The sequence below is a fragment of the uncultured Brachyspira sp. genome, from assembly GCF_944390845.1.
In the GTDB taxonomy this organism is placed as follows: Bacteria; Spirochaetota; Brachyspiria; order Brachyspirales; family Brachyspiraceae; genus Brachyspira; species Brachyspira pulli.
In genome coordinates this window covers 1-55,018 of the sequence record NZ_CALXRM010000015.1, presented here as the reverse complement: position 1 = coordinate 55,018, position 55,018 = coordinate 1, and the positions used below count along the sequence as shown (strand labels likewise).

The 55,018-nt window shown below is 27.1% G+C and carries 57 protein-coding genes; 25 read left to right on the top strand and 32 right to left on the bottom strand.

The window, feature by feature from the left end:
• Positions 1-259 precede the first annotated feature (259 nt).
• From Q0K52_RS04950 to rfbB, 4 genes are all read left to right on the top strand, one after another.
• Positions 260-1,552: an ABC transporter permease gene (locus Q0K52_RS04950; RefSeq protein WP_297297085.1), complete on the top strand. Its 1,293-nt coding sequence runs from the start codon at positions 260-262 to the stop codon at positions 1,550-1,552.
• Positions 1,545-2,237, top strand: a complete 693-nt coding sequence (locus Q0K52_RS04945) for an ABC transporter ATP-binding protein (protein WP_297297083.1) — start codon at positions 1,545-1,547, stop codon at positions 2,235-2,237. The genes Q0K52_RS04950 and Q0K52_RS04945 overlap by 8 nt, the downstream gene beginning before the upstream one ends.
• 59 nt (positions 2,238-2,296) lie before the next feature.
• Positions 2,297-4,252 carry an ABC transporter ATP-binding protein gene (locus Q0K52_RS04940; RefSeq protein ID WP_297297081.1) on the top strand — a complete coding sequence of 652 codons (1,956 nt, stop codon included), beginning with the start codon at positions 2,297-2,299 and terminating at the stop codon, positions 4,250-4,252.
• 70 nt (positions 4,253-4,322) lie between these two features.
• The gene (gene rfbB / locus Q0K52_RS04935) at positions 4,323-5,393 is read left to right on the top strand and encodes a dTDP-glucose 4,6-dehydratase (protein ID WP_297297079.1); all 1,071 of its coding nucleotides are present in this window, start codon (positions 4,323-4,325) and stop codon (positions 5,391-5,393) included.
• A 10-nt stretch (positions 5,394-5,403) separates the two neighbouring features.
• On the opposite strand, the gene Q0K52_RS04930 is transcribed toward rfbB, so the two are convergent.
• Together Q0K52_RS04930 and Q0K52_RS04925 are read right to left on the bottom strand one after the other, a co-directional pair.
• A complete protein-coding gene (locus tag Q0K52_RS04930) occupies positions 5,404-5,814 on the bottom strand; it encodes a biopolymer transporter ExbD (RefSeq protein WP_297297077.1) in 411 nt (136 codons plus the stop codon).
• Positions 5,815-5,820: 6 nt separating this feature from the next.
• Positions 5,821-6,594 (bottom strand): CAP domain-containing protein, encoded by a 774-nt coding sequence (locus tag Q0K52_RS04925; RefSeq protein WP_297297075.1) that lies wholly within the window; start codon positions 6,592-6,594, stop codon positions 5,821-5,823.
• A gap of 178 nt (positions 6,595-6,772) precedes the next feature.
• On the opposite strand from Q0K52_RS04925, the gene Q0K52_RS04920 reads away from it, so the two are divergent.
• From Q0K52_RS04920 to Q0K52_RS04905, 4 genes are all read left to right on the top strand, one after another.
• Positions 6,773-8,005: a peptidase M30, hyicolysin gene (locus Q0K52_RS04920; RefSeq protein ID WP_297297073.1), complete on the top strand. Its 1,233-nt coding sequence runs from the start codon at positions 6,773-6,775 to the stop codon at positions 8,003-8,005.
• Positions 8,006-8,017: 12 nt separating this feature from the next.
• Positions 8,018-8,332 carry a hypothetical protein gene (locus tag Q0K52_RS04915; protein ID WP_297297071.1) on the top strand — a complete coding sequence of 105 codons (315 nt, stop codon included), beginning with the start codon at positions 8,018-8,020 and terminating at the stop codon, positions 8,330-8,332.
• Positions 8,333-8,491: 159 nt separating this feature from the next.
• Complete coding sequence (locus tag Q0K52_RS04910; RefSeq protein WP_297297069.1) at positions 8,492-9,682, top strand: acetate/propionate family kinase; 1,191 nt, start codon at positions 8,492-8,494, stop codon at positions 9,680-9,682.
• A gap of 809 nt (positions 9,683-10,491) precedes the next feature.
• Positions 10,492-12,861, top strand: a complete 2,370-nt coding sequence (locus tag Q0K52_RS04905) for a BspA family leucine-rich repeat surface protein (RefSeq protein ID WP_297297067.1) — start codon at positions 10,492-10,494, stop codon at positions 12,859-12,861.
• A gap of 76 nt (positions 12,862-12,937) precedes the next feature.
• On the opposite strand, the gene Q0K52_RS04900 is transcribed toward Q0K52_RS04905, so the two are convergent.
• Positions 12,938-13,441, bottom strand: a complete 504-nt coding sequence (locus tag Q0K52_RS04900; RefSeq protein ID WP_297297065.1) for a flavin reductase family protein — start codon at positions 13,439-13,441, stop codon at positions 12,938-12,940.
• A 180-nt stretch (positions 13,442-13,621) separates the two neighbouring features.
• Here Q0K52_RS04900 and Q0K52_RS04895 point away from each other — a divergent pair, with 180 nt between their 5' ends.
• Positions 13,622-14,161: a nitroreductase family protein gene (locus tag Q0K52_RS04895; protein ID WP_297297063.1), complete on the top strand. Its 540-nt coding sequence runs from the start codon at positions 13,622-13,624 to the stop codon at positions 14,159-14,161.
• Positions 14,162-14,242: 81 nt separating this feature from the next.
• On the opposite strand, the gene thpR is transcribed toward Q0K52_RS04895, so the two are convergent.
• The 19 genes from thpR to Q0K52_RS04800 form a co-directional block, all read right to left on the bottom strand.
• Positions 14,243-14,773, bottom strand: a complete 531-nt coding sequence (gene thpR / locus Q0K52_RS04890; protein ID WP_297297061.1) for an RNA 2',3'-cyclic phosphodiesterase — start codon at positions 14,771-14,773, stop codon at positions 14,243-14,245.
• Between the two features lie 4 nt (positions 14,774-14,777).
• Positions 14,778-15,338, bottom strand: coding sequence for a hypothetical protein (locus Q0K52_RS04885; protein WP_297297059.1), 561 nt, complete (start codon positions 15,336-15,338; stop codon positions 14,778-14,780).
• Positions 15,339-15,372: 34 nt separating this feature from the next.
• On the bottom strand, positions 15,373-15,948 hold the full coding sequence (locus Q0K52_RS04880) for a hypothetical protein (RefSeq protein ID WP_297297057.1): 576 nt from the start codon (positions 15,946-15,948) through the stop codon (positions 15,373-15,375).
• Between the two features lie 142 nt (positions 15,949-16,090).
• A complete protein-coding gene (locus Q0K52_RS04875) occupies positions 16,091-16,816 on the bottom strand; it encodes a flagellar protein FlbB (protein WP_297297055.1) in 726 nt (241 codons plus the stop codon).
• A gap of 151 nt (positions 16,817-16,967) precedes the next feature.
• Complete coding sequence (locus Q0K52_RS04870; RefSeq protein WP_297297053.1) at positions 16,968-18,122, bottom strand: fused response regulator/phosphatase; 1,155 nt, start codon at positions 18,120-18,122, stop codon at positions 16,968-16,970.
• Positions 18,123-18,133: 11 nt separating this feature from the next.
• On the bottom strand, positions 18,134-19,456 hold the full coding sequence (locus Q0K52_RS04865) for an FtsW/RodA/SpoVE family cell cycle protein (protein ID WP_297297051.1): 1,323 nt from the start codon (positions 19,454-19,456) through the stop codon (positions 18,134-18,136).
• On the bottom strand, positions 19,449-21,464 hold the full coding sequence (mrdA, locus tag Q0K52_RS04860) for a penicillin-binding protein 2 (RefSeq protein WP_297297049.1): 2,016 nt from the start codon (positions 21,462-21,464) through the stop codon (positions 19,449-19,451). Before mrdA ends, Q0K52_RS04865 begins: the two co-directional genes overlap by 8 nt.
• 244 nt (positions 21,465-21,708) lie before the next feature.
• Positions 21,709-22,365, bottom strand: a complete 657-nt coding sequence (locus Q0K52_RS04855) for a DUF4405 domain-containing protein (protein ID WP_297297047.1) — start codon at positions 22,363-22,365, stop codon at positions 21,709-21,711.
• A gap of 490 nt (positions 22,366-22,855) precedes the next feature.
• The gene (locus tag Q0K52_RS04850; protein ID WP_297297045.1) at positions 22,856-23,560 is read right to left on the bottom strand and encodes a flavodoxin; all 705 of its coding nucleotides are present in this window, start codon (positions 23,558-23,560) and stop codon (positions 22,856-22,858) included.
• A 47-nt stretch (positions 23,561-23,607) separates the two neighbouring features.
• Positions 23,608-24,435, bottom strand: coding sequence for an SDR family oxidoreductase (locus tag Q0K52_RS04845; RefSeq protein WP_297297043.1), 828 nt, complete (start codon positions 24,433-24,435; stop codon positions 23,608-23,610).
• A gap of 25 nt (positions 24,436-24,460) precedes the next feature.
• Positions 24,461-25,309, bottom strand: a complete 849-nt coding sequence (locus Q0K52_RS04840; RefSeq protein ID WP_297297041.1) for an aldo/keto reductase — start codon at positions 25,307-25,309, stop codon at positions 24,461-24,463.
• Positions 25,310-25,337: 28 nt separating this feature from the next.
• Positions 25,338-26,408, bottom strand: coding sequence for an alpha/beta fold hydrolase (locus tag Q0K52_RS04835; RefSeq protein ID WP_297297039.1), 1,071 nt, complete (start codon positions 26,406-26,408; stop codon positions 25,338-25,340).
• Between the two features lie 73 nt (positions 26,409-26,481).
• Complete coding sequence (locus Q0K52_RS04830; protein ID WP_297297038.1) at positions 26,482-27,039, bottom strand: flavodoxin; 558 nt, start codon at positions 27,037-27,039, stop codon at positions 26,482-26,484.
• A 125-nt stretch (positions 27,040-27,164) separates the two neighbouring features.
• The gene (locus Q0K52_RS04825) at positions 27,165-28,001 is read right to left on the bottom strand and encodes a carboxymuconolactone decarboxylase family protein (RefSeq protein WP_297297036.1); all 837 of its coding nucleotides are present in this window, start codon (positions 27,999-28,001) and stop codon (positions 27,165-27,167) included.
• Positions 28,002-28,031: 30 nt separating this feature from the next.
• Positions 28,032-28,877, bottom strand: coding sequence for an aldo/keto reductase (locus Q0K52_RS04820; RefSeq protein WP_297297034.1), 846 nt, complete (start codon positions 28,875-28,877; stop codon positions 28,032-28,034).
• Between the two features lie 34 nt (positions 28,878-28,911).
• Positions 28,912-29,469, bottom strand: coding sequence for a sugar O-acetyltransferase (locus Q0K52_RS04815; RefSeq protein WP_297297032.1), 558 nt, complete (start codon positions 29,467-29,469; stop codon positions 28,912-28,914).
• Between the two features lie 121 nt (positions 29,470-29,590).
• Positions 29,591-30,019 (bottom strand): cyclophilin-like fold protein, encoded by a 429-nt coding sequence (locus Q0K52_RS04810; protein ID WP_297297030.1) that lies wholly within the window; start codon positions 30,017-30,019, stop codon positions 29,591-29,593.
• Between the two features lie 17 nt (positions 30,020-30,036).
• Positions 30,037-30,555 carry a cupin domain-containing protein gene (locus Q0K52_RS04805; protein WP_297297028.1) on the bottom strand — a complete coding sequence of 173 codons (519 nt, stop codon included), beginning with the start codon at positions 30,553-30,555 and terminating at the stop codon, positions 30,037-30,039.
• A 78-nt stretch (positions 30,556-30,633) separates the two neighbouring features.
• Positions 30,634-30,984: a MerR family transcriptional regulator gene (locus tag Q0K52_RS04800; protein WP_297297026.1), complete on the bottom strand. Its 351-nt coding sequence runs from the start codon at positions 30,982-30,984 to the stop codon at positions 30,634-30,636.
• A gap of 153 nt (positions 30,985-31,137) precedes the next feature.
• Here Q0K52_RS04800 and Q0K52_RS04795 point away from each other — a divergent pair, with 153 nt between their 5' ends.
• On the top strand, positions 31,138-32,025 hold the full coding sequence (locus Q0K52_RS04795; protein WP_297297024.1) for a LysR family transcriptional regulator: 888 nt from the start codon (positions 31,138-31,140) through the stop codon (positions 32,023-32,025).
• A gap of 57 nt (positions 32,026-32,082) precedes the next feature.
• Here Q0K52_RS04795 and Q0K52_RS04790 read toward each other — a convergent pair whose 3' ends face one another.
• The 7 genes from Q0K52_RS04790 to Q0K52_RS04760 form a co-directional block, all read right to left on the bottom strand.
• Positions 32,083-32,529, bottom strand: coding sequence for a cupin domain-containing protein (locus Q0K52_RS04790; RefSeq protein ID WP_297297022.1), 447 nt, complete (start codon positions 32,527-32,529; stop codon positions 32,083-32,085).
• A gap of 27 nt (positions 32,530-32,556) precedes the next feature.
• Positions 32,557-33,060, bottom strand: a complete 504-nt coding sequence (locus Q0K52_RS04785) for a flavodoxin (protein ID WP_297297020.1) — start codon at positions 33,058-33,060, stop codon at positions 32,557-32,559.
• A gap of 545 nt (positions 33,061-33,605) precedes the next feature.
• Positions 33,606-34,583, bottom strand: a complete 978-nt coding sequence (locus tag Q0K52_RS04780; protein WP_297297018.1) for an aldo/keto reductase — start codon at positions 34,581-34,583, stop codon at positions 33,606-33,608.
• Positions 34,584-34,640: 57 nt separating this feature from the next.
• Entirely contained in the window at positions 34,641-35,540 is a 900-nt protein-coding gene (locus tag Q0K52_RS04775) for an aldo/keto reductase (protein WP_297297016.1), read from the bottom strand.
• Positions 35,541-35,636: 96 nt separating this feature from the next.
• Positions 35,637-36,482, bottom strand: coding sequence for an aldo/keto reductase (locus Q0K52_RS04770; RefSeq protein ID WP_297297014.1), 846 nt, complete (start codon positions 36,480-36,482; stop codon positions 35,637-35,639).
• 261 nt (positions 36,483-36,743) lie between these two features.
• On the bottom strand, positions 36,744-37,181 hold the full coding sequence (locus Q0K52_RS04765; protein WP_297297012.1) for a cyclophilin-like fold protein: 438 nt from the start codon (positions 37,179-37,181) through the stop codon (positions 36,744-36,746).
• 19 nt (positions 37,182-37,200) lie between these two features.
• Positions 37,201-37,584, bottom strand: coding sequence for a MerR family transcriptional regulator (locus tag Q0K52_RS04760; RefSeq protein WP_297297010.1), 384 nt, complete (start codon positions 37,582-37,584; stop codon positions 37,201-37,203).
• A gap of 218 nt (positions 37,585-37,802) precedes the next feature.
• Between Q0K52_RS04760 and Q0K52_RS04755 the strand changes: the two genes are divergently transcribed.
• The 9 genes from Q0K52_RS04755 to Q0K52_RS04715 all read left to right on the top strand — a co-directional run bounded on the left by Q0K52_RS04755 (position 37,803) and on the right by Q0K52_RS04715 (position 47,025).
• Complete coding sequence (locus tag Q0K52_RS04755) at positions 37,803-38,507, top strand: beta-ketoacyl synthase chain length factor (RefSeq protein WP_297297007.1); 705 nt, start codon at positions 37,803-37,805, stop codon at positions 38,505-38,507.
• Between the two features lie 45 nt (positions 38,508-38,552).
• Positions 38,553-38,813 carry a phosphopantetheine-binding protein gene (locus tag Q0K52_RS04750; protein ID WP_297297005.1) on the top strand — a complete coding sequence of 87 codons (261 nt, stop codon included), beginning with the start codon at positions 38,553-38,555 and terminating at the stop codon, positions 38,811-38,813.
• 10 nt (positions 38,814-38,823) lie between these two features.
• Complete coding sequence (locus Q0K52_RS04745; RefSeq protein WP_297297003.1) at positions 38,824-40,170, top strand: AMP-binding protein; 1,347 nt, start codon at positions 38,824-38,826, stop codon at positions 40,168-40,170.
• A gap of 1 nt (position 40,171) precedes the next feature.
• Entirely contained in the window at positions 40,172-40,510 is a 339-nt protein-coding gene (locus Q0K52_RS04740; RefSeq protein WP_297297001.1) for a 3-hydroxyacyl-ACP dehydratase, read from the top strand.
• Positions 40,511-40,522: 12 nt separating this feature from the next.
• Positions 40,523-41,485, top strand: coding sequence for a glycosyl transferase family 2 (locus Q0K52_RS04735; protein WP_297296999.1), 963 nt, complete (start codon positions 40,523-40,525; stop codon positions 41,483-41,485).
• A 3-nt stretch (positions 41,486-41,488) separates the two neighbouring features.
• The gene (locus tag Q0K52_RS04730) at positions 41,489-41,923 is read left to right on the top strand and encodes a thioesterase family protein (protein WP_297296997.1); all 435 of its coding nucleotides are present in this window, start codon (positions 41,489-41,491) and stop codon (positions 41,921-41,923) included.
• Between the two features lie 77 nt (positions 41,924-42,000).
• Positions 42,001-42,570, top strand: coding sequence for an outer membrane lipoprotein carrier protein LolA (locus tag Q0K52_RS04725; RefSeq protein WP_297296995.1), 570 nt, complete (start codon positions 42,001-42,003; stop codon positions 42,568-42,570).
• Complete coding sequence (locus Q0K52_RS04720) at positions 42,563-44,842, top strand: MMPL family transporter (protein ID WP_297296993.1); 2,280 nt, start codon at positions 42,563-42,565, stop codon at positions 44,840-44,842. Before Q0K52_RS04725 ends, Q0K52_RS04720 begins: the two co-directional genes overlap by 8 nt.
• Positions 44,843-45,399: 557 nt before the next feature.
• Positions 45,400-47,025 carry a peptide ABC transporter substrate-binding protein gene (locus tag Q0K52_RS04715; RefSeq protein ID WP_297296991.1) on the top strand — a complete coding sequence of 542 codons (1,626 nt, stop codon included), beginning with the start codon at positions 45,400-45,402 and terminating at the stop codon, positions 47,023-47,025.
• Between the two features lie 56 nt (positions 47,026-47,081).
• On the opposite strand, the gene Q0K52_RS04710 is transcribed toward Q0K52_RS04715, so the two are convergent.
• Positions 47,082-47,597, bottom strand: coding sequence for a DUF2147 domain-containing protein (locus Q0K52_RS04710; RefSeq protein WP_297296989.1), 516 nt, complete (start codon positions 47,595-47,597; stop codon positions 47,082-47,084).
• Between the two features lie 176 nt (positions 47,598-47,773).
• Between Q0K52_RS04710 and Q0K52_RS04705 the strand changes: the two genes are divergently transcribed.
• The 6 genes from Q0K52_RS04705 (at position 47,774) to Q0K52_RS04680 (ending at position 52,318) form a co-directional block, all read left to right on the top strand.
• Positions 47,774-48,898: an aminopeptidase gene (locus Q0K52_RS04705; RefSeq protein ID WP_297296987.1), complete on the top strand. Its 1,125-nt coding sequence runs from the start codon at positions 47,774-47,776 to the stop codon at positions 48,896-48,898.
• A gap of 18 nt (positions 48,899-48,916) precedes the next feature.
• A complete protein-coding gene (locus tag Q0K52_RS04700; protein ID WP_297296985.1) occupies positions 48,917-49,402 on the top strand; it encodes a GNAT family N-acetyltransferase in 486 nt (161 codons plus the stop codon).
• A 17-nt stretch (positions 49,403-49,419) separates the two neighbouring features.
• Positions 49,420-49,905 carry a GNAT family N-acetyltransferase gene (locus Q0K52_RS04695; protein WP_297296983.1) on the top strand — a complete coding sequence of 162 codons (486 nt, stop codon included), beginning with the start codon at positions 49,420-49,422 and terminating at the stop codon, positions 49,903-49,905.
• A gap of 169 nt (positions 49,906-50,074) precedes the next feature.
• Positions 50,075-50,779 carry a UMP kinase gene (gene pyrH, locus Q0K52_RS04690; protein ID WP_297296981.1) on the top strand — a complete coding sequence of 235 codons (705 nt, stop codon included), beginning with the start codon at positions 50,075-50,077 and terminating at the stop codon, positions 50,777-50,779.
• 25 nt (positions 50,780-50,804) lie between these two features.
• The gene (floA, locus tag Q0K52_RS04685; protein WP_297296978.1) at positions 50,805-51,827 is read left to right on the top strand and encodes a flotillin-like protein FloA; all 1,023 of its coding nucleotides are present in this window, start codon (positions 50,805-50,807) and stop codon (positions 51,825-51,827) included.
• Positions 51,828-52,060: 233 nt separating this feature from the next.
• Positions 52,061-52,318, top strand: coding sequence for a PTS transporter subunit EIIB (locus tag Q0K52_RS04680; protein WP_297296976.1), 258 nt, complete (start codon positions 52,061-52,063; stop codon positions 52,316-52,318).
• Between the two features lie 79 nt (positions 52,319-52,397).
• Here Q0K52_RS04680 and Q0K52_RS04675 read toward each other — a convergent pair whose 3' ends face one another.
• Together Q0K52_RS04675 and Q0K52_RS04670 are read right to left on the bottom strand one after the other, a co-directional pair.
• On the bottom strand, positions 52,398-54,092 hold the full coding sequence (locus Q0K52_RS04675) for a DNA repair helicase XPB (protein WP_297296974.1): 1,695 nt from the start codon (positions 54,090-54,092) through the stop codon (positions 52,398-52,400).
• Between the two features lie 52 nt (positions 54,093-54,144).
• A complete protein-coding gene (locus Q0K52_RS04670) occupies positions 54,145-54,837 on the bottom strand; it encodes a tetratricopeptide repeat protein (protein WP_297296972.1) in 693 nt (230 codons plus the stop codon).
• Between the last annotated feature and the right edge of the window lie 181 nt (positions 54,838-55,018).

The following is a 55,018-nucleotide window of genomic DNA, read 5'->3' as shown; positions in this document are numbered from 1 at the left end:
ATTTTTTACTTTATTAATAATTAATACTATCTTTTTTTTCTGTTGTGCATTATACTGTTTCATAGGTATTCCTTTGGGTTTATTTCTAGTAATTTAAATTATAAGGAATACCTTCTTTTTTTAAACTAAAAGTGTGCAATATCTATGGCTCTTAAACAGACATATCAGTACAAAATAGGTTTAAATTTATTAAATATAATATATAATATTCAGCATTGTCAATTCTCAATGCTAAGGAGATATTTTGCGATTAGAATTAATGCTTGGCGTAAGATATTTAAGAGCCAAAAAGAAATTTTCATTTGTTTCAATTATTACAATTATATGTGTACTTGGAATATTAGTTGGTGATATGGTAATGATAACCGTTCTTTCAGTAATGAATGGTTTTCAGGACGATATAAGAGATAAAATTCTTGGAATGAGGGCACATATAAATATCAGTGCTTATAGTGATCAGCCTCTTACAGATTATAAATTTGTAGTTGATAATATAATGGATAATAAGGAAATAACAAGTGCATATCCTTATATAGTTATTCCTTGTATAATGCGTTCATATAATTTTACTACGCTTATAACTGTACGTTCTTTTGAAGATAATATATTCACTACAGATAAAGATTTTATAAAATACTTTAATTTTGTAGAGGGCAATAATAAAGATATGAAAACTAATGAAGCTTTAATAGGTTCAGAAATGGCAAAAGATTATGCTTTATCAGTTGGAGATACTATTGATATAATTTCTGCTGCTGGAAGTTTTGATAAAGGGTTCAGACCTCAAAAAACTACTTTTACTATTAAAGGTATTTATAAAACCGGATATTATGAATATGACAGTAAAATGGTTATAGTTCCTATTGCTACTGGTCAAAAAATGGTTGGATATGATAATGCTGTTACTGGTGTTGCTGTAAAGGTAAAGAATTTCTTTGATGCTGATAAGGTGGCAAATAAAATCAATGAAGATTTAAAAGATTATTATAGTGTTATGCCTTGGATGTTGTTTGATAGAAATTTCTTTCAGGCTTTGCATACTGAAAAATTGATGCTTGCTTTGATACTTTCATTTATAATATTAATAGCAGCTTTAAATATAGCTTCAAGCCAAATAATATTCGTTAAAGATAAAAGACGTGATATTGCTATAATAAAGACTTTAGGACTTAGACCTTCAAATGTTGCTAAAGTTTTCTTTTTGGAAGGTGCTATAATTGGTGTAATAGGTACTGTACTAGGGGTAATATTTGGAATACTTCTTGCTAATTATGTTAATGAAGCATTGGAAGGCATTAGAATAATACTTCAAGTAATAGTTAATATTATATGGTTTATACCTGCCAAAATAGGCGGATTATCAATACCAATAGTTCCTGATTTCTTCCCATCAGATATATATTATGTAAGCGGAGGACTCCCATCTATAATACATATTTCTCAAGTTGTAATGGTGGCTAGTATTTCATTTTTACTTTCTGTTTTATTTGCTATAATACCAGCTTATATTGCAAGCAGATACAAGCCTGCGGAGGTATTGAGATATGAGTGATAATGTTAAAGAAGTTTTAATAAAGATAGAAAATTTAAAAAAGACTTATGTTGGGCCTCCAAAAGTTGAAGTTTTGAAGTCATTAAGTTTAGAGGTTTATAGGAATGAGATTCTAGCTATAACAGGAGAATCTGGAAGCGGAAAAACTACTCTTTTGAATTTGATTGGCGGAATAGATGATATTACAGAAGGGAGTATAAATATATCAGGAAATAATATTGGTAAAATGAATGAAGGTCAATTAGCTCATTTTAGAAATAGTTCTCTTGGTTATGTATTTCAATTTCATAATTTACTTGGTGAATTTAGTGCAATAGAAAATGTAATGATTCCTTCTTTAATGCTTAAATATAATAAAAAGGAAGCTAGACAAAAAGCTGAAATTTTACTTGAAACAGTTGGATTGAAAGACCGTATGGAGCATAGAATAGGGGAACTTTCTGGAGGTGAGGCACAAAGAGTAGCTATAGCACGTGCTTTGATAAATAGGCCTAGTGTTGTATTGGCTGATGAACCTACTGGTAATTTGGATAAAAAGAATGCTGAGTTAGTTAGGGAGCTATTATGGAATATGACTAAACAAACTAATGCTGCTTTAATAATAGTTACACATTCTTCATCTATTGCAAATATGGCTGATAGGAAATTACGTTTAGAGTATGGTGAAAATTTAATAGAATATTGAAATATAAAATATTATAATATAAAATTATAAAATAAATATACATATAGGAATATTAATTTATGGTTATAAAAAAGATAAAAGAGTTTTTTAAAAAAGATGAAAGACCGTTTGATTATGGAGCTGTTACAGAAGAACATAGAAAAAAATATTATTCTCATCCTGAAAAACATCCATATAGAAGAATGTTTTCTTATGCTATGAGGCATAAGAAATTATTTATACCATCTTTTATTTTAAGTGTTGGATATACAATAATAAATATACTTCCTCCGTTTTTTGGACAGATGGCAATAGCTATAACTGGCGGTAAAAGGGTTGATTTATTGGATAAAATTCCTTTTGTAGCGGATTTGACTGCCAAATTTAGCAATTTGAATACAAAGAGTTTAGCTCAGCAATTTTTAAATGTAGATTATATTGGAAACCCTGTTATAATGGCCCAATTTGCTTTCATTATAATAATCGGCTTTATATATGTAATATTCCGTGTAGGTTTTGACTATACTAAAACATTTCTTTTTGCATTTACTGCTCAGGAAATAGGTAAAGATGTACGTGCAGATATGATGAAAGGTCTTCTTAATACTGATATTGCATATTTCAAACAGGAAAAAGAAGGTGATTTAATGAGTAGGGTTATTAATGAGTCTGGATCAATAGAAAATTTCTTGTCTTCTACATTGCCTAATATGGTTACAGTGCCTTTAACTTTAATATTAACATTATGTATGCTTTTAATATTAAATGTTAAATTAACTTTAGCTTGTTTTATTGCTGCCCCATTAATAGCTTTGGGTATAGATAAAGTATCAAAATTAATAAGAACTAGAGTTACAGCTGAACAAAATTTATTAGGGGCTACAACTTCTGTTATACAAGAAGATATAAGAGGAATAGAAGTTATTAAAATATTTTCTAAAGAAGATCAGGAAGTAACTAGATATAGAACTGTATATTCAGAATTAATAAAATTCATGAGAAAAATTTCTTTATTAACTTCTTTAAATAGACCTATGACAGAGCTTGTAATGATAGTTGCTATGCTTATAATACTTGCTTATGGCGGATTTTTAATATTTAAAGGAGAAATGCCTTTTGAGTTTTTATGGGGATTTTTGCTTTATATGTTAAATATATCTACTCCAGTAAGAGATTTATCTGGTATTGTAATTAACTTGCAAAGAACTATGGGTATAGCTAAAAGGGTATTTCAAATAATGGATTTACCAAGCGAGAATGTTGATGACCCTACTAAAAAGGAAATGAAGCCTATAGAGCATTCTATTACTTTTGAAGATGTACATTTTGAATATAGCAAAAGAGGAAAAGAAACTCCTTTTCATTTAGGACCTGTAAGCTTCAATGTTAAAAAAGGCGATGTTGTTGCTTTTGTTGGTAATTCCGGAGGCGGTAAAACCACTTTGATCAGCTTAATACCTAAATTATTTACACCAAGCAAAGGTGTTATAAGATTTGATGGTATTGATATAAATGAATTAAACACAAGAAGTGTAAGAAATCAAATAGGTGTAGTATCTCAGGAAAATATTTTATTTTACGGAACTGTAAGGGAGAATATTTTATATGCTAAGCCAGATGCTACAGATGATGATTTGATTAGAGCAGCAAAAATAGCACATGCTGATGAGTTTATATTGAAATTACCTAATGGTTATGATACACATATAGGACCTAGAGGTGTAATGCTTTCAGGAGGTCAGCGTCAAAGAATAGCATTGGCTAGGGCTGTTGTAAAAAGACCTTCTATATTGATACTTGATGAAGCAACCAGTGCATTAGATACAGAAAGTGAAATGTATGTTCAAAAAGCTTTGAATGAAATTATTAATCTTCAAACTACATTTGTTATAGCACATAGACTTTCTACTATTAAAAATGCAACATATATATGTGTAGTTGAGAACGGTAAAATAATTGAATCTGGTACTCATGAAGAATTGATGAAAAGAGGCGGTAAATATCAATATTTATATTCTTTACAATTTAGAGAGTAATATAATTATTTAATAAATTACTGCTTAAAACTAATTTTGTATATATTTGTAAATATAGGAAATCATTTATATGAGAAAGTTTTCAAATATTTTAGTTACAGGCGGATGCGGTTTTATAGGCAGTAATTTTATTAGATATATTTTTGAAAATACTAACTATTGCGGCAGTATAATAAATGCTGATATGCTCACTTATGCCGGCAATTATTTAAATTTAAAAGATATTGAAAATAAATATAAAGACAGATATTTTTTTGAGAAAATAAATATTTGTAATATAGATGCATTAAATGAAGTATTTGAAAAATATAAACCTGATTGTGTAGTTCATTTTGCAGCAGAAAGTCATGTTGATAGATCTATTTTCGGGCCTAAAGATTTTATACAAACTAATATCATAGGAACATTTAATCTTTTGGAAGTTTGTAAAAGATTATGGAGCAATGATTTTGATAATAAACTTTTTCATCATATAAGTACAGATGAAGTTTATGGTTCTCTTGATGAAAATGGTTATTTTTATGAAACAACAGCATATAATCCTAGAAGTCCATATTCTGCTTCAAAGGCATCTAGCGATCATTTAGTTAGAGCATATTTTTATACTTATAATTTACCTGTAACAATATCTAATTGCAGTAATAATTATGGACCTTATCAATTTCCTGAAAAATTAATTCCTCTTATGATATTAAATATTATTAATGAAAAGAAACTTCCTGTTTATGGTGATGGTAAGAATGTTAGAGACTGGATTTATGTTGATGATCATAATAGTGCAGTATTTACAATAATACATAATGGAAAAGTAGGAGAAACATATAATATTGGCGGAGAAAATGAAATCAGTAATATAGATATGGTAAATATTTTATGCGAGAAAATAGCATTGAAAATGAATAAGGACAAAAATTATTATAAGAACCTTATTACATTTGTAGAAGATAGGGCAGGACATGATAAAAGATATGCTGTTAATTGCGATAAAATAAAAAATGAACTGCATTGGAAGGCAAGCAGAAATTTTAATGAAGCAATAGATTACACTATAGATTGGTATTTAAATAATAGTGAGTGGATAGAGAGTATTCAAAATGGAGAATACCAAAAATGGATAGGTTATAAATATAAATATATTTAATTTTATTTTTCTAATTTTCTTCTTTTGTATCTGTTGCTATACTAAGCTTTGTAAATCCAGCATTTTTTACACTGTCTATAACAGATATTAATATTTGAGTTCTAACATCTTCATCGGATCTTATTTCTACAGGTTTTTCTAATTCACCTTCAGTATTAGCTAATTCTTTTAGGTTATTATCAAGATTTTCTACTTCATAACCATTTATATATTGTTTTCCGTCTTTAGCTATACTTATAACTATAGTTTCATTTTTTTCAGAACCTACTGCAGATGTAGATTTAGGCAGGCTTATTTCTATTTGAGGAGTTTCTACAATAGTAGAACCCACCATGAAGAATATAAGTAAATTAAATACTATATCTATCATGGGGGTTAGATCAATTCCGCTTTTTATATTGAATCTTCTTCTAAATTTCATATATTATTATTCTACTGTTATTGTTCTTACATTACTTAGGAAATGCTGGCCTTTATATAGTATAGATATTTTATAATCGCCTTTTCCATATTCAGCTTTGAAAGTTCTTCCTAATATACTATTACCCATATCTTTTACATCATAGATTATATTACCTATATAAGTTTTATCGTCATCTCCAGTAATTCTAGCTTCTTTATCAGCCATTTCAACAGCAATTTTGAAGTCAGTAAAAGCAGCTTTATTTAATATTCTGTATTTTACAGTTATTTCATCACCATATTTAGCTTGAGGAACAAAGTCTACTGATTCAGCTACTATATCAGCAAATGTTACTGTAACATATACCCCAACACCTCTTTTTACAGCACCAACACCTATAGCATTGAAATTTTTATTTAATATGTTTTTCTTACTGTCAGGTGTAGCCATTAAATTTTTAACTATACTTTCAGCAGCTTTTTTATCTGTAAAAGGAATAACATCTAATTTTCCTAAACTTTCACTAATATTTCCAACCATTTCAGGGTATAGTTTAACTTGTCTTGCTTTAGAATCCAAACCATCTAAATCAGTATTGCTGAAAAATTTATTTTTAGCCATATTATCAGCATGATATAAAGCTAAAGAATGAAGTCTTTGATTATTTGGAAGAGGCGGAAGTGATTGTTTACTTCTTTCTAAATTAATCAATCTAAATACTTCATCTTCAATAGTATTAGCACTCAATATCAATGTTGATAAAAATAAGAAGATCATTATTAAATTTAATTTCTTCATTTTAGTTCTCCGATATTTTTTGTCTATATATATGAACCATATTTTATAATAATATTGTAAAAAATAAAAGATATAAATTAGTGTTTATTTTATAAAATGATTAAATTACTTTAAATAAATGTGATTTTTATTTTACATTTTTATGTTATAACAGTTCTATTACTTAAAGGGGGATATTATGAAAAAATATCAATTATTAGTTCTATTGCTGTTTTCTTTATTGTTTATAAATTCATGCGGAGTACTTGACGGAATTTTAGGTTCTGGCAATAATATTGGTTATGATGATGGTATATTTACTTATTATGATGAATATTCTTCTGCATCAAAGGTATTTTATGTTATAAATGAATATAATAAAGCTGAAAGAAAAAGATTCAGAGTTTATGCTGAATCTGATAATTTAATTGTTTATATAGAAGATGGTAAAAATGTATCAAGAAGTTCTATATCACAAATGGGAAGTATTTTCCATAAAAATTATGCAGATTTAGTTAGTATATACGGCAGTCATACAGATGTTGATGGAAATGGTAAAATAAATATTTTATTATTTTCTATGAATCCTGCTGGTTCTACAACATATACATTGGGTTATTTTTATCCCGGAGATTTAATATTAGGAAGTTTTAATGATGCAGAAATATTATATATGGATGTGGATTTAATGGATAGAATTCCTGATGTTATGTCTGGAACTATATTGCATGAACTTCAGCATTTAATTAATTATAATGTGAACTTAGGTAAAAATATAGACTTATGGCTTAATGAATCTCTTTCTGAATCAACATCAATACTATATAGTCCTGAAACAGCTCAATCAAGAATAGAAGAATTTAATAATATGGGCGGATATTATTGTTTTTATACTTGGGATCTGCCTTTAAATATATTTGCTAATTATCCTTCAGCTTCAGTATTTATGAATTGGCTTTACAAAACAAGCGGTAATGATAAAACTGTATTTAGAGATATAGCAAAATCAACTTATAATAATAGTTATGATAGAGTTCTTAGTGTTGCTTCAAGCAGAGGTATTGCTACTACTTGGGACAGTTTACTATTAAATTGGATAGACGGATTATTAAATTATCAAGTTACAGGCATTAGTCCAAAATTTAGAAATCCTGGTGAAAATATTTCTTTATATCCCGGTGCTTTGGTAGCTTATTATGGTTCTTTAGGAAGTACTCCTAATATTAATTTAGTAACAAGAAAGTTTAATTCTAATATTGAAATAGCTTTGAATAAAGATACATTTGTTGGAGAGAGTCCTACAGCTATAAATATACAGATTCCAAATAGTACTGTAAGAAATATGAATTATAGTTTTGCTAGTCAGAAACCTTATACACCAAAATATAGAAATATATTATTTGGTACTAATGGCGAAATAAAGAAATATTAATTTGTATTAATTATGAAAAGAATGTATAGAATTATATTAAAATATTCACAAGTATTTTTATTTGTATTTTTCTTCTTGTTATTTGCTAAAAAGGAAAATATTACAGGCAGAGTTAGAATAGTTGGTACGGCTATGTTTCCAGATGCAGTAATATCTACAGAAGAAATAGATTATTATTTTGATAAAAAGTTTTTTGAAGAATATGCTAAATATCAAGGACAAATAATAACTATAGAAGCTAAAGTAAAAAAGGAAACTTTATGGCTTGCTGATAAAAGCAGATCATTTGACAGATATACTATTATGTGGGTAAAAAAGAAAGAATAAAAGTAAAATAGTAAGAGGATTAATTCATGTAAATGTTTTAATCCTCTTTTTTGTATATACATAATTTGTATTAAAATAAAAATTCATTGATAAATATACATATTATGATATAATACTTCAATTATAATTATTAAAAACTAAAAACTATGGAGTCATTTTATGAACGTATTGGTAATCAATTCTGGCAGTTCTAGTATTAAATATCAATTATTTGCTATGCCAGAAGCAAAAGTTTTAGCTAAAGGTCTTTTAGAAAAGATCGGTGAAGAAACAAGTGCTTTAAAACACACTGCTGTAGAAAAAGGCAAAGAAAAAAAGATAGAACAAAAAGTACCGGATCATAAAGCTGGTATGGCTTTAATTTTCTCTTTATTAACTGATAAAGAAGTTGGTGTTATATCTGATATGAGCGAAATATCTGGTGTAGGACACAGAGTAGTACATGGCGGAGAAGCATTCAGCAAAAGTACTTTAATAACAGACGAGACTATAAAAGCTATAGAAGCTTGCTGCGATATTGCTCCTTTACATAACCCAGCAGGTTTACAAGGTATAAGAGCTTGTCAGGAAATATTAAAAGACGTTAAAATGGTTGCTGTATTTGATACTAGCTTCCATCAAACAATTCCAGAATATGCTTATATGTATGCTGTTCCACATGAATGGTATGACAAATATAAAGTACGCCGTTATGGTTTCCATGGTACTTCTCATAAATATGTTTATGGTGAATTCTGTAAAGTAAATAACAAACCTAATGCTAATGTTATAGTTTGTCACTTAGGTAATGGTGCTAGTGTTACTGCTGTTAAAAATGGCGAATCAGTAGATACAAGTATGGGTTTAACTCCATTAGAAGGTTTAGTAATGGGTACTAGATCTGGAGATATGGATCCTGCTGTTATTACTTTCATGATGGGCAAAGAAAATTTATCTGCTAAAGAAATTGATAATATTATAAATAAAAAAAGCGGTCTTTTAGGTGTTTCTGGTGTTAGTAATGATATGAGAAACTTAGAAGAAGCTGCTAAATCTAACCCTAAAGCTGAACTTGCTATACAAATGTTCTGCTACAGAGTTAAAAAATATATAGGTTCTTATATGGCTGTACTTGGTCATGTTGACGGTATAGTATTTACAGGCGGTATAGGTGAAAATAGTGCTTATATCAGAGGAAGAATACTTGAAGGTTTAGATGAACTTGGTATTAAATGCGATGCTGATAAGAATGCTAAAGCTAGAGGATGTGCTAATTTTGAAAAAGACGGTGCTCCTATTAAACTTTATGTTATAGCTACTGATGAAGAAAAAGCTATAGCTATGGATACTTATAATATTGCTTTAAAATAATAATTTAAATATCTATTAATATTTATTTATAATAGGGTGTCTTAATTTATTTAAGGCACTCTATTTTTTTATATATACCTAAACAACTATATTTTGTCAAAATTAAAATTATATTTTCTTTTTAATATATGGGGCTTTGCCCACCGCTCTGCGTGCTTACGCAACACCCCGCTTCTTTTGCGACCGAAGGAAGTACTGTAAGTATTGCCACAAAGAAGCTATATCCTCGACAGGCTCGGATACGCTTTGCGAAAGGCTACATTTCGACTTAAATTTAGTAATTTATCTTACATGTAAAACATAATTAGTATGATTTAATACTAATTTTATATTTGCACTTTTTGGTTCTTTGACGAAGTCCGCAGAGCGTATGCGGCGGGAAAAAGAACAACAAAAAATTGACAAAGTTAAAAATTTTTAGTATATACTGAAAATTTTAGAGTTTGTCAAAAAATACAATTTTAAATTTAGGTTATTTGTGGGGACTAGCCCCACCGCTCTGCGTACTTCGTACCCCCAGTTCTTTTGCGACTGAAAGGAGTGCCTGTGGCGTGGCACAAAGAACCTATATCCTCGGCTGGCTCAGATACGCTTCGCGAAAGACTGCATTTTTGACACAAATCTTGGTTTTACTTCGCATTTTAAACAAAACTTAATAATATTTTATACTATTAATAAACAAAAATTCCATTTACAAAAAAGTAAAAATTGACAAAATATAGTTGTTTAGGTATATAAACAAAGTATTGTAATAATTAATACATAATATAAAATCATAAATACTATATTCACAAGAAATAGGAATAAAAATGAAATATAAACCTACAAGCAGGAAAGAATTAAGAGATTTAGTAACAGATGAAAGTATTTACTTGGGCGATATAGATACAAGCTTAATAACTGACATGTCAAACTTATTTGATTTTTTTAATAGAGATAATTATGATGGTATAGAAAATTGGGATACTTCTAATGTAGAAAATATGGCTGGTATGTTTTCTGCTAATAGGAATTTTAATAAAGATATTAGTAAATGGAATGTATCTAAAGTGAAAAATACAGCCTATATGTTTTTCTTGGCTGAAAAATTTAATCAGCCTTTGAATGATTGGGACGTAAGCAATGTTACAAATATGAATAGCATGTTTATGAATGCTAAAAGTTTTAATCAGCCTCTTAATAATTGGAATGTAAGTAAAGTTCAAAGTATGAGCGATATGTTTAATCGTGCTGAGAGTTTTAATCAAAATATAAATGATTGGAATGTAAGTAATGTAGAAAATATGGCTGGTATGTTTTCATCTGCATATAGATTCAATCAGCCTTTATTTAAATGGGATACTTCTAAAGTAAAAGAGATGTCTGGTATGTTTTCATTAGCTTATGCATTTAATCAGTCTCTTAATAATTGGAATGTAAGCAATGTTACTAATATGAGATGCATGTTTATGTTTGCAATAGATTTTAATCGCCCTATTAATAATTGGAATACAAAAAAATTAAAAGATGTAGGAAGTATGTTTTCAAATACATCATCATTCAATCAGAATTTAGATGATTGGAATATTGATAATATTACGGATATGAGTAATTTTAATAAAGATTCTGCATTAGAATTAACTTTTAAATTCAAAATTTATTTATATGCTTTAACTTTAGATAAAGAAGAAAAAAATAATTTATATGATTTTATAAAAAACAATGTCAAAGAAATATACAAAATTATAGAAAACCATAAAAATAAAAAACTTAATCTGCTTAAAAGATATTTAATAAATAATTTTTATAATGAATTAAAAGAGTTAATACCAAATTATATTGAAAGTTTTAATAGTATAGAAGAAGTTTATAATTATATAGATAAAAACTATAATAAAAAAGATGATAAAAAAGTAAAATTTATAGATGATATAAAAATAGAAAATATAGATAAAAGAATAATAAAATATATTTACTTATCATATTTAGAATTAAAAAGAGAAGCCTACAGAATAAAACAAATAGATTATATTATAAATTTGCTTGATAAAAAATCATTTATAAATGCAATTAAAACAATATACACAATCACTAATAAAGAAACTTCTCTCATTATGTATGGAATATATGGAGGCGATGAAGCATTAAGAGAAATTTATAAAAAAGAAAAAGATTCTAAATTATGTTTACTTGTATGTTCTATCAATAAAAACAGTAAATATGCTGTTAATATGCTTTATAATGTGTTTAAGAAAAGTAAAAAATCTGAAGTAAAAGAGATGGCAGAAAGAATAATTCAGGATATAGCAGAAGAAAATAATTTGAGTGTTTATGAATTCGGATTAAAAGCTATACCAAATTTTGATTTTGATAAAAACGGTGAGAAAATAATAAATAATAATCAATATAAAATAATTTTGAAAAACGATTATACTATAGAGTTTTTTGATATCAAAGAAAATAAAATATTAAAACAAATACCTAAAGATTTTGATGATAGTACAAAAGAAGAAATTAAATACATAAAGAAAGAAATTCCGAATATTATAAAAAATCAAAGCAGAAATTTAATAAAAATTTTATTAACAGGTAAAAAGTACGATTTCAATTTTTTCAAAGAAATATTTATTGATAATACAATAATGAATAAATTTGCAATTAATTTAGTTTGGAATTTGTTTGATGAAAATAATAATTTTATAACAACATTCAGATATTCAGGCGATGGAAGTTATACCAACTGCGATGATAATACAGTGAATATAAATAATAATTATTTTGTAAGTTTATCAAGTCCTATAGAAATGGATGAAGAAATTATATCAAAATGGAAAAAACAGCTTGAAGATTATGAATTATCACAGCCTATAATGCAGTTTACAAATATAAAAATAAATAATTTAGAAGAAGCATTAAACAAATTACAAAATATAGAAATAAACTACGGTACAATAAAAGCATTTTCTCAAAGATATGATATGAATACAGAACATAAAAGTTATTACGAAATTAATGGTTATTCTTTTAAAGATTCATATAATAATCAAGAATTTTATATAAGAACAAAAATTATAAATAACGAAACTAACTATGATGAAAAAATAAAAATTAATATAGAGTTTAATAATGCAAGTAATAGATTCATATATACTTGGCTTATACTTTTAATATGGGATTTAAGATTGACAGAAAAGTTTTAATAATTAAAATAATTTGGCTTTGCCTTATTAAAATGCAATATTTATAAGACAAAGCCTAAAATTGATAAACTAATAATTATTCCTCTTTAGCTGATGCTATTTTACTATAACCTTCCCAAGAAAATACGGCCTTTTCTTTATAGTCTGCATATACTTCTTCAACATTGCATATATATAAATAATGATCTCCTGTTTCAATAAATTCTTTTAAATTACATTGTATAGCAGCGGTACTGTGAACTGGAATTTGTATATCGCTTGTAGGTAGTTCCTGCATTTTTATTCCTAATTCTTCTATTTTATTAGTATCTCTTCCACTGCACATACCGCATCCCATAACTATTCCCTTGATATTTTCACTTGGAATTGTAATTATAACTTTTTTATTCTCACGAACCATTTCACCGCTATATGAAGTTTTAGCCATTGCATAAGCTATCATATTTGGATTGTAAGATAAATAAGTGTACCAAGATACTGCAGCAAGATTAGTACTTCCGTCAGGCTTTTTAGTGCATACTAATGCAACAGGATTTGGAGAAGTAATTTTTGATGCTTTTGCTAAATTTATTTTTTCCATGATTAAATACTCCTTAATATTAAAAAATATTCTACATGATAATTAATTGATAATAAAAAACAAGTACGAACAAAAAAGTAAGAAACTAACTTTTAGTAAAGCTATTAATTGGCATATATTGAAAAATTAAAAAAAATCATTATATTTTTATTATCAAATTTATTTTTTAGGAATGTTTTTATGGAAAATAATTTATTAAATATTATTATGAACCGTTCTAGTTATAGAGGAAAATATAAAGATATAAAAGTTTCTAAAGATGATTTAGTAAAAATCATGGAAGCCGGACTTGCTGCTCCTTCAGGATGCAATAAACAAACTGTATCATTAATTGCTGTAGATGATGAACAACTATTATCCGAAATAAAGAATTTGATTGATCCTCCAATATGTGAAACTGCTCCTGCATTAATATGTGTATTGAGTCAGAAAATATATGCATACAGAGATAGATGTTATAGTGTTCAAGATTATTCTGCTGCTATTGAAAATATGCTTTTAGCTATTAAGGCATTAGGTTATGAAAGCTGCTGGTATGAAGGTCATATTACAGATAATGATGATATAGCTTCAAAGATTGCCGAAAAACTTAATGTCGATAAAGAGTATAAATTAGTTTGTATATTGCCTGTTGGATATGCAGATGAAGAAGTAAAATTGAATACCGATAAAAAAACTTTTAATGAAAGAGCTTGGTTTAATGGTTTTAAAAAGTTATAATTATTTATAACTAAATATTATTTAAACAATGGAATTAATAAAATAATTCCATTGTTTATTTTTTATAATTTTGTAATACTATTAGAAATTAACAGTGAAAATTTCTGTGTAATTTACAAAGTCGCTTTTATATAAAGTTATAGAATTAGCTAAAAAAGATGATGCTGTAAATTCTATTTCTTCAATGTTTTCTTTTAATTTTTGATTGTTATATACTCTTTTTAGTCTTGCTAAAGTTAAATGAGATTTAAAATCCTTTCTGTCATATTTTAGATTTTCTATATTATCTAATTTATTTTTTAAAGTTTTTACATAGTTTTCTAATTCTTCACTTACAGCTTTTACAAATATAACATTGATATCTTTGAATTTATTTGTGAAGTAAGAAATATTTTCAAAGTTTATATTAAATGGGGTAGGTGAGGAATTTATCACTTCTTTTTTTATTAACTCTATTTGTTCTTCTTTTATATTATCAAAAAATACTAATGTTATATGCATTTTATCTTTTGATACTTTTTTTAATTCTGCTGTTTTTTCATTTATTCTAAGTATATTAGAATATTTATTTTTAATTTCTTCGTTTAAGTTTAATGCTAAAAATGCTCTCATACTATTATAACTCTATGTTTAATGATTTAGATATTATTTCTTTTGTAACATCTTTGTATAGAATTTTGTTCTGTGTTACATTACCGTTATATTGATTTGTGGCTATTTTATTTGCTGTATTGCTTATTTCAAGCATAGTAACTTTATCTAAATATATTTTTTTATCATCATTATTATATTTAAATGTTATATATAATTTTCTGTTATTCATTATATGATGTTCAAGAGTAAAATAATTATTTTTATAAACTACATTAGCAGTAAACCCGTCTATATTGAATATTTCAGTATTTAATGGAATACTGCCAATATATTTATATTGATTATTTTTTACTATTTGAAATAAAGTATAATAATACCAATATTTATTTTTTAATATTATCATTTCATAGGTACTATTATCTTTGAATCTCATTTTTCTTATCACATTGATTTTTAAATCACTATCTTCTTTTAAATTACCATTATCAGTGAAATAACTTTCATCTATTTTTATAGGATTAGAATCTTGAGCATATATATTAAAAGAAAATAGTATAGTTAATATTAATACAATTTTTTTCATAGCTGATGATTTCCATAAATATATTTATAACTTTTTATATATCAAGACTCAATAATTTGTTTATCATATCCATTGTAACATCTTTATATAAAATTTTGTTTGGTACTACATTACCATCAACTTGTTTAGCGGTTTTTTTCATTTCGTCTGCATTGTTCTCAATAACTTCTATAATCATGCTGGCTTTATCTAAGTATATTTTTTTATCATCGTTATATTTGAATGTTATATACATTTTTAAAGTTGACATAATACTATGCTCTATAGTAAAATAATTATCTTTATATACTATGCTGCCAATAAGTCCTTCTATATTCTGATTAAAACTTTTTAAAGCAATAGTACCAATATATTTATATTTATTGCTTTGTTCTATTTGAAAAAGAGTATAATAGTACCAATTATTATTTTTTGATATTAGCATTTCATAAGACGAATTATCTGTGAATCTTATTTTTCTAATAGCATAAGTTGATAATTTTCTGTTATCCTTTAAGTTTCCATTTTCAGTAAAATACTTTTCATTTACCTTCATTGGCTTTTCATTAATATTTTGTGAATAAAGGTTAAAATAAAATAAAATAGTTAATATTAATACGATTTTTTTCATATGTTATAATCCTCCCAAATTATAATGAAATATTTATATCTTATAAGAGTCTATTTGTCAATATTTATTTAATTAGGTTAAATAAAAAAGCCCAACTTAAATATTTAAGAAGGGCTTTATTTTATACTTAATATATTATTTTTTACGCACCCATATCCATGATGCCTTCATTTAACATAGCATCATTATTCATTTGATCAGGTAAATAATTTGGGAAATCATTAGGTGAAGAAGGTACTGTATTGTTGCCAGGATTAGATCTAGCTTCATATTTTTCTAATATTCTAGCAGCAACATTTGGATCCATCAAACTTAAAAGGTAAGAAGTAGTACTGTTTCTTCCTTCAGCTGCAGCTATAGAATCCATTTCTAATAATACGTCTATGATTAAGTCATCAGAACCATTAGCAGCCAACTGATTAAGTAATGCTACAGAATTTTGAGGAGGCATACTGTTGATTTTATTAGCCAAATCTGTCAATACCAATTGATATTGAGAAGATTCGTCCATAGTTGCTTGATAATTAGACCAAGCATTTAATAGGTTCTGTCTGTCTTGTTCTATTAATTCAGATTGAGTATTTAATTCTAATGCTCTGCTTGCTATTAAAGATTCCTGAGCCTGTAAATCTTTTTCTCTTAAATTGAAAGATTCTCTCATTTTATTTAAATCTTCTCTTGCAAGTAGTGTCATATCTTCTACTCTTTGTTTTTGTGTAAATTTAGTTAAAAAACCCGGAACATTAGGGGCTATTTTATTACGCATTAAAGTATAATAGTTTACAACTCCAAAGATATCAAACATATAAAGTAATGCTATAAATGCTATTAAATTGACTATAGTTAAAATCGCTATTTTTAATCTCATAACCTTTGTTCACCTTAATAATATTTGCTAACAATAATATAGATAAAACAATAATATGTCAACTAGATTTTGTTATCATAATTATTATCGTAATAATAAAATATTTAGTTATCATATTTTTTTGATATAGGAAATAAAATTTAATGTAAATTTATATAGTTCTTCTTAATATAATCATGCTTATATCATCAGGAAGCATATTATTAGAATAAGTTTTTAATTCTTTGATAATACAGTCTTGCATTATATTTACATTTTTATGACAATGTTTAACGAATATCTTCTTTAAGCAGTCATCTCCAAGCATTTTTCCATCATTTCCAAATATTTCATAAGCTCCGTCAGTAAATATAAATAATAAATCATTATGATTGAGTTTAGTTGTTATATCAGAATAGCTGCTGTCTTCCACCATGCCAACTAATGGGCCTTCTGTGTCAATATCAACAGTTGAATCTTTTGAATGGTATATTGGCTTTGGAGCACCGCCAGATGAACATATAAAATCGCCTGTATCATTGTTGTATATAGCATAAAACACTGAAGCAAATAAACTTTTATCAAAATTTTCTTCTATAAAGAAACTATTCAAAGTTTTTATAAATTCTGCCGGCTGAGTATTTTTTGAATCAATTACAGCATGCGAATCAAAAAAAGACTTTATTAATATAGTGAGCATACTTGCAGCAACTCCATGACCTGAAACGTCTACAAGTAATATAGCATACCAACCATCATTAATAGATTTTATTCCAATATAATCGCCTGAAACCTCATTAGGAGCATAATGGTATATAGATATGTCATTTTTGGGAATTGATGTATTTCCATAAGAAAGTATAGTTTTTTGAAGTTTTGAAGCATATTCAATATCTTGTTTTAATATGTTCATATACATAAGATTTGATTCTATTGCTTTTTTTAATCTTATATATGATTTCATTTTTAATAATAAAATATCTGTGTCCATAGATTTTAAGAAAAATCCGTCAGCACCGCATTCGTAAGATTTTAAACATTCGGTTTTATTGTCAGTTGCTGTTAAAAATAGTATAGCTATGTTTTTTAATATGTTATCATTTTTTATATGCTGAGATATACGTCCGGCACCTGCATTAGGAAGCATATAATCTACAAGTATACAATCCGGTATTTTATCATAAGCCATATTTATAGCTTCTTCGCAGGATAAAGCTATATAAGCTAAATATCCTGATTCTTTTAGAAATCTTTGTAAAAAATTTGCATAGTCTATATTGGAATCAACTATTAAAACCTTTTCTGTTAAAATATTACTGCTTTTCATTTTATAACTTCTTAAACTTGATGTACATATCTTCTTGCCTCAACATTGAAGATCAAACCTATAGATATTGAAAAAGTCCAAATAGATGATCCTCCGCTGCTTATAAAAGGCAAAGTTAAACCGGTTATAGGCATCATTCCCACAACCATACCAATATTAATTATAACATGGCATAAAAACATAGCAACAACACCTGATACAATTAAAGCACCTAATCTGTCTTTGGCAAAATATGCTACCATAGTTCCTCTTATAAAGATAACAGCATAGGCAAGAACTACTAATGCACTTCCTATAAATCCCCATTCCTCACATATATTTGAGAATATGAAGTCATTTACCTGCTGAGGTATGAAATTTAATTGCGATTGGCTTCCATTTAAAAATCCTTCACCAAATAAACCTCCGCTTCCTACAGCTATAAGTGACTGTATGATATTATACCCTGAACTTAGCCTTGTTAATTGAGGGTTCATGAATACTAATAATCTTTGTTTCTGATATTCTTTTAATCCTATATCGAAAGTTAAAGCTGCTACCGTACATAAGAATAATACAAAGAATGTAAATGATAATAAACCTACATATTTACTGTTCATATAGAAATTTAATGTTAGGAGTAGGGCAGATACAAAAAGGAATATTCCTGCCAAATAACCTATATATATTCTTTGAGATAAGAAGTTAAAAAGTATATTATCTATATCATCAGACATTCTTTTATATTCTAGGAACATAGGTATTGAAAGCCCTACAACACCAATACTTATTAATGCTATAATATATCTTGTAGGAACTCCGCCGACAAAAAGCATTATAAATACTATAAAACAGTATACAAGTACAGTACCTAAGTCAGGCTGAAGCAATACTAAACCTATTGGTATTGATATAAAAAGACCAGCCAAAGCAAAATATTTAATCTCTTTTATCTTATCACCTATTTGATCCAAATAACCAGCCAAGAAGATAATAACAACTATTTTACCAAATTCAGAAGGCTGCATACCAAATAACCAGCTGCTGCTGCCATTTACTGTAGTTCCTACTCCAGGTATTAAAACTAGAACAAGAACCCCAAGCATAGGTATATATAAAGACATTCTATGTTCAGCTAATTTTGTGTAATTTATAAACATACTTATAAACACCAAAACAAGCCCAGTAGCACAGAAAAATATGAATTTCAAGAACATCCAGCTAGTTTTTCCTGATTCCGGAGAGTATGTAGAAGAATATACCGCTATAGCTCCAGCAACCATTAAAAATATAACAGCTGCTAATATTTTCCAATCGAAGACAAATAATTTTTTTAATTCTTTTTTATCATTCATATTTTATCCTTTCGTCATCATCTTCTTTCTTTTCTTTTTCTTCTTCTTTTTGCTGTTCTCCGTCAATATTTTCTAAAGTTTCTCCATTTTGCTGAGCTTCTGCTTTCATTTTTTCTCTAGCAAGTCTTATTTGCTGATATATATACTGCATTCTAGCATAAATTACATTTCTAGCTTCTACAGCATCTTCACCGCCAAGTATAGAACGAAGCATTGCAGTAGCAATAGGTCCAGCAGTAGTACCGCCACCGCCACCACTATGCTCTAACATAACAGTAACGGCTACCATATCATCAGTAGGTCTTGAATTGTAAGGTCCGAATATTGTAACCCAAGTATGGTCTTTACCTTGAGCGTTTTGTGCTGTACCTGTTTTTGCTGCTAATTTTATATTAGGAGACCAAGCACCGTTTCTAGCAGTACCGCCTGTTACAGCCATTCTCATACCTTCTTTAACTACTGTAAATATGTTCTTATCTATATCTAATTTTTTAATTACTATTTTATCATTATTGTATATAACCTCATCAGTTTGAGAACTTCTTATTTCTTTAACAACGTGAGGTTTGTACATTACACCATCATTAATTATAGCAGAAGTTGCCATGTGTACGGCTATAGGTGTAGCAGACATATAACCTTGACCCATAACGTATTGAATAGTGTCACCGTCCCACCAATATTCACCGATTTTTCTTCTTTTCCAATCAGCACTAGGAACAACACCAACTTTTTCACCCGGTAAATCTATGCCTGTAACATCGCCGAATCCTAACATTTCAGCATATCTTTTAATGAAGTTAGGTCCTAATTCATAAGCCAAGTTATAGAAATATGTGTTGCAAGAATACTGAATAGCTCTGTACATATTGACATATCCATGCTGACCTGTACATCTGTAGAATCTGTTTTCAAGAAGCATACCGCCGCCGCAGAATCTTGTAGTATTAACTCCTATTCTTTTTTCAGCCAATGCTCCAACAGCAGTTACAAGTTTAAATGTAGAACCTGGAGGATATCTACCTCTTATAGCTTTATTCCAGAATGGGTTTGCTGGGTTATTGATAAGTTCTGCATACTTTTGTCTGTCTATTTTACCTATAAATATGTTAGGGTCATACCAAGGAGAACTTACCATAGCTAATATTTCACCTGTAGTAGGTTTTGATACTATTACAGTACCAACTTGACCTTTTATTAAGTCTTCAGCATCTTTTTGTATTTTAGAATCTATACTTAATATAAGTTTTTTTCCCGGTATAGGCTTTCCTATTGCAGGACTTATTGTTTCTTTTACTCTGTTTCTTGAATCTACTATCCATTGTACATATCCGTCTATTCCTCTAAGCTCTTTATCATAGAATTGTTCTACACCTTCTTTACCTATTACGCTGTTTCTTCTGTAGCCTTCAGCCTGTTTGCTTTCAAATTCTTCCTGAGATATATTTCCTATATATCCAAGTACATGCGTCATAGTTTCGCCAAGAGGATAGTGTCTTATAGATTTACTTCCATAATATACTCCGGGATATTCTTCTGATCTTTCAGCCAAATAACTCATTTGAGACATTGATATATTTTCTGATATCTCTACAGATTCATAGCTGTTTTTTGAAACTTTTTCCAAACTTGATTTTATATGTCCTAAATCTATATTGAATACTTTTGATACTCTGTATAGTAATTCTTCTCTTTCAAAATAATTCTTAGGTAAATAAACAGGTATCATATACATTGTGTAGGTTTTGATGTTTTCAGCAACTATAATGCCGTTTCTATCGTAAATTTCACCCCTGTATGCATCTATAGGAATAATTTGTTCTTTATTGTTTCTAGCTAAGCTATCATAATGTTCATTTTCTATTATCTGTAAATAAAATAGCCTTAGCAGAAGCAAAGTTGTTACCAATATTGATATTATGAATACAACTATTAATTTCTTCCTATATTTAAAATCTTCACTTATTATTTTTTTATCTTTGTTTAATTCTATTTCTAAAAAATTCATTTAATAAACCTTTTACCTTTTTAAGAATCATTATTAATATACTAATATTATATTAACAAAAAAATTTTATCAATACTATAAATAACGGTATTTTATATCATATTATTGAGTGCATGTTAAATATTATGTTAATTAATGTTTACTAAAATAATACAATATTTTACATAAAATTTGAATATAAAAAAGCGACTTAAATATATAAATTTAGCCGCTTTATTTATATTTATTATAGTTTTGATATTATTTATTTTTTATTGTTTATATAATTATTTAATTTTTGAATATAGTATGGTATAAATATGAATAAACCCATAATAGATATATAATCAGTAAAGAATAATATTACAGGTTCTTCATAATCAAAGAAAGCAAACTCCACAAGTAAAAACATTTTATTATATAAGCCTCTTTTAATAAATGAAATAATTCCATATAATGCTATTAATGAAGCTATTGCTATAGATAATTGTTTCTTTATATTAATGAATTTTTTACTCATATTTATGAACATACCCCAATGCATTCCCAAATGTGCGGACATAAATATAAATCCCCAAGAGTTTGAAATCATATGAAGTCTTCTTGTGAACATTCCGCTATTATGAATATTGAGAAAACCTAATACCCTTTGAGAGAATAGTATACCGCTTATCATTAGTCCTGCCATACATATAAAAAGCATAGTATTAATAAATGTATTCAATGCTCTGTTAAAACTGTATTTTCCTCTAGGTAAGTTTTTATACCAATGAAAATTTAGTATATGATGCAGTATAAAAAATATAAAAAGTGAGAAACCTAAATATTCATGTATAGCATCGCCCGTAAAATGATATGCCATTAGAGTGAAAAAAAGCAAAGTCATTATTATATCTACTATTATTTTAATTATTTTCTTCATAAATAAGTTCCTCCTTTTTATATAATATAATTGATTAATTTTAGCATATACCTAAACAACTATATTTTGTCAACCGCTAGCTGTGGCACCTTCCCGCACGGTACTATTCCATCTTATCAAATGTCAACTATACGTGCGGCTGATTATTTATTATTCACAAAAATTAATGATTTATCTTACATATAAAATAAAGTTTGTATTATTTAGTACTAATTTGACACTTGCACTTTCGCCGCAGGCGTACTTCGTATGGTTCTTTGACGCTGTCCGCCTCTCGAAACATGCCGACGAAGTCCACATACGGTGTTGGAAGGCGAGAAGCAAAACAGCTGCATTTTTTTACTAAAATTTTGATTTTAGGCTTTATTTAATACATATTCCTAATATATAAAGTCAAAACATTTGTACTTTTTGCAACTTTTTGCTACGGGAAAAAGTTGAATAAAATAAAAATATAGCATTTTACTTTTACAAAAACATTTTATCAATTTTAATAATCCAATTTTCTCACCCAATCCACAACTTTACTTTTTGAATTTTTTACTTCTGGTCTGTATACTCCTATAGGCTCTAATACTTTGCAGTTAGATGGAAGTAATTTTTTTAAATCTCTTATTGTTCTTGAAAGTCCTCCTGTTCCGTGAGTACAAAATGGTATTATAGTTTTTCCTGATAAATCATAGCTTTCAACGAATGTGAATACTGCCATAGGACATGTATACCACCAATTTGGAAAGCCTAAAAAGATAATATCATAATCATCTATATTATTAACTTTGTCAGTAAGTACTGGTCTTTCATTATTATCCCTTTCTTTTCTAGCCTGATTCAAACATTCATCATAATCGCTTGAATATTTATTTTGAGTTTTTATGCTGAATAAATCTCCTCCTGTTTCTTCCTGTATCCAAGTAGCTATTAATTCAGCATTACCCGGAGAAAGTACGCTTGCAGAAGTTTCAGCGTTTACATCAATAGAGGCAGGATTTTCTACTACTGTGTTATCTGACCAAGTGAAATATGCTATTAATATTTTTGAACCGCTTTGAGTATAATTTATATTTACTATTTTATTTTCTGAATTTTCAATATTAGAAACTATGTAATCAGTTTTTATTGTTTTTTCAGAATTATTTTTATTACTGCATGATGATAATATAATTATTGATAAAAGTATAAATATTAAATTTTTCATAAATCCTCCTTAAATAGATTTTATAATTTATGATTAGTATTAAAGTTTTATTTATTGTTTGATAATTCTCCGTACCACCAAGATGCTGTTACTCCGCCGTCCATAAGAAAATCGCTTCCTGAAATAAATGATCCTCTGTCAGTCATTAATAGTTCAGCAACATTTGCCACATCGTCTGGTGTTCCTGCTCTTTTAGAAGGACAAAGATCCAGCATTCTTTTATACATTGCTCCTCTTGGGCCGTTCAATTCATCATTAGCTAATGGAGTGATTATTATTCCTGGACTTATTGAATTTAATCTTGCCCCTCTTTTACCCCAATTACCAGATTCATACATTACTCTAAGACAATTGCATCTTTTTGATAATTGATAAGCTTTTAATGTATCAGAAGCTTTTTCTAGTATAGGCATAGATAATAATTCTTCTGTTGGAGTGGTTGCCAGTATTTTATTTTCTTCATCAGTCAAAGATCCTAAACGATATCCCGATTGAGAAGATATTATTACTCCGCTTCCGCCTTCTTCTATTACTTTGCCGAATTCCTCAAGAAGTACAGCTGTTCCATATAAATCAACTTTTAAAATATCTTCAATAGGTGCCTGAGAAGGTGAAACTCCTGCAGCATTAACAAAATATTTTATTTTTCCTAAGCTTTTTGAAAAATCTATAAGTTTTAAAATTGATTCTCTCGAAGAAATATCAGTTTCACATACAGATGTTTGAAATCCTGAATTGTATAATGTTTTAGCTTCTCTTTCAGCATTTTTTATATTGAAATCAGCAAGTACTATATGTTTTCCTATACCCATTCTTCTTGCTATAGCAATACCTATAGATCCGGCTCCTGTTAAAACTAGAACATCTTTTTTCATTTATATTATCCTTATATTTATTAAATTATTCAAGAACCCTTTCTGATAAGAGTTTTACCATTTTATGATCCTGATGAGAGAAGAAAGAACTTTCATTTTTATCAAGAGATGAAATTAACTTTATGTCGCTGTCATCTAATTCAAAATCAAAAATATTGAAATTTTCTTCCATTCTTTCTTTTCTAACAGTTTTAGGTATTACTACTATGTTTCTTTTTACAAGCCAATTTAAAATTATTTGAGCTGCTGATTTATTATATTTTTTAGCTATACTTAATAATATTTCGTTATCAAACATATTGTTTCTTCCTTCAGCAAAAGGAGCCCAAGACTGCATTTGTACATTATATTCCTGCATAATAGTTTGATAATCATTTTTTTGATAAAATGGATTTACTTCCACTTGATTTACTGCAGGTACTATTTTATTGTGCATTATTAAATCAACCAATCTATCAGCAAAGAAATTGCATACTCCAATGGCTTTAATTTTTCCATTTTTGTATAATTCTTCCATGCATCTCCATTCTCCGTAATAATCACCGAAAGGCTGATGTATTAAATACAAATCCAAATAATCTAATTGAAGTTTTTCAAGAGAATTATTAAATGCTTTTTTAGTATCTTCATAGCCATTTTTTTGTATCCATAATTTTGTTGTTATAAATAATTCTTTTCTGTTTATACCGCTTTCTTTTATAGCATCTCCAACTGCTTTTTCATTTTTATATGAGGCTGCAGTGTCTATTAGTCTGTATCCTGTTTCAATAGCATTTAGTACTGCTTTTTTACATTCATTATAATCTTGAATTTGATAAACTCCAAAACCTAAAATAGGCATTTCTAAACCATTATTTAATTTTACGTATTTCATTTATAAATCCTTTTAAATATTTTTTATATTATTCTAAATTTTTTTCTTTTAAATATTTTTCAAGCAAATCTGCTATTTCTAAGTTGTTTAAATCTGAAAAAGGAAAATGAGTATTTCCATATATTCCAATTTCTGGAAGAATTACAACATTAACATCAGCATTATAAGATTTTAAAGTTTCTTCCCATTTTTTTACTAATTCAACTCTTAATCTCCATTCTTCCAAATAAGGATTATCAGATTTTTCTTTTGGTATATTATCTCCATAATAAATTACTATAGGTATGCTTGCTAATTTTTTGAAATCATTTTCAGGAATTTCTTTTATAGGAAAATATGCAGGCATAGTAATATTAGTAGGTGAAGTATTTTCAGGAAAAGGCAAACTGCATCCGCCAGGCTCATATAAAACTAATGCCTTAACATTTTTATTTTTTATTGCTGTAAAAAATGCAGGACCGGCTCCTTGTGAATGTGCTACTAAAATTCCTTCTCCTATTCTATCAAATAATGCAGATAAACTATCAGATACTACTTCCTCATCAAAATTACCAGTATTAGGAGTAACTTGCTGAAAGTATTGAGTTAAAGTTTCTTCATCATTTTTAAATTGCACATTTTCAAAAAAATCAGGCCAAGAACCTATTCTAAACCAATTAAATAAAGATTGTTCGTCAGGAGTAGGGTTAATAGTTATAGGCACAGAACTTCTTCCAGCTCTTCCTCTCCTTGGCTGATCTACCAAATATACACTATATCCTTTTTTTAAGAAAATATTTTGAAAACCTTCTCTGCCGTCTGGAGTAGTTTCAAAGCTTTTAGCAGATTGTCCGCCTCCATGCAAAAATACTATAGGGTATTTTTTAGCATTAACAGGTATTTGATAAAATGTATATCCATGGTCGCTATGATATGTTTGTCCGTTTGAACTTGGAAATAAAGTATCTTTTTCAAATTCTCCATTTGCCGATGATACTTTACCGCCAAATGTAAAACTTCCTTGTTTATCTATAATAATTTTATTTTGTGTATTATTAGATATATTGCTGCATGATATACTTAATAATATTGTTAAAAACACTAATAATAATTTTTTCATTATATAATCCTTAAAATATTTTTTATTTCCTACTGCCTATTAAATTATAATAAGCAGCAGGAGAATAAAAGTTTTATAATATGTTTATATTTTGAAGCCATGTTTTTATATTATTTTCTGAACTATTAACGCTTCCTCCAGATATGCTTAAACTTTCTAATATAGTTGAATTAGGACATAATGAAGTTATATCGGTAACACTTCTTCCCATTCTGCTTCCACCATGAGTACATAAAGGAGCAATTTTTTTACCGCTGAAATCATGAGTTAATAATAATTGTTTTACTGCCTGCGGAATAGTTCCCCACCAATTAGGGTAACATAATATTATAGTGTCATAGTTAGCTAAATTATTTATATTAGCACTTAACTTTGGTAAAAAATCATCATTTTGTTCTTTTCTTGCCTGATTTACAGTATCATTATAAGAACTTGGATATGCTTCAAGGGTTTTTACTTCAAATATATCTGCCTGAGTAAGATTTTTTATCATATTGGCAGCTGTTCTAGTATTTCCGCCCCAAGAAAAATATACGATTAATGTTTTAGAACTTTGAGCGTTTAAACCTCCTATTAATAATGTGCTTGAAATAAGCAATGACATTAATATTGTTTTTATTATTTTTTTCATTTTGATCCTCCTATTTTATTATTCTTAAAGTTTTATTTTTTTAAATATACACCTATCTTGCATTTTTAATTTTTATTATATTGTTATTATGATAGAGTATAATTAATGTTGTTTTATAATCTTAATTATTTTAGATTGTTAATTATTGTTATAGCATTCAATGTTCTTGGATAGCCTATAAAAGGAAGACACTGAGTTACTGCTTCAAGCATCATATCTTTAGTATTACCCATTGATATATTAGCATTCGCATGTGCTGTTGCCTGAGGTTCTGCTCCTCCTAATGAAATAAGCATTATGAATGTTAAAAGCTCTCTAGTTTTCAAATCTAAACCTGTTCTTGTATAAAAATCTCCGAAACAGTTAGCTGATAAGAAATTCTGTATATGCTTCTGATTAGGTGCGGCATTTGAATGTGCAGCATGTATCGCATCTCCAAATATGCTTACCTGAGTTTCTAATCCTTTATCGAATCTAGTTTGTTCTGTAACTGTTGATTGAGATTCTATAGGAAGCGAAATATTTTTTTCTTTGAATACTTCATTTGCTTTTTCTAATGCTGCAAATACTCTAGGAAATCCAACATAAGGCGAACATTGATATAATGCTTCTTTTATCTCTATAGGGCTGGCTCCAACATTCAAAGCTATTTCCACATGATCTTTTATCATATCAGTACCTTGTGAAGCAGTTAAAGAAACTAATGTTACAAGTTCCCTTAATTTAGGTTCTAATGTTCCATGATTATAAACATCGGCATACAAGAAATTATTGAATATGCTTTCTAAATCTGCATCATTAGTTTTAGTTATAGATGCTTCTCTTTTTAATAATTCATTATATTTGTTTTTTGCTTTTTCTGTCATAGTTAAACTTTCTCCTTTATTTTGTGAATTTGCTATGCATGAAAATACTATCACTAGGATAGATAAAGATAAAATGATTTTTAATGTTTTTTTCATTAATAACCTCCTTAATTTTGTATTAATTTTTTAATATTTTAATTTTAATAATTGCTTTATAAAGTCAGCATCATCATTAAGAAATATTATGTTTTTATTATTATCCAAAGTTTTTATAATATTCATATCATTATCATCTAATGTGAAATCGAATATTTTAGAGTTTTCTATTATTCTTTCTTTGTGTATACTCTTTGGAATAATAGGTATATTTCTTTGGGTGAGCCATCTTAAAATAACTTGAGCTACAGTTTTATTGTATTTTTTGCCTATACTTTTTAATATTTCATTATTGAAAATATTATTTTTTCCTTCAGCCAAAGGTCCCCAAGATTCTAATGTGATATTATATTCTTTCATTAAATCCTGATCTTCCCATCTTTGAAAAAATGGATGAGTTTCTATTTGATTAATTGCAGGCATTATTTTATTATGTGCTGCAAAATCAATTAATCTATCTTTATAAAAGTTGCAGCATCCTATAGCTCTTATATATCCAGACTCATATAATTCTTCCATTGCTTTCCAAGCTGCATAATAATTACCGAAAGGCATGTGAAGTAAATATAAATCTAAATAGTCCAATCCTAATTTTTCCATAGATATTTGAAATGCTTTCTTTGCCTTATCATAATCAGCATCCTGTATCCATAATTTAGTAGTGATAAACATTTCTTTTCTGTTAATTCCGCTTTCTTTTATGGCATCTCCAACAGCTTTTTCATTAAGATATATTGATGCTGTGTCTATATGTCTGTATCCTGCTTCAATGGCATAAAGACATGCTTTTTTGCATTCCTCATAATCTTCTACTCTGTATACTCCAAATCCTAGAATAGGCATTTCAACATTATTATTTAATTTTATAGTATTCATAATGTCTCCGTTTTTTATAAATATTATTGTGTTATTATTTTAATTCTTTTATAACTTTGGCAGGATTACCTCCAACTATAGTATTGCTTGGTACATCTTTATTTACAACAGCACCGGCAGCAACTATTGAGTTTTCTCCTATAGTAACGCCTGGAAGTATTATGGCTCCTGTTCCTATCCATACATTTTTCTTTATTGTTATTTGTTTTGGAATTAATATATTTCTATTATTAAAATCATGATTTGGTGTTATTATGCTTACATTATGTGCTATTTGTACATTGTCTTCTATAAGAACTCCTCCAATATCCATTATAGTGCAGTTTTTATTTATAAATATATTTTTTCCAAATTCCACATTTCCTATATCTATATGAAAGTTTTGCATTATAATTACAGATTCATCTAAATTGGTTTCAAAAATTTGATTTAGAATATCTCTGTTATTTTTATATGCTTGAAAAGTATTGTTATACTGCCATAATAATTTTTCTGTTTCCTGCATTTTATTCCCTATGTTTACAAATTCTGCAGAGAACATATCTATAGTTTTTCCTGATTTATAATCTTTTAAAAATTCTTTTATACTCATAAAATTATCACTCCTATTGTTTATTAATTATTTGTTAATTTTAGCATTGAAGTTAACTCCAATGTCAATAGTAAAATTATAATTTTCTTATCTCATTACATTTTTTACAAACTTGGTATTTTTAATTTACTTTTTCAATACGTATATCAAAATCTCCTTTCATATTTGAAAGTTTTGATATATCTGATGCATTTTCAAATTTTCCTAAATAAATTAAATTATTTGAATATCTAAAATTTTTATAAAATATAGCAATGTTACCCCAAGGAGCATAATAAGTTATATCTCCTGCTTTAGGATTTATTCCGTCAGGTTCATTTTGAGTATTTAGTTTTTTACTTAAATAAAATATTTTTTCTGTGCTGTTATAATCTTCTGCCTTAATATTTAAAGGAAGTAACGATAAAAAATCATTTCCTGCTTTTGAATTTGTTATTACAGCATAGATTTCATTGCTGCCAAAAGTTAATTTTATTCTTGTGTTTTGAGCAAATGCATTCATAGTGAATAATCCTGTAAATAATATAAAAGTTATAATAATTTTTTTCATAAACTTAAAATCCTTTATTATTGATTTGTATAGCTGTAATATTCTTCATCAGTAACATGTTTCATCCAAGTAACACTGTTTCCATTTGAATCTCCTGTTATAGCAATATGTTTCATAGGTGAATTAGGAGAAGCACCATGCCAATGCTTTATATTAGAAGGACAATATAAAGTATCTCCGGCTCTAAATTCTTGTATAGGCTTTCCTTCTTCTTGAGTAAGTCCTATGCCTTCAATAACTATTAAATGCTGTCCTGCAGGGTGGGTATGCCAAGCACTTCTTGCTCCCGCCTGAAATGTAACATAAGCTACAGAAAATTTTGAAGTTTCATTTGGGGAAGTTATAGATTCTACTTCAACATCTCCTGTAAAATAGTCAGATGAACCTTTTGATTTTTGTCCTTCTCCATTTTTCATTAAAATTGTATTTGTAGGTGATGCAGTATATGCATATGTATTAGCAGCATTATTTGTATTATTTGAATTGCATGATATTACTGCAATCAAAACAAATAAAATTAATAAAATGTTTTTCATTTTTTCTCCTTTTTGTGTATTAATAAATTGTTTTTATGATTGTATTATTGAAATTAATTCCAATGTAAAATTTTATGATCAATTAAAAAAGTCTTTTTCTTCTAGCTTTTTGTTTAACATTTCTAATTTCATTTTCATTTCATTAATATGTCTTTGCATAATATCTCTTTCATTTATTAGTATTGATCTTCTTTCGTTTAAAGTGTTTTTTCCTTTTTTGTATAATTTTATATATTTAATTATTGAATCTAATGATATTCCTAGATCACGCATTGATTTTGAGAATTTTATGCATTGTAAATTATAATCATTGTAATTTCTTATACCGCTTTTATTTCTGCTTATTTCAGGTATTATTCCTATTTTTTCATAATATCTTAAAGTGTCTTTTGATAAACCTGTTAATTCGCTTACTTCTGATATAGTCATAATATTCTCCTTTTTTCTTTGCTTTATGTAGTAATTTTAAGTTATTATTGAAATATATCAAATACTTATATCTTATAATTAGTTATACTAAAAAGGTATTGCTATATAATGCTTAATATGATATTATAAAATAAAAATTAATTGGTATAAAAAATGGATATAAAGTCTTTAACATATTTTTTAACTGCTGCCAGAGAGGGAAGTATTACTAAAGCAGCGAATTCTCTTAATTTAACACAGCCTAATTTATCAAGACAAATAAATAATTTAGAAAAGGAAATTGGAAAAAAATTATTTATAAGAAGCAACTATAGTATAAAACTTACTTCCGATGGTGTTTTACTTAAAAAGAGAGCAGAAGAAATTATTGATATGATAGAAAAAACTAGAATGGAGTTTAAATCTTCTGACGATGTTATAGCAGGCGATATTTACATAGGTTGTGCCGAAACTTATTATATAAAATTAATTGCAGATGTGATAAAAGGTCTTAGACAGTCTTATCCTAAAATAATATATCATATTCATAGCGGAGCATATTCTGAAATAACAGAGAAACTTGATAAAGGACTTTTGGATTTTGGAATACTTATAGGCGATATAGATTTATCTAAATATGATTATATAGATATTCCTTATAAAGAAGTTTATGGTTTATTAATGAGAAAAGATTCCCATTTATCTAAAAATAAATTCATAGAAAAACATGATTTATTTGATATACCTATAATGTGTCCAAAAATATTTTTTAATAATAAAATACAGACTTCAAAATTTAGTGAATGGATAGGAAATGATTTTGATAAATTGAATATTATATTAAGTTATAATTTGATTTATAATGCAGCATTAATGGTTGAGGAAGGTATAGGATATGCTTTAACTATAGATAAATTAGTTAATACAACTAATACAAGCGATTTACAGTTTATACAATTAAATCCAAGATTAGAAATAGAATTGAGAGTAGTTTGGAAAAAGAATCAAGTATTTTCAGAAGCTTCAAAAATATTTTTAGAAGAATTAAAAAATAAATTATGAGCGTCTTATTTATAATAATTATAAAAGGCACTCATAATTTTTTATCACTTTTATTAATTATTTATTCTTTTTATAAGCATTATATTCTTCATCAGTAACATGTTCCATCCAAGTAACATTGTTGCCGTCTTTATCTCCAGTGATAGCAATATGTTTCATTCTGCATTCAGGCGAAGCACCATGCCAATGTTTTTTATCTTTTGGACAGTAAAGAGCCTCTCCAGCATGAAACTCTAAAACTTCTCCGCCTTCTTCTTGAGTAAGTCCTATGCCTTCAACTACTACTAAATGCTGTCCGCAAGGGTGAGTATGCCATGCTGTTCTTGCACCTGCTTCAAATGTTACATAAGCTACAGAGAAATGTGAATCTTCATTAGGCTCTGTAAGAATTTCTACTTCAACATCTCCTGTAAAATATTCTTTTGCTCCTTTGAATTTTTTACCTTCTCCATTTTTTATAAATATAGTTTTTTCTGGTGATTTTGGATATTCATAATCTGACATTTTATTTCTCCTTTTTGATATTATTAATTATTTTATTTTTATAAATATATCTTTAATCCATTTCTTTATTTCATTTTCAGCACTTGATGCAGAACTTCCGTATACGCTTAATATTTTAGCCACTTGTTTAGATTTTGATTCTTTTTCTATATCTCTTTTAATGCTTCCTGACCCTCCGCCTCCATGAGTACAGAAAGGCATTATTATTTTATTAGAGAAATCAAAACTATTCAAGAATGTATTTACCGGAGGCGCCATAGTATTCCACCAATTTGGGCTTCCTATAAATATAACATCGTAATCATCTATGCTTTTTATATTGTTTTTTAATTTCGGCTTTATATTACTGTTTATATCTCTTTTGGCTTCGTTTAAAACTGTGTTATAACTTGGGGAATATGCTTTTTCTGGTTCTGTATAGAAAAAATCTATTTCAGCATTTGAAAATTCTGATTTTATAACTTTTCCTATAAACTCAGCAAGTTTTTTAGTGTTTGATGAATGTGAATAATATGCTATCAATGCTTTCATTTTAAATTCCTATTATTGTTATCATAAACTCGCTTTAAATTAGCTAATAACTAAAGTTATTAGCTGCTCGTTTATTTTTATTATTGCTTATTTTATTTAATATAATTATTTTTTAACAAATTAATAAGTATTTACTATATTTTATAATTTATACTAGTCATTACAAATAATTAAAATAATAAACAAATTTTTTATAAAATATAGTTTTTTATGTTATACTAAAAAAATTAAGTTTATAAATTTTTTGTTGTTCTTTTTCCCGCCGCAAAAAGAACCAAAAAGTGCAAGTATAAACTTAGTACTAAATAATACTAAGTTTTTTTACATGTGATATAAACTATTAAGTTTAAGTACACCTTTCCAAAGGCACGCAGAGTGAAGGTGGACTTTGGCAAATATAGCCTTTTTGCTTCTTTGTGGCAATACCACAGGCACTCCCTGCGGTCGCAAAAGAAGTGGGGTATGGGGCAAAGCCCCAATTATAAATTATAAAATACTCCTTAGTTTGTTTTGAAACAAGTATAATATTATAAATACAAAAAATATTATCTGCCTACTATCTCCAAATGTTCCTTCGGATATCTTTCTCCTTGTATAGTTATTTTTGATATTGCTTCATTTATTTTATTTAATTCTTCATCAGTAAACTCTACATTAACAGAGTATATATTTTCTTTTAATCTTTCTATTTTTCTTGTTCCCGGTATTGGTACTATAAATGGTTTTTGATACAATACCCAAGCTAATGCTATTTGTGATTTTGATACATTCTTTGTTTTAGCAATATCTTCTAAAATATCAATCAATACCTGATTTTGCTTTAAATTTTCTTTTTGGAATCTTGGTACAGAACTTCTAAAATCATTTTTTGAAAACTCTGAATCAGCATTGAATCTTCCAGTTAAAAATCCTTTGCCTAATGGAGAGAAGGGAACAAAACCAATATTTAATTCTTCTAATAATGGTATAATTTCTTTTTCCGGCTCTCTCCAAATCATAGAATATTCGCTTTGTATGGCTGTTAATTTACATACTTTATCAGCTTTTTTTATAGTGTTTGCTCCAGGTTCTGAAATGCCCCAATGTTTAATTTTTCCTTCTTTTATTAATTCTTTCATTGTGTCTGCCACTTCTTCTATAGGCGTATTAGCATCAACTCTATGAAGATAGTATAAATCAATATAATCAGTTCTTAATCTCTTTAATGAACCTTCTACCGATGTTCTTATAGTTTCTTTTTTGGCATCTAATACAGGTTTTCCATTTACTGTTTTTATGCCGCATTTTGTAGCTATTACAACTTTATCTCTGTATTTTTCTAATGCTTCGCCTACAATTTCCTCATTTTTATATGGGCCATAAGCTTCTGCAGTGTCAAAGAAATTAATACCTAATTCTACAGCTTCATGTATAAGAGATATTAATTCTGTTTTATCATAATTTTCATCATATACTACACCGTATCCCATACAGCCTAAGCCTATTGCAGATACTTCCAAATTTCCAAGCATTCTTTTTTTCATTTTATACCTCCTGAAATTTTATTAATAAACTATTTTAAATTGAATAATTTTAAATCTTTAATACCAATCATGTTTTTCATCGCGGTTCAATTCTGATATTCTTTTCATATCATCATCACTTAATTCAAAATCGTATATTTCTGTATTTTCTATTATATGTTGTCTGTTGCTTGATCCAGGTATTACAATTACGCCTCTTTGTAAATTCCATCTTAATATTATTTGAGCAACTGATTTATTATATTTTGCTGCTATATCTTTTAATACTTTATCATTTAAAAGTTCTTTTTGATGTCCTCTGCCTCCCAATGGATACCAGCCTTGAACAGCTATACCCAAACTTTGAATATATTCTATTACTTCAGTATCCTGATAGTATGGGTGTATTTCATTTTGTACTAAAGCAGGAATTATATTTATCTTTGGAATAAAATCTTTTAATTCCTTTATATACCAATTAGAAAGTCCAACAGAACGAATTTTTCCTTCTTTTATAGCTTTTTCTATAGCCTTATATGCCTCAACATCATTATTTCCAGGGTGATGAAGAAGCATCATGTCAATATATTCTACATTTAATTTTTTTAATGCATCATTGATAGCTTTTTCTGCATTATTATATTGATTAGGATATAATTTTGTAATGATAAAAATATCTTTTCTATCAATTTTAGAATCTCTTACAGCCTTTCCAACTTCTTCCTCATTATTGTATATGTATGCAGTGTCTATCAATCTTACACCGTTTTGTAAGGCATAAAGAATAGAATTATAGCAAACATCATTTAATAAACTATAGGTACCGATTCCATTTAAAGGTATTTCATATCCGTTATTTAGTTTAACAGTTTTTGTATTGAAATTAAAATTGCCTTTCATATTATTTGCCTCTGCTTTATTATTAAAAATTAGTACTGTCATAAAAATCAATAAAAAACTTATAAAAATATTTTTCATCATTTATCCTTTTATAAAATTTAAACCTATCATGTATTATCAAAATAATGCAGTAACTTTTCAAAGATGAAATTTATATAACAAAATTATAAGCTATTATATTTTATAATTACATAAATATTTTACTGTTTCAATATCAGTATGAGATAAGAATAAACTTTGTTTAGTATCAAGTTTATAAATTTCTTTCATATCATTATCATCTAATTCAAAATCAAATACATTGAAATTTTCTATTATTCTTTCTTTGTGTACGCTCTTTGGTATAACAACAACATTTCTTTTTATAAGCCAATTCAATATAACTTGTGCCGCTGTTTTATTATGTTTCTTTGCTATAGACTGTAATACTTCATTAGTAAACATATTATTTCTGCCTTCAGCAAATGGTCCCCAAGATTCTATTTGAATATTGTACTCTTTCATAAGTTTGTTATCTTCTTCCCTTTGGAAAAATGGGTGAGTTTCAATCTGATTTACCATAGGAGCTATTTTATTATGCATAACAAAATCCAATAATCTGTCAGGATAAAAATTGCATACACCTATAGCTTTAATTTTTCCTTCATTATATAAATCTTCCATAGCTCTCCAAGATCCGTAATAATCACCGAAAGGCTGATGTATTAAATATAAATCCAAATAATCTAAACCTAACTTATTCATAGAAACTTCAAAAGCCTTTTTAGCATTATCATATCCAGCATCGCTTATCCATAATTTAGTAGTAATAAATAATTCTTTTCTATCTATTCCGCTTTCTTTTATAGCATCACCAACAGCTTTTTCATTATTATATGCAGAAGCTGTATCTATTAATCTGTATCCTGCTTCAATGGCATTTAGTACAGATTTTTTACATTCTTCATAATCAGGTATTTGAAAAACTCCGAATCCTAATATAGGCATTTCAAGTCCATTATTTAATTTTACTTGTTTCATACTATAACTCCTATTGTTGCTATCAATAAACTCGCTTAAAACTAGCTAATAACTAAAGTTATTAGCTGCTCGTTTATTTCTATTGTTGCTATCAATAAACTCGCTTAAAACTAGCTAATAACTAAAGTTATTAGCTGCTCGTTTATTTCTGTTGTTGCTATCAATAAACTCGCTTATTCAATTTATCAAGTTTAATATCAATTATTTTCAAATTATAGCATTAGAGTGCACTCCAATGTCAATAGTCATTTTAATAATTTTTTAATTATTAATACTAAAAGTTATTTGTACACTTCCTCTGCCGAGTGTATCTTTAAGTCCAGATGTATTTTCTATATATCCTATTTTTGTATAACTATAAGATGTTGAGAAGTTTTCATAAAAAAGAACTAAACAATTACTGCCGTATAGCATAAAGTCGCCTGTTTTTATGCTTCCAACTCTTGATGATTGTGTTGTAAGGTTTTTACTCAAATTATGATATTTTTCATTAGCATTTAAATCATTCATAGTTATTGTTAATGGCATCATAGCTAAAAAATCTTTTGCTGTTTGATTATCATAAAGTATTAATTTGTACTCTTTGTTATTGATTTTTAAATTAATAGATGTATTTAATGTTTTCATATATGTATTATCTCCATATACTGAATTGCAGGCTGTCATTATAAAAAGAAAAAAAGTTAATAGTATTTTCATATTTAATCCTTTAATTATATTAATTATTTTTAGATAGTCTGTTTTCACATTCTCTCATTTTTGTATCATAATTTTGTATTTTAAAGTCTAATTTTTCTAATGTTTCTTTAAGTTCATTTATTCTATTTACTATTGTTTCTCTTTGATCTATTAGTAATTGTTTTCTTGCTTCTAATGTGGCATCTCCTTTATTGTATAGTTTTATATATTCTATCAATGATTCTATACCCATTCCGGCACTTCTCATATATTTAGCAAATTCTATCCAAGCTAAATCATGATCAGTATAATTTCTTATTCCGCTTTCGCTTCTTTCTACCTCAGGAATTATTCCTATTCTTTCATAATACCTTAATGTATCAGTGGATAATTCCATTTTTTTGCTGACTTCTGCTATTGTCATAATTTTATCCCCTTTATGGAAACTAATAATGTTATAAAATTGTTCATTATTGTTAATTTATAGCGAAATTATAACATTGGAGTGCACTCCAATGTCAACATTTTTTTATATTTTTTACTTTTTTTATTTTGTACTGATTTATTATTAATAGTTGACTTTATACTATAATTTAGTATAATTTCTAAAAGTAAAATTATGATTTTTATATTAGGAAAGTTATGTCGGATTTATGTTTTAGAGTGCTGGATTGGGACTTTTTTGCTCCAGATATGGATAAAAAGTTTATATTAGACAATATAAATAATGATATAAAAATTACTTATGGCGATACTAATCCAGATTTAGACTTTATACCAAGGGCACAAAAAAGAAGGCTTAGTCAAATAACTAAATTATCATTTGAATCTGTAAAAAATATAATAAAAGAAAATGAACAAATGCCTATATTTTTTGTATCAAAATATGGAGAAATAAAGCAGCAATATAATATTTCAAAGAAGATAGTTACAGAACATGAGGTTTCTCCGGCTCTTTTCAGTTTTTCTGTTTTTAATACTGCGGTAGCACAGCTTACTATATTTTATCAAAATCATGAAAGAGCTATTGCTGTTACTTGTTATGATAATTTTATAGATACAGCACTTGTTCAAGCTATGGCTTTTTTAAAAACTTCTAATCATAATGAAGCCCTTATAATCATAGCTGATGAAAGATTACCGGAAAGTTATGAAGAAATATCTAAAGACATTAATTATTCTTTTGCATGTTCTTTTCTTATATCTAAAGACAATCCTAATATTTGTATTGATATGTTAGAAAATGACACTAAAAAAGATGAAAATTCTATTATAGATTTTATAAAATTTATATCAACAGACAGTACTAATTTGAAATTGGGTAAAATCGAATTAACAAAAAGATGATTTTCTATATTTTTAGATAATAATTATTTTAAGGAGAATTATAAAATGAGTATTGAAGACCAAATAAAACAAATAGTGATAGAAGCAGCAAATTTAGAAGGTATGACAATAGATGATATAGATACTGATGCTCCATTATTTGGAGATGAATTAGGTCTTGATTCTATAGATGCATTAGAGATAGGTGTTGCTATTAGAAAGAAATTTAATATAAGTTTTTCTGATATAGAAGAAAACAATAAAAAACATTTCTATTCTGTTGCAACTTTAGCTAAATATATAAGAGAAAATTCAGATAACAAATAAAAACAATATTATGAGAAAATTAAGCAATACAAATTTTTATTTATTAAAAGATTCAGAGGATATTTTTCTTATTCATAAGGAAAATAAAAGTTTTATAAAGTATAAAGAATATGTAAATGATATAGTAAAATGTTTGGAATATATTTCTAAATATAAAGAAGATACTATTACAGTATTTATTGAAGATACTTATAGATTTATTTCTATTATTACAGCAGGATTTATACTTAAAAAAAGGGTTAATGTTTTGAATAATAATAGCCCTAAATATGTTGAAAGCATAGTAGACAATACTATGGTTTATATATCCGATACTGAAAAATCTGCTTTTAATTTAGACGAAGTATTTAACAGCAGTACTAATGATAAATGGTTTGATTTGCTTAAAGAAACTATTATTGATGAAAATGTATTTATCAATTTTTATACATCAGGTTCAACAGGTCACCCTAAACTTATAGAAAAGACTTTAAAGCAATTTGAGGCAGAAGCTACTAAAATAGTTAATCAATTTACTGATGAAATAAAAGATTCTGTATTTTTATATACAGTTCCTCATTATCATAGTTATGGTTTTGTATTTGCTGTGTTAGTTCCATATATGTTGGAATTAAAATGTATTAATAACAGAATAAATTATTTAGAAACTATGAATAATTTTGCACAGTACGATAAGATTACAGTAGTAACAACACCAGCATTCTTAAAGAGAATAGATAAATCTTCATTGAAAATAAAATCCAAATGGTATTTATTTTCATCTACAGGAGTACTTGATAAAAGTGTTAATGATCTTTGTAAAGAGGTGTTTAATACAGATGCTACAGAGATTTACGGAAGTACTGAAGCTGGTGCAATGGCTTTTAGAAGAAGAAGCGAAAATGAATTATGGACAAGATTAAGCGTTGTAAGTTTGAAAGTTGATGAGAATGGAAGTATAGAATGCTGTTCAGGTTATACAGGTGATAATATCTGGATACATGTCGGCGATGTTGTTAATATGAAAAATGAAAATGAGTTTGAACTTTTAGGAAGGGAAGACTCTATTGTAAAAATTGAAGGTAAAAGAATAAGTGTTCAGCAAATAGACAGACAAATTTTACAGGATAAGCATTTTAAAGACAGTTATACTATATATTGTAAATCTGAAAAAAGAGAATATGTTGTTTCTTTTGTAGTTCTTAATGGAAGCAATAATAATATTGAAGAGATGAAAAAATATACTATTGAGTATTTAAAAGGATATTTTGAAACTGTTGTTTTACCTAAAAAAATATATTTTGTAGACAGTATTCCAAGAAGCGAGATTGGAAAGGTAGACAGAAAAGCACTTGATGCTATAATGCAAGGAAATTAAATTGTATAGTGATATTGCTAATTATACTATAGATGAACATACTCAAGATATGTTTAAAGTTAAGCTTTTTATAAGTGAAAATTTGCCTTATTTTGACGGGCATTTTGAGAATTTTAAACTTTTGCCTGCTATAGCTCAAGTAAAGATTGCTGTTGATATATCTAAAAATCTTTTTAATAGAGATTTTGATATCAATAGACTTTTAAAATTAAAATTCGTAAATATGATTTTTCCAAATACAAATGTTACCATAGAATGTCATTGTTTGAATAATATACTTTCTTTTAAGATATATGATGAAGATAAAAAATATTCAGACGGCAAATTGTATTTTGCTTAGAGGTTTTATCTTATGAGTCATTGGAGTGAGGAAAAAGAAATAGGCAATAGGTGGAAGGCAGTATTTTCTGCTTTTGTTTATAAAATATTAGGAAGAATGTTCATAATAATATACCTAATACCTATAAGTATTGTTTATTTTTTCTATTCTAAAACCAGAATGCAGGCTTCAAGAGATTATCTTAGAAGAATGTCAAAATATAATAAAAAAATAAAGTCTAATTTTATTTGTTCATATAAGCATTTACTTTCATTTGTAGTTTCTATTTCAGAAAAAATAGCAGCTTGGAATGGAGATATACCTATAAAAGATTTGATAATAAAAACTAAAGATGATTATGAGAAAGTTATTGAATTGCTTAATAATAAAAACGGTATGATAATATTATTTTCTCATATAGGAAATGTTGAGCTTTTAAAGGCATTGGCTGTTATTAATGAAGGCAATCCTATTAAAAATTATAAGATAAATATAATAATAGATTCTAGAGTAAATAAAAATGTTAATATATTAATGGGTGAAGGTAAAAATAATTCATTTATAGATTTTATTGATGCTTCCAATATAGGACCTGAAACTATTATAAGTATTGAAAATAAATTAAATAATGGTGAAATAGTAGCTATAGCAGGTGATAGAACTTCTAATAAAACAGACAGAGTAAATTATATAAATTTTTTAGGGGAAGATGCTCCTTTTCCATGCGGTGCTTTTTTGATTCCTATACTTCTTAAATATCCTGTTTATTATTTCTTCGCTTTAAGAGAGAATGATAAAATACTTTCAAAGAAATATAATTTTTATATACATTCTTCAAAAATAAAGTTGGATAGTGAAGAATCAAAGAACAGAAAAAGAAAAAATGAACTTATATTAGAATTAACTAAAGAATTTGCTTCCATTATAGAACAAAAAGCTATAGAATATCCTTATCAATGGTATAATTTCCATGATTTTTGGTATAAGGGGAATTAATTTATGGGTAAAAATACAAATAAAAAGATTTATTTAGAGAATGATTATTATATAAAACCTTCTTTCTATGATTTAGATCCTATGGGAGTTGTTTGGCATGGCAATTATATAAAGTTTATGGAGCAGGCTAGGGAGGCTATGCTTGAAATTATAGATTATAATTATGATATTATGACTGCTAAAGGTGTAATGTGGCCTATAGTAAAATTGGAAGTAAAATATATTAATTCTATTAAATTAAATCAAAAAGTGAGAATTCATACTGCTTTAATAGAGTATTTAAATGGTATGAAAATAGAATATACTTTTTATGATGAAGATAATAAGGTAATATCAAGATCATCTACATTGCAAATGCCTATAGATTCAGAAACTAGAAAAGGTTTTTTAAATAGTCCAAAAGATTTTATTGAAAGAATAGAAAGAATTAATAATTAAATATAAAATTTTTTTTACAATTTTTGTTTTTATTGTATTATATATCATACTATATAAATAATATTAGGAAGTGTAAAATGAGAAAAATTTTTATAATATTTATTGCAATGGCTTCTATTTTATTATGCCAAGTTAAAGACGAATACAAGAACGCTAAACTTTTAAAAGGTACTTATACACAAATAGTTACACAGAAAGGAAGAAGTTTTGAATCTTCAGGGGATTTCATTGTTGCAAGCGGTTATGGTATATGTTGGTTTACTAAAAGCCCTAAAGAATCAATCACTGTTATGGGAGATAAAAATGTTACTCAGATACTTCCAAACGGTAAAAAGAAAGTTATGGCAGATTCAAGTAATGCTATGTTTTCTCAAATAGCTAATATAATAAAATCAATATTTACTTATGATGAAAAAACTATAAAAGATTCTTTTAATCATACTTCTGAAAATGGAGTTACTGTTTATACTCCTAAAACTGAGGAATTAAAAAAAGTAATAGACAAAATAGAAGTTAGTTTTGCTTCTGCCGGTTATATAGAAAAAATAAAAATGTATTCTTCAAATAATAGTACAACTGAATATATAATGAAAGTTTTATCAAAATCTAATTCTTTAACTCCTGAGGAGACAAAATATTTTGAGTAAGAGAAAATTTTTAATAGGTTTATGGATATTTTTTCATTTATTTGCAGTTGCTGTATTCATAATAAGACATGATAAAATAGCAAAGATAGATACAAATTTTTTATCCATAACACCTAAATTTCTTGAAGATAAAGATTTTCAAAAACCATTAGAAGATTTCTTTCTAAAAAATTCAAGCAGCGTAAAGATATTCATAGAAAGTGAAAATTTTGATGCAGCAAAAGATAATGCATTAAAATTAGAAAGTTATATAAAAGATTTAAATACTAATGTTGCTGTGAATTTACGTTCTAAAAGTTATGATAATATATTGGAAATGATGATTAAATATAAATATCAACTTCTTTCAAAAGAGATAAGAGATTATTTATTGAATGATGAGGCAGATATTGTTGCTGAAAATTCTCTTGCTAATTTTTATTCTCCATTCTTTATACCTATAGTTGATAATGTTGAAGATGATCCTTTCTTTGTTGTTAATTCTAAAATAAATGAAATTCTAGTTTCAGAAAATAATGTGGAATCAAGAGATGGAATACAATTTATAAATTATGAAAATAAATACAATGTTCTAATTAATATAGACATGCCTAAAAAAATAGACAGTGAAGATTTTTTTGATAATCTTACATCTTATTTAAATGATTTAGAAAGTAATGAAGATATAAATGTATATATATCTGGTGTTCCAATACATACTTATTACAGCCAAAAGAGTGCAAAGAGTGAAATTACTATTATATCTATTGTTTCATTGATAGTTATTTCTATAATATTTATCTTTATATTTAAATCTATAAAGCCTTATATTGTATCAATGTGTACAATATTTTTGGCTGGCGGTACGGCATTTTTATTATCATCTATATTTTTTAATTCTTTGCATATATTTACATTCGTATTTGGTACAAGTTTAATAGGTATATCGATAGACCATTCAATACATTTTATAACAGAATGGTATAATGAAAAAGATAAAAAGGAAGTATTAAAAAAAATATTTCCTAGTATGCTTTTAGGTTTTTTAACTACTATAATAAGTTATTTATCATTATCTTTAACTTCTCTTACATTATTAAAACAAATAGCTTTATTTTCTATATTCGGACTTGTAAGTTCATTTTTGACAGTAAACATAATATATCCTATAGTATTTAAAAATGATAAAAGAGAAATAAAGAGTTCTATATTAAATGGAAGTAAAAATATATTAAATAGTTATGTTAAAATAATTAATATAAAAACAGTATCCATACTTTTTATAATTTTAGTTTTAATTTCTGTAATATCAATACCAAGGATAAAAGTTAATTTTTCAGCCAATCAGCTTTATAATACACCAGACTTTTTATTAAAGAGTGAAACAGAAGTTTATAAAAGATTGAATACATCTTTGACAAAAAATATAATAATATCGAGAGGAGATACTCTTTCAAAGGCATTATTGGCAGAAGAAAGTATAGGAGATAATTTCACTAATAACTATATGGCTATATCAAGAGTACTTTATTCAGATGAAAGACAAAGAGATAATATAAAACTTGTAGAAGAAAAATTAATGCCTCTTTTAAAAGATCAAATTAATGCACTTGATTTAAATGAAGCTTCATATAATAAAATAAAATTAGAATTTGAAAATACTAAAAATAAAATTCTTGATATAAATAAAATAATTGAAGAACCAGATTTTAGTGATTTAAAAAAGATTATTACTACAAATAATAATAAATATTTTCTTATAGCAACAAGTGATTACAATACTAACGATGTTATGAAAGTTACTAATAATGATGTTAAGATATTTAATTTAAATCAAGAAATTAATGATGCATTAGACAGTACTGCAAAAACTGCTATAAAAATGGCTGTTATTGCATATATAATAATATTCATAGCTGTGATGATATTCTTTAATAAAAAACAAGCTTTGGCTATAATATTAGTTCAATTAATGTCAATATTGATTAATTTATCATTACATTCAATATTTGGAATGAATATAAATATATTTTCAATATTTGCTTTGATACTTTCTATAGGAATATCAATTGACTATGCAATATTTTTCTCAAACAGTGCGGCAGATAAAGAGATTACATTTTTAGCAGTATTTTTATCTATGATGACAACAGTATTATCCTTTGGTACCTTGGCATTCAGCGGATTTATACCAGTTAAATCATTCGGTTTATTTTTATTTATAGGGGTTTTATCATCATTTATTCTTTCCCCTGTACTTTTCAAGTTTAATAAATTGATTGATAAAAATTAGAATATACCTAAACAACTATATTTTGTCAATTTTTATATTTTTTAAATATATTATCAACTTTTTTGTCGCTCACGCTCTGCGGACTTCGTCAAAGTTGCTGCCTACGCACGCAGAGCGAAAAACGCATATACTACAGCCTTATATTTTAAAAATATATATTAAAAGTAGTTTAATGCCTTAAATTTTAGTAAAAAATGTAGTCCTTCGCGAAGCGTATCCGAGCCTGTCGAGGATATAGCTTCTTTGGGTCACCACCGAGTAGGTGCCTTGCCTACGGCATGCAGAGCGTCGGCAAAAGAAGTAGGGGTTCGGGGACTAGTCCACGAAAATAATAACAATATAAAAACTAATTTTGACAAAGTTAAAAAATTTCAGTATATATTAAATAATGTATGATTTATTAAAAAATAATGTTGTTTTAATTATATTTTAATATTATAAAAAATTATAACTATAAAAACATATAAAATACTTATTATATAGTAAATATTTTAATTAGTTAATTATATTTTTTTTCGATACTATAAATAATAAATAATATGCTAGGAAATATTCTTATGAAAAACAATATATTAATTAAATTAGTTTTTATTTTTATTGCAATAGTTTTTGTTTCTTGTCATAAAGAACCAAAAGTCATTTTAAATGAACTAACAGTTTCAGTTGGTCCTGAACCTCAAACTATAGACCCTACTATAAATTCTGCAGTAGATGCCATGATATATACAACACATCTGTTTGAAAATTTAACTATAAAAGATGAAAATAATAATATTATTCCTGGTGCGGCAGAAAGCTGGGTATCATCGAATAATAATACAATATATGTATTTAATATCAGAAGCAATGCAAAATGGTCAGATGGTGTAGATGTTAAAGCTCAAGATTTTGTATATGCTTGGAAACGTATAGTTGATCCTAAAAACGGAGCATCTTATTCTATACTTCTAGATGTTATTAAGAATGCGAGTGATATTATGATGGGTAATAAGGATAAAGACACATTAGGAGTTAAGGCTTTAGATGATAAAACTTTATATGTGGAATTAGAATATCCTGTACCTTATTTTTTGGAAATGGTAGCTCATACAGCTTATACACCTTTGCGTGAAGATGTTGTAAGTAAAGATGAAGACGGCTGGACTTTAAAAACAGAAACTATGGTTGGTAATGGAGCATTTCAAATTGTACGCTGGGATCATAATTCAAGATTAGTAGTACGCAAAAATACTGATTATTGGAATTATAAAGAGATAAAGCCAGATATTATTAATTTTGAATTTATAGATAATGACAATACTGCTATGTCAGCTATTTTAAATGATGAAATATATTTTTATCATAACACACCTATAAATGATAGAGAAAAATTACTTGCAGAAGGTATAGCAAAATCTGTGCCTAATATATCACTTTACTTTTATGAAGTAAATCATAATAAGAAACCTTTTAATGATGCTAGAGTAAGAAAGGCAATTTCTCTTGCTATAGACAGAGAATATATTGTAAATAATATAATGAAAGGCGGAGAGAGACCAGCTGCTGCTATTGTACCTTACAATATAAAAGATGTTAATAATAATGGAGATTTTAGAAATTATAAAGAAGGATATTTCCCTACAAAGAGCGAAGATTATGAGAAAAATGTTGAGGAAGCTAGAGCATTACTTGCTGAAGCAGGATATCCTAATGGCGAAGGTTTTCCAGTATTTGAATTTTTAACAAATCCGGGTTTCCATGTTACTATTGCTGAAAGTATACAATCTATGCTTAAATCAGCATTAAATATAGATATGGTAATAAGACAAGAGGAATGGGCTGTACTTTTACAAACTAGAAGAGATGGAAATTTCGATATGGCTAGACAAGGCTGGATAGGAGGATATAACAGTCCTGTTGCATTTTTATCATTAGTAAAAACTGGATATGTTCTTAATGAAGGAAGATACAGCAATCCTGAATTTGATAAAGCTTTGTCAGATGCTTCTATTGCAGAAAGTGATGCTGACAGAAGTTTATACTTACATAAGGCGGAAAATATAGCTATGGATGATACCGCTATTATACCTATATTCTATTATGCTGGTACTGTAATGCAAAATAAAAACCTTACCAATGTTATTTATGATGTATTTGGTATTTATAATTTCAGTAAATCTGATTATATAGAAGAAAATAATTAAATAAATAATAATGAAAAATTATAAGTTTAAACTTTTATGTTTAGACTTATAATTTTTTATTGTATACTTTTTCCTTCTATTGTTCTTAATTGATTAACAGCTATATCAGAATATTTGCTTGATTCTTCTTTTGATAATCTTTTCCATTCTACAGTGGCTTCAACTACACCGCCTTTATCTAAAGAAGCTCTTACAAATAATGTATTTTTATCTTCAGACAAGCTTATTTTTACATAGTATGAACTTCCTTGATCTGTATGATATATTCTGACAGTGGACCATTCATCATTTTCAAAAACTATATCATATATGAATATTAGTCCTTTTAAATCTTTATTTCTAAGGCTTTTATCTGGATTATGATCATCTAATGTGCTTTTTACATTATCATGCAATGCTATGCCATAAGCATAAACTTTATTTCCTATTACAATTATTTTTGCAACTTTCATTCTTCCTTTTGGTTTTTCCGGCATAGCCCAGAAACCTTCAACATCTTTTGCATTATTGGCACCATATAGCATAGAACTGAATAAAATTGTAAATATAAGAAGTATTATTTTTTGTTTCATAATTATTACCTAATTTATTATTTTTAATTATTATACATCTAAATAATATTTTTACTATATGAATTATTTGTTTTATATATGTTTTAATTAATTATATATTGATTATTATTTATTAATTGTGTAAAATTGATGCATTAAAATAAATTATTTTAACAATTAAAAAATGGAGTTTATAGATGAGAGATCCAAGAATAGAAAAATTGGCAAAAAATATAGTTAATTATTCTTGTAAATTAAAAGAAGGCGAGAAAGTACTTATAAAAGTTTATGGAGAAGGAGAAGAACGTAATTTAGTTACAGCAGTAATAAATGAAGCTTATAAAGTGGGAGCAAGTCCATTTGTTTGGAATCATGATCCTCAAATACTTAGAGAGCTATTAAAAAATTGTAATGAAGAACAGATAAAACTTTGGGCTAAATCAGATTTAATGCTTATGAAAGAAATGGACGCTTATGTTGGTATATGGGGCGGCTTGAATAATGCTGAAAATTCTTCTGTAAATATGGAGAATAATAAAATATATGAGAAGTTTTATCTTACTCCAGTACATATGAAAGAAAGAGTTAAAAATACAAAATGGGTTGTTATGAATTATCCTACAGCTGCTATGGCACAAAGAGCTTCTATGAGCACAGATGAATTTGAAGATTTTTATTTCAAAGTTTGTAATTTAGATTATTCAAAGATGTCTAAGGCTATGGATAATTTAGTTGATCTTATGAATAAAACTGATAAAGTTAGAATAGTGGGCAATGGTACAGATTTAACTTTTTCTATAAAAGATATACCTGCTATAAAATGTGCCGGTGAAATTAATATTCCAGACGGAGAAGTATTTACTGCACCTGTTAAAAATTCTATTAATGGTGTTTTAACTTATAATACACCTTCTTTATATAGTGATGGTTTCACTTATGAAAATATTAGATTTGAATTTAAAAATGGAAAAATTATTGATGCTTCTTGTAATGATACAAAAAGAATAAATGAAGTATTAGATACTGATTCAGGAGCTAGATATGTAGGAGAATTTGCTATAGGAGTAAATCCGTATATAACTGAGCCTATGAAAGATATATTATTCGATGAAAAAATTATGGGCAGTTTCCATTTTACTCCTGGTAATTGTTATGATGAGGCTCCTAATGGAAATAAATCTTCTATACACTGGGATTTAGTATGTATACAGACTAAAAAATACGGAGGCGGTGAAATTTATTTTGATGATAAATTAATTAGAAAAGATGGTTTATTTGTTATTGATAGTTTAAAATGTTTAAATCCAGACAAATTAAAATAATATTTAGGATAAAGTTTTATGAGTGATAAGAAATTTAGTATTAGATTTGCAGAAGTTAAAGATATTCCTACTATTTTAAGATTTATAAAAGAGCTTGCTGCTTATGAAAAATTAGAACATGAAGTTACAGCAACTGAAGAAATATTAAAAGAATGGATATTTGAAAAGAATAAAGCAGAAGTTTTAATAGCTTTTGAGAATGATATTGAAATAGGTTATGCTTTATTCTTTCATAATTTTTCAACTTTTTTAGGAAAAGCAGGAATATATTTAGAAGATTTATATATAAGTCCAAATTACAGAGGATTGGGATACGGTAAATCTCTATTAAAGGAATTGGCTAAAATAGCAGTTGATAGAGGATGTGAAAGGTTGGATTGGCAGTGTTTGGACTGGAATAAACCTAGTATTGATTTTTATTTATCACTCAATGCTTCAGCTATGGAAGAATGGACTACATATAGATTAAGCCATAATAATCTAAAAAAATTTGCTAATGAATAATTTATAAGGTTTTGTTTATGAATAATAAAGAATTTACTATAAGATTTGCTAAAGAAAGTGATATACCTACTATATTAAGATTTATAAAAGAACTTGCAGTTTATGAGCATTTGGAGCATGAGCTTAATCTTACAGAGGAAAGTTTAAAAGAAAATATTTTTGATAAGAAAAAAGCAGAGGTTGTTATTGCTTTTGAAGATAATGTTCCAGTTGGACATGCGGTATTCTTTGAAACTTTTTCTACATTCGTTGGAAGGCATGGATTATATTTAGATGATTTATATGTTAATGATCAATATAGAGGTTTAGGATACGGAAAGAAATTGTTTGAGGAAGTTGCCAAAATAGCTTATGAGCGTAATTGCGGCAGACTTGAATGGCAATGTTTGGATTGGAATAAATCTAGTATTGATTTTTATCTTTCTACCGGTGCAGAAATGGTAAAAGATGCAAGAGTATATAGATTAACTAATGATGCTTTAGGTAAATTTTTAAAATCTTAAATATTTTCATATATTAAAGTCTAATATATAAACACTAATATTTGTTTTTTATAATATTTATATCAAGAAATAGAAAATACTAATGATTGTATATTCTATTATCTTGATAATATATAAAAAAGATAGTATAATACAAAAAATTTATTATGAAAACTTGAGAGGTTAATTAATGGAAAAAAGAGTATTGCTTAAAATATCAGGTGAAGCATTGCTTGGACAAAAAGAATATGGTATTGATAATAGTGTAGTTGATAGAATAGCATTAGAAATGAGAGAAGCTGGACATGATACACAAATAGCAGTTGTAGTAGGCGGCGGAAACATTTTTAGAGGAATGCAATTATCTAATAAAACAGGAATGGTAAGAGCTACAGCTGATTCTATGGGTATGCTTGCAACTATTATGAACGCTATAGCATTAAAAGACAGATTTATGGCAGCTGGTACTCCAACTCAAATACTTTCTGCTTTTAATATTGAAGGCATGATAGAAGGATTTGAAAGAGATAAAGCTATTCGTATCTTAGAAAGAGGAAATGTTTTAATTATAGCTGGCGGTACTTCTAATCCATACTTTACAACTGACAGTACTGCAATATTAAGAGCTTTAGAAATAGGTGCTTCTATAGTATTGAAAGGTACTAATGTTGATGGTGTATATGATAAAGATCCAAAAAAGAATGAAGATGCAAAAATGTATAATGATATTACTTTTAGAGAAGTTATGAATCAAAATTTACGTGTTATGGATATGACTGCTTTCGCTATGGCTAATGACAATGATATGCCTATAAGAGTATTTAATATGAATAAACCTGGCAACATTACTAAAGCTATTTCAGGCGAAAATATAGGAACTTATGTGCATAATTAATAATAGTTTATTTTAGGAGGTTTGTATGTTCGATTATGGATATCTTCCAATTATTCCAATGTTTATTGGTATTATTATAATATTAATATTTTTATTTATTTTCTTACGCTTTTTCCCTATAGGTTTATGGGTAACTGCTTTATTTTCTGGTGTAAGAATAAATATGATAACATTAATAACTATGCGTTTAAGGAGAGTTAATCCTTCACTTATAGTATTAAATCAAATTAAATTATGGAAAGCTGGTTTAAAAATAGGAAGCAATGAACTTGAAGCACATTATTTAGCAGGAGGAAATCCTACTGCAGTTGCTGATGCTTTAATAGCTGCTGATAAAGCTTCTTTAGATTTAAGTTTTGAGCGTGCTGCTGCTATAGATTTAGCTGGAAGAGATTTAGTTGATGCCATAAGAACTTCTGTTTCTCCTAGAGTTATTGCTACACCTTTAATTGCTGCTGTTGCTAAAGATGGTATACAAGTTAAAGCTACAGCAAGAGTTACTGTTAGAACTAATATTAACAGACTTGTAGGCGGAGCTGGTGAAGAAACTATTATTGCTAGAGTAGGAGAGGGTATTGTTACTACTATAGGTAGTGCTGCTTCACACAAAGAAGTTTTAGAAAATCCAGACAGAATTTCACAAGTTGTTCTTGCTAAAGGTTTGGATTCTGGTACTGCTTTTGAAATTCTTTCTATTGATATAGCTGATGTTGATGTTGGAAGTAATATTGGTGCTTTCTTACAGATTGACCAAGCTGAAGCTGATAAAAAGATTGCTCAGGCTAAAGCAGAAGAAAGAAGAGTTATGGCTATAGCTAGAGAACAGGAAATGCGTGCTCAGGTTGAGGAAATGAAAGCTAAAGTTGTTGAAGCTGAATCTCAATTACCTCTTGCAATTGCTGAAGCTCTTAAAAAAGGTAATATCGGCGTATTAGATTATTATAATATGAAAAATGTTATGGCTGATACTGAAATGCGTTACAGTATATCTGGTATGGATTCAATGAGTAAGAATAATAATTCTTCATCTTCAAATGCAAAACAATAAATAATTTTATAATAAATAATTATTAATAGACTGTATATTTCTTGTATGCAGTCTATTTTTTTATGATAATTTATCATTAAATAAATTGTTTTTATTGGTAGTATTTGTATTATTATAATTAAAAATAATTATAAATATTCAAATTTAATAAAAATATTTTTATATTATTTTTATTGAAAAATATTTATAAAAATATATAATCTATCAAACGATTTTTAATTAAAGAGGTTATTATGGAACTAAATTACAAAAAAATTGCAGAAGATATAGTTTCTAAAGTTGGAAAAGATAATATTAGTTCAGCTAGCTTTTGTGCTACTAGATTAAGATTAATGGTAAATGATAGAGAGAAAATCAATGATTCTGAAGTAGAAAGTATAGAAGGTGTAACTGGTGTTTTTTATAATGCTGGACAATACCAAATAGTTTTAGGTAAAGAAGTTAAAAAAGTTTATGATGAAGTTATAAATTTAGGTGTTACAGCTCTATAATTATATTATCTATCTAATTAATGAAATGTATCTAATAACTAAAGTTTAACAATTATTAAAATAAAAAGATTGTTAAACTTTAGTTTTCAAATTCCAATTCTTCAAATGAATCTTTATCGAGTAATTCGTAATGATATCCCTGTTCTGTTAAGAATAATTGTCTTTTATGAGCGAAATCTTCTTCTTTAGTATCAGTTGTAATTATAGAAAAGAAGTAACTTTTATTTTCACCTTTTTTTGGACGTAATACTCTTCCTAATCTTTGAGCTTCCTCTTGTCTTGAACCGAAAGTACCGGAAATCTGTATTAATACATTGGCATCAGGCAAATCTACAGCCAAGTTAGCTACTTTACTAACTATTAAAGTAGTAATTTCTCCAGTTTTAAATTTTTTGTATATTATATCTCTTTCGCTTTGAGGAGTTTTTCCAGTGATTATGGTATATCCAGTTCTTTTTTTCATTTCGTTTAATTGATCAAGATATTGACCTATTATAAGAATGTTTTTACCTTTAAGTTTCTCTATAATTTTTTTAACTATTGTATATTTAAATACATTTTCACTGGCTATTCTGAATTTTACTTTATCGCTTGATACAACGTAATCAGATCTATGACTGTCATCTAAAGGTATTCTTATATCATAACAATAAGCCTCAGCAATAAATTTTTTCTCCTCCAATTCACGCCAAGGTATATCAAATTTCTTAGGCCCTATTAAACAAAATACGTCTTTTTCAAGTCCATCTTCACGTACAAGTGTAGCTGTTAAGCCTAATCTTCTCATACTTTGAATTTCACTTGTTAATTTTATTATAGGAGCTGGAAGTAAATGCACTTCATCGTATATAATGAGTCCCCAATTATGTTGGAAGAATAATTCAAAGTGTACAAAAGGGGATTCTTTATTTTTTCTATAAGTTAGTATTTTATAAGTTGCTATTGTTATAGGTTTAATTTCTTTATTCAAACCATTATATTCGCCTATATCTTCTGGAGGAATGTCTGTTTTATCTAATATTTCATCTCTCCATTGTCTGCAGGCTGTAACACCAGTAACTATAATAAGAGTTTTAGTTTGTGTTTTATACATTGTTGCTATACCAACAACAGTTTTTCCAGTACCGCAAGGCAAAGCTATAACGCCAGCACCGCCTTCAGGTTTGCCGTCAGCATAAAAAGCTTCTACAGAATTTCTTTGATAATCCCTTAAAGCAAAATCATCTCCGCTTGATGGGAGTTTTGTTCTCATATTAAAATGATATGGCTCTCCAGTTTTATAACCGGCTAAATCCTGAACAGGATATCCTATATTTATAAGAGCCAATTTTATATGGCCTCTATATGTAGCATCTATTTCTAATTTATTAGGATTAACTTCTGCTTTTATATATTTAGTCATTAATTTATAATGTAAAATTTCATCTATAATATTTTTATCTTCGCTTATAAGATAGTATTTTTCATCTTCTTTAATTATTTTTATTCTGCCGTATTTTTCAATGCTTGTTTCTATTTGCTTTACAATATTTTTTGGTATTTCATAAGAAGTGTATTTTTTTAAGAAACTGATTATTTGTTCTGAAGTATAATTTAAACTTGCAGCATTCCATAAAGATACTAATGTTATTCTATATGTATGTATATATTCTGGACTTTTTACAAGTTCGGCGAATACAAGCATAAAATTTCTTATTTCTTCAAAATGTTTTGTACTAACATCTAAAAGAATTGTACCATCGCCCTGAACTATGATAGGAGCATTCTTATTCAATTTTTTTTCCTTACATTATAATTGGATAATGATTTATATATTAGTTATTTAATTAATAAACATTATTTTCTATTAATGAAATAGTTTCTCTAAATATATTTAAATATTCAACATTATTAGTATTTTGAGTGATCCATGATTTTAATATATTTAAAGCTTTAGTTTTATCATTTTGAGCTAAATAAACATCTGATAAACTTAAAGTTGCTTGCGGATTTAAATAACTTTTTGGATATGCTTTAGTAAAGTTTTCCAAAGTTGCTGCAGCTTTAGTATAATTAGTTAATTCTATTTGAGTATTAGCTAAATTGTAGATAGCTGTTTCTTGTAGATAAAAACCTCTTGAATTAGCAACTTCCTGATAATATTTTTCAGCTTCAGTGAAGTTTTCTATATCATAATAAACAGAGCCTAAAGCATAAGCTGTTCTTAATTTCAAAGTTTTACCTTTAGCAGCAGAATATACTTTTTGGAATCTTGAAGTAATATCTATTATTAAAGCAGGATCATTTAATTGTTCTTTTGGTAATTGTGCATTTTGATACACATTATATAATGCCAATGCAGATTCAAATTGTATATTATTATCTTTATCTTGGCTTTCTATATTAGCTTTATATACTAAAATACCTGCGATAATTACTACTATAAGTACAAATCCAGATATGAATATTATTCTATTATTATAAATATATGTAAATATTAATTCAGCATTTTTTTGTAGTTTGTTTGTGTTTTCAGACATAAAAATCCTCTTAATTTATAAATAATGAATAATCAATTATAATAATTAAACATAAAAAAATCAAGTGTTTATTTTACAATTATTTATTATATATCATCTTTGAAATTTTGCACAGGAGCCAGACATATTGCATTAAGTATTCCTTAGTTTTTTAAAGTATAACATAGGTGTATCATAATTT

Coding starts and splice junctions, on each gene's coding strand:
- Q0K52_RS04950 (WP_297297085.1), top strand. CDS start 260: ATGCTTGGCGTAAGATATTTAAGAGCCAAAAAGAAATTTTCATTTGTT.
- Q0K52_RS04945 (WP_297297083.1), top strand. CDS start 1,545: ATGAGTGATAATGTTAAAGAAGTTTTAATAAAGATAGAAAATTTAAAA.
- Q0K52_RS04940 (WP_297297081.1), top strand. CDS start 2,297: ATGGTTATAAAAAAGATAAAAGAGTTTTTTAAAAAAGATGAAAGACCG.
- rfbB (WP_297297079.1), top strand. CDS start 4,323: ATGAGAAAGTTTTCAAATATTTTAGTTACAGGCGGATGCGGTTTTATA.
- Q0K52_RS04930 (WP_297297077.1), bottom strand. CDS start 5,814: ATGAAATTTAGAAGAAGATTCAATATAAAAAGCGGAATTGATCTAACC.
- Q0K52_RS04925 (WP_297297075.1), bottom strand. CDS start 6,594: ATGAAGAAATTAAATTTAATAATGATCTTCTTATTTTTATCAACATTG.
- Q0K52_RS04920 (WP_297297073.1), top strand. CDS start 6,773: ATGAAAAAATATCAATTATTAGTTCTATTGCTGTTTTCTTTATTGTTT.
- Q0K52_RS04915 (WP_297297071.1), top strand. CDS start 8,018: ATGAAAAGAATGTATAGAATTATATTAAAATATTCACAAGTATTTTTA.
- Q0K52_RS04910 (WP_297297069.1), top strand. CDS start 8,492: ATGAACGTATTGGTAATCAATTCTGGCAGTTCTAGTATTAAATATCAA.
- Q0K52_RS04905 (WP_297297067.1), top strand. CDS start 10,492: ATGAAATATAAACCTACAAGCAGGAAAGAATTAAGAGATTTAGTAACA.
- Q0K52_RS04900 (WP_297297065.1), bottom strand. CDS start 13,441: ATGGAAAAAATAAATTTAGCAAAAGCATCAAAAATTACTTCTCCAAAT.
- Q0K52_RS04895 (WP_297297063.1), top strand. CDS start 13,622: ATGGAAAATAATTTATTAAATATTATTATGAACCGTTCTAGTTATAGA.
- thpR (WP_297297061.1), bottom strand. CDS start 14,773: ATGAGAGCATTTTTAGCATTAAACTTAAACGAAGAAATTAAAAATAAA.
- Q0K52_RS04885 (WP_297297059.1), bottom strand. CDS start 15,338: ATGAAAAAAATTGTATTAATATTAACTATACTATTTTCTTTTAATATA.
- Q0K52_RS04880 (WP_297297057.1), bottom strand. CDS start 15,948: ATGAAAAAAATCGTATTAATATTAACTATTTTATTTTATTTTAACCTT.
- Q0K52_RS04875 (WP_297297055.1), bottom strand. CDS start 16,816: ATGAGATTAAAAATAGCGATTTTAACTATAGTCAATTTAATAGCATTT.
- Q0K52_RS04870 (WP_297297053.1), bottom strand. CDS start 18,122: ATGAAAAGCAGTAATATTTTAACAGAAAAGGTTTTAATAGTTGATTCC.
- Q0K52_RS04865 (WP_297297051.1), bottom strand. CDS start 19,456: ATGAATGATAAAAAAGAATTAAAAAAATTATTTGTCTTCGATTGGAAA.
- mrdA (WP_297297049.1), bottom strand. CDS start 21,464: ATGAATTTTTTAGAAATAGAATTAAACAAAGATAAAAAAATAATAAGT.
- Q0K52_RS04855 (WP_297297047.1), bottom strand. CDS start 22,365: ATGAAGAAAATAATTAAAATAATAGTAGATATAATAATGACTTTGCTT.
- Q0K52_RS04850 (WP_297297045.1), bottom strand. CDS start 23,560: ATGAAAAATTTAATATTTATACTTTTATCAATAATTATATTATCATCA.
- Q0K52_RS04845 (WP_297297043.1), bottom strand. CDS start 24,435: ATGAAAAAAGATGTTCTAGTTTTAACAGGAGCCGGATCTATAGGTATT.
- Q0K52_RS04840 (WP_297297041.1), bottom strand. CDS start 25,309: ATGAAATACGTAAAATTAAATAATGGTTTAGAAATGCCTATTTTAGGT.
- Q0K52_RS04835 (WP_297297039.1), bottom strand. CDS start 26,408: ATGAAAAAATTATTATTAGTGTTTTTAACAATATTATTAAGTATATCA.
- Q0K52_RS04830 (WP_297297038.1), bottom strand. CDS start 27,039: ATGAAAAAAATAATAAAAACAATATTAATGTCATTGCTTATTTCAAGC.
- Q0K52_RS04825 (WP_297297036.1), bottom strand. CDS start 28,001: ATGAAAAAAACATTAAAAATCATTTTATCTTTATCTATCCTAGTGATA.
- Q0K52_RS04820 (WP_297297034.1), bottom strand. CDS start 28,877: ATGAATACTATAAAATTAAATAATAATGTTGAAATGCCTATTCTAGGA.
- Q0K52_RS04815 (WP_297297032.1), bottom strand. CDS start 29,469: ATGAGTATAAAAGAATTTTTAAAAGATTATAAATCAGGAAAAACTATA.
- Q0K52_RS04810 (WP_297297030.1), bottom strand. CDS start 30,019: ATGAAAAAAATTATTATAACTTTTATATTATTTACAGGATTATTCACT.
- Q0K52_RS04805 (WP_297297028.1), bottom strand. CDS start 30,555: ATGAAAAACATTTTATTAATTTTATTTGTTTTGATTGCAGTAATATCA.
- Q0K52_RS04800 (WP_297297026.1), bottom strand. CDS start 30,984: ATGACTATATCAGAAGTAAGCGAATTAACAGGTTTATCAAAAGACACT.
- Q0K52_RS04795 (WP_297297024.1), top strand. CDS start 31,138: ATGGATATAAAGTCTTTAACATATTTTTTAACTGCTGCCAGAGAGGGA.
- Q0K52_RS04790 (WP_297297022.1), bottom strand. CDS start 32,529: ATGTCAGATTATGAATATCCAAAATCACCAGAAAAAACTATATTTATA.
- Q0K52_RS04785 (WP_297297020.1), bottom strand. CDS start 33,060: ATGAAAGCATTGATAGCATATTATTCACATTCATCAAACACTAAAAAA.
- Q0K52_RS04780 (WP_297297018.1), bottom strand. CDS start 34,583: ATGAAAAAAAGAATGCTTGGAAATTTGGAAGTATCTGCAATAGGCTTA.
- Q0K52_RS04775 (WP_297297016.1), bottom strand. CDS start 35,540: ATGAAAAATATTTTTATAAGTTTTTTATTGATTTTTATGACAGTACTA.
- Q0K52_RS04770 (WP_297297014.1), bottom strand. CDS start 36,482: ATGAAACAAGTAAAATTAAATAATGGACTTGAAATGCCTATATTAGGA.
- Q0K52_RS04765 (WP_297297012.1), bottom strand. CDS start 37,181: ATGAAAATACTATTAACTTTTTTTCTTTTTATAATGACAGCCTGCAAT.
- Q0K52_RS04760 (WP_297297010.1), bottom strand. CDS start 37,584: ATGACAATAGCAGAAGTCAGCAAAAAAATGGAATTATCCACTGATACA.
- Q0K52_RS04755 (WP_297297007.1), top strand. CDS start 37,803: ATGTCGGATTTATGTTTTAGAGTGCTGGATTGGGACTTTTTTGCTCCA.
- Q0K52_RS04750 (WP_297297005.1), top strand. CDS start 38,553: ATGAGTATTGAAGACCAAATAAAACAAATAGTGATAGAAGCAGCAAAT.
- Q0K52_RS04745 (WP_297297003.1), top strand. CDS start 38,824: ATGAGAAAATTAAGCAATACAAATTTTTATTTATTAAAAGATTCAGAG.
- Q0K52_RS04735 (WP_297296999.1), top strand. CDS start 40,523: ATGAGTCATTGGAGTGAGGAAAAAGAAATAGGCAATAGGTGGAAGGCA.
- Q0K52_RS04730 (WP_297296997.1), top strand. CDS start 41,489: ATGGGTAAAAATACAAATAAAAAGATTTATTTAGAGAATGATTATTAT.
- Q0K52_RS04725 (WP_297296995.1), top strand. CDS start 42,001: ATGAGAAAAATTTTTATAATATTTATTGCAATGGCTTCTATTTTATTA.
- Q0K52_RS04715 (WP_297296991.1), top strand. CDS start 45,400: ATGAAAAACAATATATTAATTAAATTAGTTTTTATTTTTATTGCAATA.
- Q0K52_RS04710 (WP_297296989.1), bottom strand. CDS start 47,597: ATGAAACAAAAAATAATACTTCTTATATTTACAATTTTATTCAGTTCT.
- Q0K52_RS04705 (WP_297296987.1), top strand. CDS start 47,774: ATGAGAGATCCAAGAATAGAAAAATTGGCAAAAAATATAGTTAATTAT.
- Q0K52_RS04700 (WP_297296985.1), top strand. CDS start 48,917: ATGAGTGATAAGAAATTTAGTATTAGATTTGCAGAAGTTAAAGATATT.
- Q0K52_RS04695 (WP_297296983.1), top strand. CDS start 49,420: ATGAATAATAAAGAATTTACTATAAGATTTGCTAAAGAAAGTGATATA.
- pyrH (WP_297296981.1), top strand. CDS start 50,075: ATGGAAAAAAGAGTATTGCTTAAAATATCAGGTGAAGCATTGCTTGGA.
- floA (WP_297296978.1), top strand. CDS start 50,805: ATGTTCGATTATGGATATCTTCCAATTATTCCAATGTTTATTGGTATT.
- Q0K52_RS04680 (WP_297296976.1), top strand. CDS start 52,061: ATGGAACTAAATTACAAAAAAATTGCAGAAGATATAGTTTCTAAAGTT.
- Q0K52_RS04670 (WP_297296972.1), bottom strand. CDS start 54,837: ATGTCTGAAAACACAAACAAACTACAAAAAAATGCTGAATTAATATTT.